The organism is Streptomyces scabichelini (assembly GCF_011045015.1).
In the GTDB taxonomy this organism is placed as follows: Bacteria; Actinomycetota; Actinomycetes; order Streptomycetales; family Streptomycetaceae; genus Streptomyces; species Streptomyces scabichelini.
In genome coordinates this window covers 1-44,531 of sequence record NZ_JAAKZY010000075.1, presented here as the reverse complement: position 1 = coordinate 44,531, position 44,531 = coordinate 1, and the positions used below count along the sequence as shown (strand labels likewise).

The 44,531-nt window shown below is 69.1% G+C and carries 36 protein-coding genes and 2 pseudogenes; 18 read left to right on the top strand and 20 right to left on the bottom strand.

Features of this window, described 5'->3' with window-relative positions; translation table 11 throughout:
- The first annotated feature begins 20 nt into the window (after positions 1-20).
- From G5C60_RS23535 to G5C60_RS23520, 4 genes are all read left to right on the top strand, one after another.
- A complete protein-coding gene (locus tag G5C60_RS23535) occupies positions 21-1,046 on the top strand; it encodes a hypothetical protein (protein ID WP_165262502.1) in 1,026 nt (341 codons plus the stop codon).
- Positions 1,043-2,323 carry a histidine kinase gene (locus G5C60_RS23530; protein ID WP_165262500.1) on the top strand — a complete coding sequence of 427 codons (1,281 nt, stop codon included), beginning with the start codon at positions 1,043-1,045 and terminating at the stop codon, positions 2,321-2,323. Before G5C60_RS23535 ends, G5C60_RS23530 begins: the two co-directional genes overlap by 4 nt.
- Complete coding sequence (locus tag G5C60_RS23525; RefSeq protein ID WP_165262498.1) at positions 2,320-2,985, top strand: response regulator transcription factor; 666 nt, start codon at positions 2,320-2,322, stop codon at positions 2,983-2,985. Before G5C60_RS23530 ends, G5C60_RS23525 begins: the two co-directional genes overlap by 4 nt.
- A 192-nt stretch (positions 2,986-3,177) precedes the next feature.
- On the top strand, positions 3,178-4,632 hold the full coding sequence (locus G5C60_RS23520; protein ID WP_165262496.1) for a peptidoglycan D,D-transpeptidase FtsI family protein: 1,455 nt from the start codon (positions 3,178-3,180) through the stop codon (positions 4,630-4,632).
- A gap of 120 nt (positions 4,633-4,752) precedes the next feature.
- Here G5C60_RS23520 and G5C60_RS23515 read toward each other — a convergent pair whose 3' ends face one another.
- Complete coding sequence (locus tag G5C60_RS23515; protein WP_165262494.1) at positions 4,753-6,201, bottom strand: NCS2 family permease; 1,449 nt, start codon at positions 6,199-6,201, stop codon at positions 4,753-4,755.
- Between the two features lie 292 nt (positions 6,202-6,493).
- Between G5C60_RS23515 and G5C60_RS23510 the strand changes: the two genes are divergently transcribed.
- From G5C60_RS23510 to G5C60_RS23495, 4 genes are all read left to right on the top strand, one after another.
- Complete coding sequence (locus G5C60_RS23510; RefSeq protein ID WP_165262492.1) at positions 6,494-7,060, top strand: SigE family RNA polymerase sigma factor; 567 nt, start codon at positions 6,494-6,496, stop codon at positions 7,058-7,060.
- Positions 7,057-7,908, top strand: a complete 852-nt coding sequence (locus G5C60_RS23505; RefSeq protein ID WP_165262490.1) for a DotU family type IV/VI secretion system protein — start codon at positions 7,057-7,059, stop codon at positions 7,906-7,908. The genes G5C60_RS23510 and G5C60_RS23505 overlap by 4 nt, the downstream gene beginning before the upstream one ends.
- Before the next feature lie 123 nt (positions 7,909-8,031).
- The gene (locus G5C60_RS23500; RefSeq protein ID WP_165262488.1) at positions 8,032-8,859 is read left to right on the top strand and encodes a pectate lyase; all 828 of its coding nucleotides are present in this window, start codon (positions 8,032-8,034) and stop codon (positions 8,857-8,859) included.
- Positions 8,860-8,921: 62 nt separating this feature from the next.
- On the top strand, positions 8,922-10,604 hold the full coding sequence (locus tag G5C60_RS23495; protein ID WP_165262486.1) for a rhamnogalacturonan lyase B N-terminal domain-containing protein: 1,683 nt from the start codon (positions 8,922-8,924) through the stop codon (positions 10,602-10,604).
- Between the two features lie 96 nt (positions 10,605-10,700).
- On the opposite strand, the gene G5C60_RS23490 is transcribed toward G5C60_RS23495, so the two are convergent.
- Complete coding sequence (locus tag G5C60_RS23490; RefSeq protein WP_165262484.1) at positions 10,701-11,858, bottom strand: right-handed parallel beta-helix repeat-containing protein; 1,158 nt, start codon at positions 11,856-11,858, stop codon at positions 10,701-10,703.
- A 225-nt stretch (positions 11,859-12,083) separates the two neighbouring features.
- Here G5C60_RS23490 and G5C60_RS23485 point away from each other — a divergent pair, with 225 nt between their 5' ends.
- Positions 12,084-14,327, top strand: a complete 2,244-nt coding sequence (locus G5C60_RS23485) for a family 43 glycosylhydrolase (protein ID WP_165262482.1) — start codon at positions 12,084-12,086, stop codon at positions 14,325-14,327.
- 97 nt (positions 14,328-14,424) lie between these two features.
- Here the strand turns inward: G5C60_RS23485 and G5C60_RS23480 are convergent.
- From G5C60_RS23480 to G5C60_RS23405, 16 genes and pseudogenes are all read right to left on the bottom strand, one after another.
- Positions 14,425-15,057, bottom strand: a pseudogene (locus tag G5C60_RS23480) (dienelactone hydrolase family protein); the annotation flags it as partial.
- A gap of 519 nt (positions 15,058-15,576) precedes the next feature.
- Positions 15,577-16,689, bottom strand: a complete 1,113-nt coding sequence (locus tag G5C60_RS23475; protein ID WP_241267010.1) for a pectinesterase family protein — start codon at positions 16,687-16,689, stop codon at positions 15,577-15,579.
- 2 nt (positions 16,690-16,691) lie between these two features.
- Entirely contained in the window at positions 16,692-18,002 is a 1,311-nt protein-coding gene (locus tag G5C60_RS23470) for a pectate lyase family protein (RefSeq protein ID WP_165262480.1), read from the bottom strand.
- A gap of 100 nt (positions 18,003-18,102) precedes the next feature.
- On the bottom strand, positions 18,103-18,894 hold the full coding sequence (locus G5C60_RS23465) for a GDSL-type esterase/lipase family protein (protein WP_165262478.1): 792 nt from the start codon (positions 18,892-18,894) through the stop codon (positions 18,103-18,105).
- Between the two features lie 199 nt (positions 18,895-19,093).
- Positions 19,094-20,455 carry an ABC transporter substrate-binding protein gene (locus tag G5C60_RS23460; RefSeq protein WP_165262476.1) on the bottom strand — a complete coding sequence of 454 codons (1,362 nt, stop codon included), beginning with the start codon at positions 20,453-20,455 and terminating at the stop codon, positions 19,094-19,096.
- An 89-nt stretch (positions 20,456-20,544) separates the two neighbouring features.
- A pseudogene (locus G5C60_RS23455) lies at positions 20,545-21,675 on the bottom strand (pectate lyase family protein); the annotation flags it as partial.
- Between the two features lie 34 nt (positions 21,676-21,709).
- The gene (locus G5C60_RS23450; RefSeq protein ID WP_165262472.1) at positions 21,710-23,266 is read right to left on the bottom strand and encodes a glycoside hydrolase family 43 protein; all 1,557 of its coding nucleotides are present in this window, start codon (positions 23,264-23,266) and stop codon (positions 21,710-21,712) included.
- Entirely contained in the window at positions 23,263-24,102 is an 840-nt protein-coding gene (locus tag G5C60_RS23445) for a DUF6807 domain-containing protein (protein ID WP_165262470.1), read from the bottom strand. The genes G5C60_RS23450 and G5C60_RS23445 overlap by 4 nt, the downstream gene beginning before the upstream one ends.
- Positions 24,099-25,259: a Gfo/Idh/MocA family protein gene (locus tag G5C60_RS23440; RefSeq protein ID WP_165262468.1), complete on the bottom strand. Its 1,161-nt coding sequence runs from the start codon at positions 25,257-25,259 to the stop codon at positions 24,099-24,101. The genes G5C60_RS23445 and G5C60_RS23440 overlap by 4 nt, the downstream gene beginning before the upstream one ends.
- The gene (locus G5C60_RS23435) at positions 25,256-26,566 is read right to left on the bottom strand and encodes a pectate lyase family protein (RefSeq protein ID WP_165262466.1); all 1,311 of its coding nucleotides are present in this window, start codon (positions 26,564-26,566) and stop codon (positions 25,256-25,258) included. The genes G5C60_RS23440 and G5C60_RS23435 overlap by 4 nt, the downstream gene beginning before the upstream one ends.
- The gene (locus G5C60_RS23430; protein WP_165262464.1) at positions 26,563-27,459 is read right to left on the bottom strand and encodes an ABC transporter permease subunit; all 897 of its coding nucleotides are present in this window, start codon (positions 27,457-27,459) and stop codon (positions 26,563-26,565) included. Before G5C60_RS23430 ends, G5C60_RS23435 begins: the two co-directional genes overlap by 4 nt.
- Positions 27,456-28,391: a carbohydrate ABC transporter permease gene (locus G5C60_RS23425; protein WP_165262462.1), complete on the bottom strand. Its 936-nt coding sequence runs from the start codon at positions 28,389-28,391 to the stop codon at positions 27,456-27,458. Before G5C60_RS23425 ends, G5C60_RS23430 begins: the two co-directional genes overlap by 4 nt.
- 157 nt (positions 28,392-28,548) lie before the next feature.
- Positions 28,549-30,324 carry an L-arabinonate dehydratase gene (gene araD / locus G5C60_RS23420; protein WP_241267009.1) on the bottom strand — a complete coding sequence of 592 codons (1,776 nt, stop codon included), beginning with the start codon at positions 30,322-30,324 and terminating at the stop codon, positions 28,549-28,551.
- Positions 30,321-31,232: a dihydrodipicolinate synthase family protein gene (locus G5C60_RS23415; protein WP_165262460.1), complete on the bottom strand. Its 912-nt coding sequence runs from the start codon at positions 31,230-31,232 to the stop codon at positions 30,321-30,323. The genes araD and G5C60_RS23415 overlap by 4 nt, the downstream gene beginning before the upstream one ends.
- Complete coding sequence (locus G5C60_RS23410; RefSeq protein ID WP_165262458.1) at positions 31,229-31,885, bottom strand: GntR family transcriptional regulator; 657 nt, start codon at positions 31,883-31,885, stop codon at positions 31,229-31,231. The genes G5C60_RS23415 and G5C60_RS23410 overlap by 4 nt, the downstream gene beginning before the upstream one ends.
- Before the next feature lie 236 nt (positions 31,886-32,121).
- Positions 32,122-32,721, bottom strand: a complete 600-nt coding sequence (locus G5C60_RS23405; RefSeq protein WP_165262456.1) for a TIGR03086 family metal-binding protein — start codon at positions 32,719-32,721, stop codon at positions 32,122-32,124.
- A 189-nt stretch (positions 32,722-32,910) separates the two neighbouring features.
- On the opposite strand from G5C60_RS23405, the gene G5C60_RS23400 reads away from it, so the two are divergent.
- The 3 genes from G5C60_RS23400 to G5C60_RS23390 all read left to right on the top strand — a co-directional run bounded on the left by G5C60_RS23400 (position 32,911) and on the right by G5C60_RS23390 (position 36,000).
- Positions 32,911-33,879 carry an NAD(P)-dependent alcohol dehydrogenase gene (locus G5C60_RS23400; protein ID WP_165262454.1) on the top strand — a complete coding sequence of 323 codons (969 nt, stop codon included), beginning with the start codon at positions 32,911-32,913 and terminating at the stop codon, positions 33,877-33,879.
- Positions 33,880-34,009: 130 nt separating this feature from the next.
- Positions 34,010-34,621 carry a dihydrofolate reductase family protein gene (locus G5C60_RS23395; RefSeq protein WP_165262452.1) on the top strand — a complete coding sequence of 204 codons (612 nt, stop codon included), beginning with the start codon at positions 34,010-34,012 and terminating at the stop codon, positions 34,619-34,621.
- 110 nt (positions 34,622-34,731) lie between these two features.
- Positions 34,732-36,000, top strand: coding sequence for an MFS transporter (locus G5C60_RS23390; protein ID WP_165262450.1), 1,269 nt, complete (start codon positions 34,732-34,734; stop codon positions 35,998-36,000).
- Here G5C60_RS23390 and G5C60_RS23385 read toward each other — a convergent pair.
- Entirely contained in the window at positions 35,934-37,100 is a 1,167-nt protein-coding gene (locus G5C60_RS23385; protein WP_165262448.1) for a hypothetical protein, read from the bottom strand. The genes G5C60_RS23390 and G5C60_RS23385 overlap by 67 nt on opposite strands.
- A gap of 43 nt (positions 37,101-37,143) precedes the next feature.
- Positions 37,144-38,085 carry a 5-dehydro-4-deoxyglucarate dehydratase gene (locus G5C60_RS23380; RefSeq protein WP_165262446.1) on the bottom strand — a complete coding sequence of 314 codons (942 nt, stop codon included), beginning with the start codon at positions 38,083-38,085 and terminating at the stop codon, positions 37,144-37,146.
- Positions 38,086-38,336: 251 nt separating this feature from the next.
- On the opposite strand from G5C60_RS23380, the gene G5C60_RS23375 reads away from it, so the two are divergent.
- The 6 genes from G5C60_RS23375 to G5C60_RS23350 all read left to right on the top strand — a co-directional run bounded on the left by G5C60_RS23375 (position 38,337) and on the right by G5C60_RS23350 (position 44,444).
- On the top strand, positions 38,337-39,161 hold the full coding sequence (locus G5C60_RS23375) for an NAD-dependent epimerase/dehydratase family protein (protein ID WP_165262444.1): 825 nt from the start codon (positions 38,337-38,339) through the stop codon (positions 39,159-39,161).
- 279 nt (positions 39,162-39,440) lie between these two features.
- Positions 39,441-40,202 (top strand): DeoR/GlpR family DNA-binding transcription regulator, encoded by a 762-nt coding sequence (locus G5C60_RS23370; protein ID WP_206439900.1) that lies wholly within the window; start codon positions 39,441-39,443, stop codon positions 40,200-40,202.
- 99 nt (positions 40,203-40,301) lie between these two features.
- Positions 40,302-41,672 carry an ABC transporter substrate-binding protein gene (locus G5C60_RS23365; RefSeq protein WP_165262440.1) on the top strand — a complete coding sequence of 457 codons (1,371 nt, stop codon included), beginning with the start codon at positions 40,302-40,304 and terminating at the stop codon, positions 41,670-41,672.
- On the top strand, positions 41,669-42,610 hold the full coding sequence (locus tag G5C60_RS23360; RefSeq protein WP_165262438.1) for a carbohydrate ABC transporter permease: 942 nt from the start codon (positions 41,669-41,671) through the stop codon (positions 42,608-42,610). Before G5C60_RS23365 ends, G5C60_RS23360 begins: the two co-directional genes overlap by 4 nt.
- On the top strand, positions 42,607-43,458 hold the full coding sequence (locus G5C60_RS23355; RefSeq protein ID WP_165262436.1) for a carbohydrate ABC transporter permease: 852 nt from the start codon (positions 42,607-42,609) through the stop codon (positions 43,456-43,458). The genes G5C60_RS23360 and G5C60_RS23355 overlap by 4 nt, the downstream gene beginning before the upstream one ends.
- Positions 43,455-44,444, top strand: coding sequence for a zinc-dependent alcohol dehydrogenase family protein (locus tag G5C60_RS23350; protein WP_165262434.1), 990 nt, complete (start codon positions 43,455-43,457; stop codon positions 44,442-44,444). The genes G5C60_RS23355 and G5C60_RS23350 overlap by 4 nt, the downstream gene beginning before the upstream one ends.
- Positions 44,445-44,531 lie beyond the last annotated feature (87 nt).

Sequence of the window (44,531 nt, the reverse complement as noted above, 5' to 3'; positions counted from 1 at the left end):
GCGGGCGGGAGTGTGGGCGTATGACACAGATATCCGCCTCGGAGCCGCCCCCGGCCACAGCTCCGGCGCTCCTCGGTCGGGGCCGTCGTGCGCTGCGCGCCATCGCCATCGGGTCCTGTCTGCCGTATCTGACCCTCAAGGTGGCGTGGATCGGGGGAAGCCGGATCGGGATTCCCGAGGGCAGCTCCCTGCTCGACCACCGGGCCACGATGGCCGTCGCCAACAGCGTCACCGTCGTGATGGACGCGGCCGTCATCGTGCTCGCGTTGCTGCTCACCCGGCCGTGGGGCCGGCGGGTGCCCGCCTGGCTGCTGATGGTGCCGATGTGGGTGGCCGGCGGGCTGCTGGCGCCGATCGTGGCGGGGTTTCCCCTGACGCTCCTGGTCAAGGTGTCCGGCGGGGACGTGGGGACGGGGCAGGAGGCGTTTCTCGACGAGTGGGTGTTCGCGGTCGTCTACACGGGGTTCATCGTGCAGGCGCTCACGCTCGGTGCGCTCTTCATGCTGTACGCGCGGGATCGGTGGGGGCATGTGTGGCAGGCGTGGCCGGACGGTCCGGGGCGTACGGCGCCACGCACGCTCGCCGTGGCCGCCGCCGTGGTCGCCCTGTTCCCCGCCGCCATGCACGTGGCGTGGGCGTGCGGCGCGACCGCCGGGCTCCCCGAAGGCCGGATCGCCGATCGCACCGGGGACTTCCACGTGCTGGAAGCGTTGTACTTCGTCTTCCTCGCCGCCGCCGTCACGGGCGGGTGGCTGCTCGCCTTCCGGCGCGGCCGCACGCTGCCCGTGAAGGCCCCGCTCGCCCTCGCCTGGATCGGTTCCGGCGTCATGGCCTGCTGGGGCGGCTGGCTTTCGGTCGCCTCACTCACCGGTGTGGACGACATCTCCGAGCGGCCGACGGCGCTGCTGAACCTCACTTACGCTGGGCAGATGATCGTCGGCATGCTCGTGGTCACCGTAGGCGTGCACTTCTTCGCGGAGCGGTCCGGCGCCGCGCGGCGATCCGGCTCCCGCCAGCGGTCCCGCGCCGCGCAACGGCCGGCGTGAGCGCCTTCGCGCGGACCCTGTTCGGACGGCGGACGCGCCGCCGGTGGATCCATCTGATCCTGGGCGGCGCACTCGCCATGCCGTACGTCTTCGTCGGCGAGGTCATCGTGAGCTTCGTCGTCGGACCGCGGGACGACACCGGGTCGTTGTTCCCCCAACTGTCCGCGTTCGCCGTCGGGTTACCCCTCGCCGCGATCACCTCCCTGTTCCCGCTGACCCGGCCGATGTCGGTGGCCGCGGTCCGGGCGCTGTGCGGTGTCGACGGTGACCGGCTCGCCGACGGGCCCGCGCGGACCGGTGCGGCGAGGGGGCGGACGGCGGCATGGTTCACGGTGCACCTGGGGTTCGGCGGGATCATCGCCGGGATGTCCCTCGCGGTGCCGCCCTTCGCGGCGGTGCTGATCGCGCTGCCCGTCTTCGCGGGGCTGCGCGACTCCCGGCTGGGACTGCCCGAAGTCGTCGATCACACCTGGGTGTTGGCGCTGTCGCCGGTCGCGGGCGTCGCCTGCCTGCTGGCCCTCGCCGGCTGCGCGGCGGGCGCCGGTACACTCCTGGCCCGCTGGGCGCCCGAGTTGCTCGGGCCCACGCCCGAGGACCGGCTCGCCGCCGCCGAGGCCCGCGCCGCCGACCTCGCCGTACGCAACCGGCTCGCGCGTGAGCTGCACGACTCCGTGGGCCACGCCCTGAGCGCCGTCACGCTCCAGGCGAGCGCGGCCCGCCGGGTCCTGGACAGCGACCTGGAGTTCGTCCGCGAGGCGCTGGCCGCGATCGAGGACACGACGCGTCGTACGGTGGGCGAACTCGACGCCGTACTGGGCGTGTTGAGGGAGTGCGAGGGAGCCGACACGTCCCCCGCGCCGACCCTCGCCGACCTCGACGGCCTGCTGCGCCGCACTCGCGCGGGCGGTCTCCGGATAACGGCCGCGGCGGAAGCGGACCCCGAGACGCTGCCACCGCTCGTCTCCCGGGAGGCGTACCGCATCGTGCAGGAAGGGCTGAGCAACGCCCTCAAGCACGCGGGCGACCAGGTCACCGTGTCCCTGCGGATCGAGGTGACCGGCAAGGAGCTGGAGATCACGCTGGAGAACCCGCTGCCGAAGGCCGTCACCTCCCGGGCCGCCGCTCCCCGCCCCGGCGGCGGTCACGGCCTGCGCGGCGTCGCCGACCGGGCCCGGCTGCTGGGCGGTACGACCGCGACCGGCCCGGTGGACGGGGTCTGGCGCCTGCACGTACGACTGCCCGTCGAAAGATCCGCGACGATTGAGGGACCCGCATGACCACCAGCCCGACGATCCGTGTCGTTCTCGCCGACGACGAGCGCATGGTCCGCACCGCGCTCCGCGCGATCCTCACCTCCGAACCGGACCTGGAGGTCGTGGGCGAGGCGACGACCGGCGCGGAGGCGGTGTCCGTCGTGCGGGAGCTGAGGCCCGACGTGGTCCTCATGGACGTACGCATGCCGGAGATCGACGGCATCCGCGCCACCGAGCAGATCCTCACCACGCTCGACGCGCCGCCGCGCGTCGTCGTCGTGACGACCTTCGAGAACGACGCGTACGTGTACGAGGCGCTGCGCGCGGGCGCCTCCGGTTTCCTGCTCAAGCGGGCGGAGGCGGACGCGCTGGTCCAGGCGGTACGGCTGGTCGCGCGCAGCGACACCTTGCTCTTCCCGGGGGCGGTGCGGGCGCTCGCCACGGAGTATGCGCGCGCGGGCGCGGCACCGCCGTCGTGGGTTGCGAAGCTCACCGTTCGCGAGGGGGAGGTGCTTCGGCTGATGGCCGGCGGGCTTACCAATGCGGAGATTGCGGGGCGTATGGGGGTTGGGGCTGCGACGGTGAAGTCGCATGTGGCGGCGGTTTTGGCGAAGACGGGGGCGAGGGATCGTACGCAGGCCGTTATCGCGGCTTACGAAGCCGGCTTTCTGAAGGGCTCGGTGTAGCGCCGTAGGGGTGCTGTTGGTTGCCGGCTGCGGCTCGTTCGTGGTTGCTCGCGCCCACGCGGCGGAGCCGCAAATTGATACAGCCCCGCGCCCCTTTGGGGCGCTCCTGGCGGGGCTCGCTTCATGAAGTACGCATGAGAAAGCGGGCCGAAGGGAACGAATCACCCCCCTTCCCTCGTCTTCTACAACGCGATGAACAAGACGATCAGGCGCGCCTCCGTCTTCGCGCTGCTCCTCGTGCTCGCCCTGCTGGTCAGGGCGACCTGGGTGCAGTTCTACGACGGCAAGGCGCTCGCGGAGAACAAGGACAACCGGCGGAACGTGATCGAGCAGTACGCGTACCCGCTCGGGAACATCGTCGTGGCCGGCGACGCGATCACCGGTTCCAAGGTGGCGGACAGCGGTGACCTCAAGTACCAGCGGACGTACACCGACGGCAGTCTCTACTCGGCGGTCACGGGGTACAGCTCGCAGGTGTACGGAGCGACGCAGCTCGAGGGCATCTACAAGGATCTGCTGGACGGCACGGACACCCGGTTGAAGAACCCGGTGGACTCGCTCACCGGCAAGCGTGCCGATCCGGGCGATGTGATCACGACGATCGACCCGGCTGTGCAGAAGGCCGCGTACGACGCGCTCGGCGACACGAAGGGCGCGGCCGTCGCGATCGACCCGTCGAACGGCAAGATCCTCGGTGTCGTGTCCACTCCCTCGTACGACCCTTCCAGGATCAGCGGCTCCACGGACTCCGCGGCCTGGAAGGAGCTGACCAAGGACCCGGAAAAGCCGATGACGAACCGGGCGCTGCGCCAGCCGCTGCCGCCGGGCTCGACGTTCAAGCTGGTCGTCGCGGCCGCCGCCCTGGAGGACGGGCTGTACTCGTCGGTGGACGAGAAGACGGACAGCCCGAACCCGTACCCGCTGCCGGACTCGACCAGCGTGCTGGACAACGAGAACGCGTCGGCGCCCTGTGAGGACGCCACGATCCGGGTGGCCCTGCAGTACTCGTGCAACAACGTCTTCGGGAAGATGGCCGTCGACCTGGGCCAGGACAAGGTCAGGGAGATGGCGGAGAAGTTCGGCTTCAACAACTCGGAGCAGGACGTTCCGGTGCGGGCGTACGAGAGCGTCTATCCCTCGGACATGGACAAGGCGCAGACGGCGCTGTCGGGCATCGGGCAGTTCGATGTCACGGCGACCCCGTTGCAGATGGCCATGGTGTCGGCGGCCATCGCCAACGGCGGGGAGCTGGTCTCGCCGCACATGGTGTCCCAGATCAGCGACGCGAGCGGCAATGTGCTGCGGGACTACGACGACAACACGGACACGAAGGAGATCGTCAGCTCCTCCACGGCCGAGCAGTTGCAGTCCGCGATGCAGACGGTCGTCGACGACGGGACGGGCACGAACGCGCAGATCTCCGGCGCGACCGTGGGCGGCAAGACGGGTACGGCCCAGCACGGCGAGAACAACAGCCAGACGCCGTATGCCTGGTTCACGTCCTATGCGAAGGACGACTCCACGGGCAAGGAGGTGGCCGTCGCCGTGATCATCGAGCAGTCGGACGCGGCTCGCTCGGAGGTCAGCGGCAACGGGCTCGCGGCGCCGGTGGCGAAGGCCGTGATGGAGGCGGCGCTACAGGACTAGGCGGCCTTGCTGAAGTCCGGCGCAGTACCGCGCCCCGTAAGGGGCGCGGGGAACTGCGCGACCAGCCCCCACCGGCCCGCAGATTCATCACCGCTCTTCCAGCGGAGCGCTTACGCGCCTCTACACGCCGAGCAGTTGCTCGATCGGATCGATCGCGAAGTACACCAGGAACATCGCCGACGCGCCCCACAGCAGCCAGTGCACGTCCTTCGCCTTGCCCAGGACCGTCTTGATGAGGACGTACGCGAGGAAGCCGGCCCCGATGCCGTTGGTGATCGAGTACGTGAAGGGCATCACGGCGATCGTCAGGAACGCGGGAATGGCGATCTCGTACCTGTCCCAGTCGATGTGCTTGACCTGAGTCATCATCAGGAACCCGACCGCGACGAGGGCGGCCGCCGCCGCCTGGAGCGGGACGATGGTCAGCAGCGGGGTCATGAACAGGGCGAGGGCGAAGAGGCCGCCGGTGACCAGGTTCGCGAAGCCGGTGCGCGCGCCCTCGCCGACGCCCGCCGCCGACTCGATGTACGAGGTCGACGAGGAGGCCGAGGCAGCGCCGCCCGCGACCGCGGCGGCGCCGTCGATCAGCAGCACCCGGCCGAGGTTGGGAACCCTGCCCTCTTCGTCCAGCAGCCCCGCCTCGGCGCTGACGCCGACGACCGTGCCCATGGTGTCGAAGAAGTCCGAGAGGATGAGGGTGAAGATCAGCAGGACGACGGTGATCGCGCCGGCCTCGCCGAAGGCGCCGAACAGGCTGAAGTCGCCGATCAGCCCGAAGTCGGGGGTGTCGACCAGCTTCTCGGGCCACTCGGGCGTGGTCAGGCCCCAGCTCTTGATGTCGGCGGCCGAGTTGATGATGATCGCGAGGATCGTCATGGTGACGATGCTGATCAGGATCGCGCCCTTGACCTTGCGGGCGATCAGCCCGATGGTCAGCAGCACTCCGAGGCAGAACACGAGCATCGGCCAGCCGGTCAGCGCGCCGGTGGCGCCCAGTTGCACGGGCACGGTGGTGTTCGCCGCGTCCGGGATCCGGCTGACGAACCCGGCGTCGACGAAGCCGATGAACGCGATGAACAGGCCGATGCCGACACTGATCGCCTGCTTCAGCGGCTGCGGTATCGCGTGCATGACGGCTTCACGCAGGCCCGTCACCACAAGGACACAGATCAGCAGACCTTCCAGCACGATCAGGCCCATCGCGTCGTCCCAGCTCATCAGCGGGGCGATCTGGAAGGCGACGACGGCGTTGAGGCCGAGACCGGCGGCCAGCGCGAGCGGCAGATTGCCGCCGACGCCCATGATGACGGTCATCACGGCGGCGACCAGGGCGGTGGCGGTGACCAGCTGGACGCTGTCGAGCCGCTGTCCGAACTTGTCCTGGGCGCTGCCCAGGATGATGGGATTCAGGACAAGGATGTACGCCATCGTGAAGAACGTGGCGAAGCCGCCGCGGATCTCCCGGGCGAAGGTGGATCCCCTGGCGGAGATCTTGAAGAACCGGTCGACGCTGTTCGCCGGGGTTGGTGCGGCACTTGGCCGGTCGGCCACCTTCTGTTCTCCGGACATGCGGATGCTCCTCGTTACTGCGTACTGGGTGTGCGGATGCTGGCTGGATTGTTCCCGGTGTTGATCCGCTTTCGGGTTTTCTCCGTGTTACGGAATGGGGTTCGGCCTACCGCACGACCTTCGAAGTCCCGTACGGGCGCCTGCTACTCTCTCGAATCTCACCCCACAGGTGCACCATTCCTTCACGGGTGACACACGGGGTCCGTATACGCACTACGCACGCCTCAGGCATCGCACGCACTGCGCAGGCAGTCAACCGTACTGCCCGGGATCATCAGGGGAGAGGTCGCCCGTGGGCACTGTCGTCGACGACGCAGCCTCCGTGGAGTTCCACGACTTCTTCGAGCGGCACTATGCAGAGCTGGCGCGCCTGGCCCATCTGTTGACCGGTGAGTCGGACGCCGCGGACGATCTGGCGGCGGACGCGCTGCTCGCGATGTGGCACCGCTGGGACCGGGTGCGGGCGGCGGACCATCCGGTGGCGTACGCACGTGGTGTGGTCGCCAATCTGGCGCGCAGCCGGATCCGCAGCGCGGTGCGCGAGCGCAGACGGATCACACTGTTCTGGTCGCAGCGCGAGGAGAGCAGCGAGAACCCGGACGTCCCGGGCGTGGTCGATGTCCAGGGGGCGCTGCGCAGACTGCCGTTCCGCAAGCGGGCGTGTGTGGTGCTTCGGCACGCTTTCGACCTCTCGGAGAAGGACACCGCGCTCGCTCTGGGCATCTCGGTCGGTACGGTGAAGAGCCAGACGTCGAAGGGAATGGCCGAGTTGCAGCGGTTGCTGGGCAGTGCGGACGGCCCGAGCCACGTGCACGCGGCGGTGCTGCGCACCGGTGGGGCCGGAGGGAGGAACCCGTGACCGGGCAGCGCGACGCACACGACAGGCTGCGCGCCCGGCTGCATGAGGCGGCCGGGGCGCACGAGCCCGACCGCGCGCGCATCCTGGCCCGGGTCGAGCGCGGCATGACGGAGGCCGAGAGCTCTCGGCGTCCTTCTTCCCAGCGGCCCCCGGTACTGGGCTGGGCGCGTGTCGTCGGTGCCACGGCCGCGGTCGCGGGGGTTCTCGCGGTGGGCGGTTATGCGGCGGCGTCCGCGCTGAAGGACGACGACCGGGCCCAGCAGACCGTGGCGGTGACGCCGACTCCCGACCCGTCGCCGGAGCAGTCGAGCCGCGGCGAGATCCCTCCGGACCCGACGAGTTCCCCACGTCCCGACGAGCCGACCGCGGCCGAGTCGCTGCCGGTCAGGCCGCCGGAGCCTCCCCCGGCCGTCACTCCGCCCCCGGACGCCGGCACCGAGGAGGGCCCGCTCTGGTCGGACGGCTCGGTCGACCCGCACAGCAACGAGTTCTGGGCGCAGAGCAATGTGACGGTGCGGACGGACAAGCAACTCACCTCGCTCAGCGTCGAGTTGCGCATCAAGCAGACCGGCGGAGTCACCTCGACGGGCGCCTGGCGCTCGCTGCCCGAGGACGACTTCGTGCTGACGGCCGGCGAGCGGGACGGCTTCCTCGTCTACACGTGGGAGCTCAAGGAGGGCCGTACGGTCCCGGTCGGCGAGTTCGTGTTCGCCGGGCAGTACGACCACGACCGCGGCGGCCGTGACGCCGGCGACGACCGTTACGCGGCCACCGCGCAGGCCGACGGCCGACAGGTGGGCGTGCAGGGCGACTTCGCGCGCCAGGACACCGACGACGGCGACTCGTAGCCGACGGCTTGAGAGACGCATAACGACGGGCGTCTGAAAAAAGTTCCGGGGAGCGGCAACCTCCTCCGTCCGAGTGGCAACCAGGGAGACGCAAGGTCTTCCCCCCACTCGAGGAAACGGAACATGACTTCAGAAACACAGCAGCGCGCACGCCACCGCCGCAGGTTCAGCCGGACGCACGCCGTGATCGGCGGCGTGTCCGCATTAGGCCTGACCGGAGCCGCAGTCTTCGCCGGCACCTTAATGTCGTCGGCGAACGCCGCCGCCGAGTGGCCGACCCCCAACGGCAGCGAGGCGGTCTCCAAGACGATCCCGGTGGAAGGTGTCCGGGACGGCGAGATGAAGCGCTTCTACGGCAGCGGCGACCTGGCCGGTGACGGTCAGGAAGAGGGCGGCGACCCGATCTTCGAGCTCGCGGACGGCGCGACGCTGAAGAACGTCGTCATCGGCAAGCCCGGCGCCGACGGAGTCCACTGCGAGGGCACCTGCACGCTGCAGAACGTCTGGTGGGAGGACGTCGGCGAGGACGCCGCCACGTTCCGCGGCGGCGAGTCGGCCACCTTCACCATCACGGGCGGCGGTGCCAAGGGCGCGGAGGACAAGGTCCTGCAGCACAACGGCGGCGGCAAGCTCACCGTCACGGACTTCGCGGTCCAGGACTTCAAGACCCTCTACCGCTCCTGCGGCAACTGCTCGACGCAGTACAAGCGCAGCGTGAGCTTCAACGGCCTCGACGTGACCGCCCCCGGCGGGCGCCTGGTCGGCATCAACCAGAACTACGGCGACTCCGCGACCCTGCGGAAGGTCACGATCACCGGCGACAGCGACAAGGAGATCGTGCCGTGCCAGAAGTACAACGGCAACGACACCGGTGACGAGCCGGAGGAGGCCGGCAGCGACGCCGACGGCACGCACTGCAACTACAAGGCGTCCGACATCACCTACAAGTAACCGCAGCACAGTCCGGTAACCGAGCAACCCGACCGAGCAACCCAGCACCTGGAGCACCACTCTTGAGCACGCACAGAAAGCACCTCACCCGTCGCCGGCTGCTTGCCGCGTCCGCCGTGGGCGTGGCCGGCTCCGGCGCGGCGGTCGCGGCCGGCGCCGGGTTGCTCTCCTCGGCGTCGGCCGCGACCTTCGGCCACTCCGACGACGGCGCCAACCATGTGATCGACACGGGCGCCTCCCTCGTCTTCAAGGTCTCCAAGTCGACCGGCGACCTGACGTCGCTGGTCTACAAGGGCAAGGAGTACGAGGGCTACGGCGGCAAGCACTCGCACGTGGAGTCGGGGCTCGGCGCGTCGACCGTGGGCATCAAGCAGTCCGGGTCGACGATCCTGGTCACGGTGGTGCACGGCACGCTCAGGCACTACTACGCGGCGCGCCAGGGCCAGAACAACGTCTACATGTGGACGAACAAGGCCGACACGTCGTTCACGGCGACCCGCTACATCGCCCGGATCAAGGCGGGGATCTTCCCGAACGAGGGTGCCGACTCCTGGGTGGAGGCCGCCGACACGATCATCGAGGCGGGCGACGTCTGGAAGAAGTCGAACGGCCAGACCCGCTCCAAGCACTACTCGGGCGTGCGGGTCATGGACTACGACCACGTCGGCTACACCACCGGCTCGGTGGGGCTCTGGATGGTGCGCTCCAACCACGAGAAGGCGTCGGGCGGCCCGTTCTACCGCTCGCTGCTGCGCCACTCGAACGACGGCGGCGTGGGCCTGTACGAGATCCTGCACTACAACCAGTCGCAGACCGAGGCGATGCGCTTCGGTCTGCAGGGTCCGTACGTCCTGTCCTTCACGGACGGGGGTACGCCGTCGTCGTCGCTGTTCGCGAGGAACCTCGACACCTCGTGGGTGGACGGCCTCGGCATCTCCGGCTGGGTCGGAAAGTCCGGCCGGGGCAAGGTGTCGGGCGTCGGGCTGAAGGGCATGGACGCGGACCACGCGTACACCGTGGGCTTCGCCAACGACGATGCGCAGTACTGGGCGAAGGCCGCCTCCGGCACGGGTGCCTTCTCATGTCCGGGCATGCTCCCGGGGACGTACACGCTCACCGTCTTCAAGGGTGAACTCGCCGTGCACACCCGGGAGGTGAAGGTGACGGCGGGCGGTACCACGGCCCTCAACACCCTCACCATCAGCGGCGATCCGGGCACCGCCGACACGATCTGGCGGCTCGGGAGCTGGAACGGTACGCCCGGCGAGTTCAAGAACGCCAAGCTGATGACGTACGCGCATCCGTCCGATGTGCGCGCGTCGAAGTGGACGGGCAACGTCACCATCGGCAGCGGTGACGAGGCCGCGTCCTTCCCCGCGTACATGTGGAAGGACGTCAACGACGGCATCCTCGTCTACTTCAGGCTGACCGCCGCCCAGGCCGCCGCCGCGCACACCCTGCGCGTCGGCGTGACGAACGCCTACATCAACGGGCGGCCACGCGTGACGGTCAACGACTGGGTGTCGGCGATCCCCTCGGCACCCACGCAGCCCTCGACGCGGTCCCTCACCACGGGCTCGTACCGGGGCAACAACCACACGTTCACGTACAACGTGCCGGCGAGCGCGTGGAAGTCGGACACCGGTCAGTACAACGTGCTCAAGCTGAACATCGTCAGCGGTTCCTCCGGGTCCGCGTTCCTCAGCCCGGGCACGTCGTTCGACTGCATCGATCTGCTGGCCTGAGCCCCCCCCACCGGGTCAGCAAACGGAACGCCCCCGCCGGACCTGGGGAGGTCAAACGGCGGGGGCGTTCCCGTGCCCCATGGGTTTCTCGGGGGATCACCTCATCGTCGCACCGACGGTCGTGGAGCCGGTCGTCAGGAACGTCGTCGCGGGCAGCGAGCCGTTCGCCTTGCGGGCGCCGTACGCGGTGGACGCCTTCGTGGACCTGAAGGCCGGGGTGGTGACGCCCTTGTCCCAGTTGTTGCCCGCGGAAACGGTGGACCTGCCGAGCTTGGAGCGGCTGTCCTTGTTGCCCACGGCGAGGTTCTTGCCGAGCCGGGCCTTGCCGGTGGCGAAGTAGAAACCGGACTTGGTGTTGGCGTACGCGGTGTTGCGGTTCACGTTCATGGCACCGGGGTTGGAGTTCTCGGTGAAGCCGTGCTTGGTGTTGTTCCAGGCCGCGTTGTAGGTGACGACGTGGGCGACCGAGGCACCTCCGCCGCCGAGCTTGAAGCCGTTGCCGTTGCCCTCGAAGGCGGGGTCCTTCCAGCGGTTCCTGCCGTTTCCGTACGCCCAGGAGTGCTCGATGGTGACGCGGCTGGAGAACTGCCACAGGTCGAGGCCGTCGTCGGAGTTGTTGTAGAGGCGGGCGCCGGTGATCTTGTTGCCGGTGCCGGAGCCGAACTTGACGGCGATCCCGTCGGCGTTCTGACCGTGACCCGCGGCGTCGTAGTTGCCGTAACTGTCCAGGTTCTGCACGAGGTTGCCGGTCGTGCCGTCGCCCCGCAGCGTGAAGCCGGAGTCGCCGTTGTTCGCCGTGACGAGGTTCTTGAAGACGCCGCCGACGGAGGAGGTGGCGACGAAGCCGTGAGCCGGCGAGTTCTGCCAGGTGAGGTTCTGCACGGTCCAGTAGTCGCCGTAGATCCCGGCCAGCCAGGAGCCGTCGGGCAGCTTCGAGCCGTCGATCCGCACCTTCGCGCCAGGGGCCGCCTTGAGCGTGATCCGGGCCGAACGGGTGCCGTTCGCCTGCGACTTGAGGCTCTTCATCGGGTAGTACGTGCCGCCGCGCACCTGGATGGTGGTGCCGGCCGCGGCGCCCTTCACCGCGGCTTCCAGCTGCGCGGTGGTGGACACGGTGACCGTTTTGGTGGCGGCGGCGCTGGCCCCGTCGTTCGAGAAGCCGAGGTATGCGCCACCTGCCCCCGCGGCGACGGCCACCGCGGCGGCGATGGAGAGGGTGCGGGTCCTGCGATGGCGTCCGGCGCTCTGGCGCACGGGGCGTTCCTTTCCTAGGAGTCGGGGACAAGAGACGGGCCGGAGCCCGCTTCTGGTCTCTGGTCGCCGCCGTGGCCGGAATGGGTTGCCGCTCCATGCGAAAACGAATCGAAACTTTCGCTCGCACCAGTCCCAGTCGCACCGATTGACGCGTCGTTCCCCGCTGGTGACACTCCCAGGGCAGCTCACCCCAACAGAAACCACCAGACTCCCACAGGATGTGTCATGCGACCCCGCACCGCCCGCACCCTCCTGATGTCCCTGTCAGCGCTGCTCGCCCTGTTCCTGAGCCTGCTGGCAGCGCCCCCCAGTCCCGCACAAACCGGAGCACAACCAGTGGACAGAGCCGACAGAGCCTCGCAGAAGGCCAAGCCGAAGTACGCCGGCTATCTCTTCTCGTACTTCACCGGCGAGGGCACCGCCGACGGCGAGCAGATCCGCTACGCCCTCAGCCGCGGCAACGACCCGCTGCACTGGCGGGAGCTGAACGCCGGAAAGCCCGTCCTCACCTCCACCGTCGGAGAGAAGGGCCTGCGGGACCCGTTCGTGATCCGCGCCCCCAAGGGCGACAAGTTCTACATGATCGCGACCGACCTGAAGATGTACCAGAACTCCAGCGGCAGCTGGGACTACGTCCAGCGGCACGGCAGCAAGTCGATCATGGTCTGGGAGTCCACGGACCTGGTGAACTGGACCGACCAGCGCCTGGTGAAGGTCTCCCCCGACACCGCGGGCAACACCTGGGCGCCCGAAGCCTATTGGGACGACACGCTCGGTGAGTTCGTCGTCTTCTGGGCCTCGAAGCTGTACGCCGACGACGACCCGGACCACACCGGCTCGACGTACAACAAAATGATGTACGCGACCACGAAGGACTTCCGCACCTTCAGCGAGCCCAAGGTCTGGAACGACCCGGGTTACTCGGTCATCGACTCGACCGTCGTGAAGCACAAGGGCACTTACTACCGCTACACCAAGGACGAGCGGGACCCCGGCTCCAGCAACCCCTGCTCGAAGTTCATCACCGGTGAGAAGTCGGCCTCGCTCACGGACACCTCGTACGACTTCGTGTCCGACTGCATCGGCAGCGGGTCGATCGACCGCGGCGAGGGCCCCACGGTCTTCAAGTCGAACACCGAGAACAAGTGGTACCTGTTCATCGACGAGTACGGCGGCCGCGGCTACGTCCCCTTCGAGACGACCGACCTCGACTCGGGCAAGTGGACGATGTCGAAGAACTACCAGCTGCCCGCGAGCCCGCGGCACGGCACGGTCATGCCGGTGACGCAGGAGGAGTACGACCGGCTGCTCGCCGCGTATCCGGCGAGCCCCGCCTCGGTGGTGGACGCGACGGCGCGCGACCAGAAGGGGTACGCGGTCGTCACAGAGGACGCCTCGAAGGTCGTCCTGCCGATGGAGCCCGACGCCGACCTCTCGCGGCTCGCGCCCAAGCTGTGGGTGGGTAAGGGAGCGACGGTGAGCCCGAAGTCCGGTACGCGCCGCGACTTCCGCAAACCGCAGAAGTACACCGTGACCGCGGCGAACGGCACGAAACGCACCTGGACGGTCGAGGCGGTGCCGACGCGCAGCCCGGTCCTGCCCGGCCTCTACGCGGACCCCGACGTCAAGTACATGGACGGCCGCTACTGGATCTACCCGACGACGGACGGCTTCCCGGGCTGGAGCGGGACCAAGTTCAAGGCCTTCTCGTCAAAGGACCTGGTGCACTGGAAGGACCACGGCGAGATCCTCGACCTGGGCCCTGACGTGTCCTGGGCCGACAAGAACGCCTGGGCCCCGGCGATCGCGGAGCGCGACGGCAAGTACTACTTCTACTTCTGCGCCGAGCAGCAGATCGGCGTCGCGGTCGCGGACTCCCCCGCCGGTCCCTTCAAGGACGCGCTGGGCAAGCCGCTGGTCGCCAAGGGAGGCCAGTTCCAGGGCCAGATGATCGACCCGGCGGTCTTCACGGACGACGACGGCAAGTCATACCTGTACTGGGGCAACGGGCACGGCTACGTCGTCCCGCTGAACGACGACATGGTGTCGTTCGACGCGACGAAGGTGAAGGACATCACCCCGGACAACTTCCGCGAGGGCGCCTTCGTGATCAAGCGCAAGGGCACGTACTACTACATGTGGTCCGAGGACGACACACGCAGCGAGAACTACCACGTCGCGTACGCCACCGGCCCGTCCCCGCTCGGCCCGTGGACCAAGAAGGGCACGATCCTGTCCAAGCGCCCCGAGTACGGCATCAAGGCCACCGGCCACCACTCGGTGGTGAACGCCCCCGGCACGGACGACTGGTACATGGTCTACCACCGGTTCGCGCTGAACGGCCCCGGCAGGCCGGGCGGAGAGGGCACGAACCGCGAGACCACCATCGACCGCATGGAGTTCGCGCCCGACGGCACGATCAAGCCGGTGGTACCGACTCTTGAGTCGATCAGACCGGTACGGAAGTAGGGTGCAGCACCGCGCCCCTAAGAGAGGCCGCAGGCCTATCTAGGGGCGCGGGGAACTGCGCGACCAGCCACAACGAACCCGCAGCTTCGAACAAGCCTCACAGGACGGCGTCCAACCATCCGTAAACCTCGTCCTGCATACGCGAGTTGAAGACGTGGCCCACCTCGGGCCACATCTCCAACCGCAACCGCGACTCGGCCCGGCAAGCACGCCAAACGAGCTGCAGCTTGCCATAAGCCACCCGCACCCCTTCCGGAGGAAACAACGTGTCCAAGCCGCCGTTGAAGAACAGCAACGGCTTGGGCGCGGCGATGCTCGCTACATCAGGGATGTCGAGATGCCGGGCGAGCCCGGGGTGCAGCATGTGAAAAGCGGACTGCCCACGCAGCGTGTTGTTGCCGGGCACCATCATTTCCTTGAGCCCGGTCATCCAGCACACGCTCACCCCGGCCGCGATGTCGTCGCTGAGCGCGGCGGTCTGCCAGGCCCGGTAGGCGCCCATGGAGAAGCCGAGGGCCGCGACGCGCCGCCCGTCGACGCGATCGAGGCCGGCCAGGAACCGGGCGGCGCGTACGTCCTCTTGGGCCATGAGCCCGGCCAGGGACGAGCCCAGGTTGTACAAGTTGCCGGCGAGCGCCTGCTGCTGCTCGTAGACGAGGGGGCCGCGGTCGCCCCAGCCGAGGGCGTCCACGGCGAGGACGACGTACCCGCGCCGGGCCCTTCTCCTTCCCGAGGCGGGGGGCAACTGCTGGGCCTAGAAGCGCCTATGAGGTCGGCTTTAACTCGATCGTGTGATGGTCGACTCGCGGGCTTGCGGTGCCTTGGGCGGGCCGGGGTAGCGTTGCCGTGCGATCTGGGACGCCGGATGCGGTGCCAGCGTGCGGGGCCCCTGCTCCACCGGAGCGATGGTTCAGGGCCTCCCCGCAGCCTTTGGCCGCACCCACAGGCCGGGTCGTGAGGGACTCCGCCCACCCAGCACGGACCACGGACAGGATCCGTGTCGCCGCCTGGGATGCGAAAGCGGACGACCAGTGCGCCCAAGACCGTTCGGGGCGTGCCAGTGGGCGGGCTCACTCCCGCTCGCCGCGAAGGAACGGTAGAAGTCGGGGAGGTTTCCCTCGACGATGCTCCCGCAGTGCCTGCCCCGCCGCCTTGGCAGCGGGGCAGGGGTGACAGCGACGGAGCGGGCGTGGCTCACAGGGCTACGCCCGCTCCCGCGACGAACGCCGTCCTTCCCACCGGGGCCTGGTCACCAACGCCCATACGGCCTCCAGCCTCCGAGGTATGTCTGACGCACATGCAACTCGGCCTGCTCTTCTGTCAGTTGAGGCCGGTTCTCCGGGACGAGGATCTCCGCGCCGGGTCCCGTGTTGCGGTACTCGGCGTACCGCTGGGACTGCCACGGGAACTCGTCCCGCATGTTGGTGTACGGCTCGGCCGCGTCGACGCCCGGGCCGATCCAGGTGTCGCGGACGACCAGGGACGGCCGGGCCGTGGTGTCGGAACTGGGCACCCAGGGACGCGACAGCTTGTACGCGCCGTCCTCCGCGCCACTGGTGATACGGCACCTCACGGCCAGGTAGCCGTACGGATTGGCCCCGGCCGTGGACGGCGCGAACACCATGCCCTCGGGCGTGAAGTCGACCTCCCGGTCCAGTGTGTGGAAGCGGCAGTGCTCGTACACGGCGGTTGCGCGGCCGAAGACGAAGTCGACGTCGCCCTCGGCGTAACAGTGCGCGAAGTACTGGCGGGCGAAGAGCGAGAGGTTCAGCGAGTCCGCGTACAGCGTGTCCTGGTGGCCCAGGAAGCGGCAGTGGAAGAACGCCGAACGGTCACCCATCACCTTGACGGCGACCGCCTGCGTGCCGGTGATCTCCGGGTGGTCCGCGCGCAGCCAGTCATTGGCGAAGGTGATCCAGCGGGCGGTGAGGTCAGCCGCTTGCAGGGTGGTGGTGGCGGAGCCCGAAGTGCCGTACGTACCAGAGCCGTCGGGCTTCATCGTGCCCGCCGCGTTGTCGTAGACGATCACGACGTCACGGGGGTTCTCGCTGGCTCCGACAAGAGTGAGCCCGGCACTGACCGCGGGGACTTTGACGATCTCCCGGTACGTTCCCGGGGCGATGACCAGCGTGTATCCGGCACCGGAGGCGGCGTCCACGGCGGCTTGGACGGTGGTGAAGTCCCCGGCTCCGCCCGGGTGGACGTACAGGGTCCGCTCGGTCAGCCGTGCTGACGGCGACCCGAAGCGCCCGAACGGGGACCGCCCGCGCGCCTGGGCGGTCCCGTCGAGCCCCAGCGCGAGCACGGCCCCGACGCTTGCGACGCCGAACGACCGCCTGCTGAGTGATGTCGGCATGCTCATCGTCAGCGGACCTTTCCGGCACCCGCGCCGTGGCCGACGATCCCCGGCACGGCCTGAGGCGAGTCGACCTTCTTGCGCAGCGTCGGCGTCCAGCCGGCGCCCCGCTGCAACGTCTCCTCGGGGATCTCCGCGTTGTGCACGGCGATCAGGTCCGTCAGCTTCCCGTTGACGTAGTTGCGCTCGGCGGTCAGCGGGGACTCGTTCCACTTCTTCAGCACCTTGCCGACGCCGGCACCGGGCGGCAGCGAGAAGGAGTTGTGGCTGGCGTACAGCTGCGAGGAGATGCCGACGCCGAAGACGTAGTAGTCGTCCTTCTGGTCCTCGTTCACCACGTAGTGGTTGTTGTAGACGTCGACCTGTCCGAACCGCACACGAGGGGAGCGCTGGAGGATCCCGTCGAAGCGGTTGTGGTGCATGGTGACCTTGAGCTTGCCGGAGTCGAGACTGGCGGTGCTGTCGCTGTTCCCGATCAGCATGTTCTTGTCGTGGTCCTGGAAGCGGTTCCAGGACACGGTCACGTAGTTGGAGCCGCGCACGATGTCCGTCAGCCCGTCGTGCTGCTGGAAGACCTTGCCGAAGTAGACCGGCCGCTCGCTGTCGGGGTAGCGCCCGTCGGTGAACGTGTTGTGGTCGATCCACACATGATCGGTGCCGTAGACGACCACGGCGTCGTACTCGGAGTTCCAGTTGCCGGTCTTGTTGTCGTCGGTCGGGTCCCACTTCGGGAAGCAGTCGAGCGGGGCCTCGATGGTCAGGTTGCGCAGGATGACGTTCGAGACGCCCTTGATCTGGAGGCTGCCGCCGAGGATGCCGGAGTTCTTGCCGACGCCGACGATGGTGGTGTTGCTGGGGACAGCGGCCTTGATGACCCCGTCCTGGTTGGCGGCGGACGCGACCCGCGCGTCCTCCTGCGGACCGCTGGCCACCTCGTCGTTGCCCCAGACGGCCGGGTCGTAGTCCTTCAGGTACTGCTGGAGGTCGTACCCGCCGGCGACGAAGGCCTCGCAGCCCTCGGACACGGCGTCGATCATGCCCTTGACCTTGATGATCTTGGGCGCGTCGCCACCGTCCTTCAGGGCGGCCTTGAACTCCGCCCAGGTGGTGACGGTGTAGACGTGCGCGGCGTCGGCGGCCGATCCACCGGTGGTGCCGGCGCCCTCGGACGCCCAGCCGTCGTTCGCGGAGAGGGTCTCGCGACCGAGGTCGCGGGACTGGGGCTGCGCCTGGGCGGTGGTGCCGGTGACGGCGAGAACAAGGGCGGTGCAGCCGATTACAGATGTCATGACATGGGCATGCCAGATGCGGGTACGCATGGGTTACGGGCCTTTCAAGCGGAGAGTGGGGTGTAGCGCCCCTTAGGGGCGCGGGGAACTGCGCGACCAGCCACATACGGCCCGCAGCCTCAAACCGGCCTTACCAAGTGATCCAAGACTCCGGAATCTCGTCGTCCAAGCGGCGCACATCCCGTGGCGCCAACACCCGCCGCTGCAGCAACTCACCCGCAACCAGCCGGGCCACGGCAATCCCACCCGGAGGGTTGAAGTGAGTGTTGTCCTGCTCGGTCGCGGTCCAGTTGAAGTACCGCTTGGTCTCCTCGACACCCAGCTTCTGCCAGAGCGCGATCGACAGCTCCTGGACGTCGAGCAGGGCAACCCCCTCCTCCCCGGCGAGCGCGCGCATCGAGGCCGGATAGTCGCCGTGCGTGGGCACGGCGTTGCCGTCGACGTCGAACCGCCTGCGCTCCACGGAGGTGGCAAGGACGGGCCGCGCACCACGGGCCCGCGCCCCGTCGAGGTACTGACGCAGATAGTCCTGGTACGTCGTCCAGGGCTCGGTGTAGCGCGCGGGATCGGCGGTCTTCGAGTCGTTGTGCCCGAACTGCACGAGGAGGAGGTCGCCGGGCCGGATCGCCCCGAGGATGACGTCGAGGCGCCCCTCGTCGATGAAACTCTTCGAACTCCGGCCGTTCACCGCGTGGTTGGCGACCTGCAAGTCGCGGCGCAGGAAGAACGGGAGGGCCATGCCCCACCCGGTCTCGGGCGCGGCGTCGGCGTACTTCTGGGCAGCGGTGGAGTCACCGGCGATATAGAGGGTCCGCCCGGCACCACGGGATGACGTGGCGGCAACGGCGGGCCCGCTCGCAGCAACGGCGAGCGGAACGGCGGCAAGAGCCGCCGTACTGACCTGTCTACGGGTGAGCGACACGACAGTGTGCCTTTCTCAACAGGCGTGCGGGATAGATACGTTCAGCGGCGCCTTTCAAAGAGGGGGGTGCCCCCCGCGCCCCTAAGGAGGCCGCAGGCCTCTTCAGGGGCGCGGGGCTCTGCTGATTTGCGGCTCCGCCGCGCGGGCGCGCTCAGCCACAACGGACTTGCAGCCGATCAACTGCCGAACAAGCGGAGCGTTACTGCTTCTGCTCGTTCCACTCCGCCTGAGCCTCGTTCAGCTGGTCGGCAAACGTGTCCAGGAAGTCCTTCGCGCTCATCGACCCGTTCATCACCTTCTGGAACGCGGGCTCGTTGTCCGCCTTGCTCAGGTTGTTCCAGTCCGGCAGGTAGTACGGCAGCTGGACGATGGTGGTGGAGCCGTCGGAGAGGGCGTCGGCGGCGAGCTTGGTCGGCTCGGCCTTGGAGACCCAGGCGTCCTTGGCGGCGTCGGTGTTCGCCGGGACCTGGCCCGCGGACTCGTTGAACTTGGAGTTCGAGGCCTGGGTGGTGGCGAACTCGATGAACTTCCAGGCGGCGTCCTTGTTCTTCGAGCTCTTGAACACGCCGAGGCCGTCGACCGGGTTGGAGACCTGGACCCGCTTGCCGCCGGCACCGATGGGTTGCGGGATGCCCCGGAACTTGTCGGTGCCGAACGCCTTCACGTGGTCCTGGTAGGAGCCCAGGTTGTGGTTCAGCATGCCGATGGTGCCGGAGTCGAACTGGGAGACCATCTTGGTGAAGTCGTTGTTGAGGTCGGCGGCCGGAGTGACCTTCTTGTAGAGGCCGACGTACTTCTCCAGGGCCTCCACGTTCTTCGGGTCGTTGACCGTCGTCTTGTCACCGCTGGAGTCCCAGAAGGACGTGATGCCGGACTGCCCGTACATCGCGTCGAGTGCCTGGGCGATCGAGCCGGCGCCACCGCGGATGGTGTAGCCGAACTCGTTCTTGTCCTTGTTGGTGAGCTTGTCGGCGGCCTCGTAGAACTTGTCCCAGGTGGTCGGCTCGTCCAGGCCCGCCTTCTCGAACAGGTCGGTGCGGTAGTAGAGGACACCGTTGTTGGCGGAGGTCGGGATCGAGTACAGCTTGTCGTCGCCGCCACCGGCCGCCTTCAGCGACTTGACCATGTCCTCGTTGAGCTTGCCGTTGAGGGAGGACTTTCCGAGGCGGTCGTCCAGCGGATCCAGAGCGTTCTGGGCCGCGAACCCGGCGAGCATCGCCGCGCCCACGCCGCCGACGTCCGGCAGACCGCCGGCCTGGATGGAGTTGTCGACCTTGGACTGGTACTCGGTGGCGGCGATCCCGACGTACTCGACGTCGATGTCCGGGTTGGCCTTCTCGAAGTCGGCGATGATCTCCTTCCAGATGTCGGTGCGGACACCGCCGTTGTTGTCCCAGAAGACGATCTTGCCCTTGCCGCTGCCCTCCGCGCCCTCATCACCGCCCGCCCCGCTGCCGTCGTCGCCACAGGCGGTGGCGGTCAGCGCGAGCACGACGCTCACGGCGGCGGCCGTGGCAATACGCCGTCCGCCCCTGCTGCTCCTGCGAATGCTGATCTTCATGGTCGGCTCTCTTCTTCTGGATCCGTCGAGCTGTGAAGTTGTGGGGGTCTGTGGGCACACGGGTTCCGTGTCCGTGGGCATCGGGTTCAGGTGCCGATCCGCGCTTGTGGTCCGGAGAACTTCTTCACGAGCGCGGGTACGGCGGCGGCCGGGTGGAGCTCGTACTTGTAGAAGTCCCGCGGGTCGAAGGCCACGCCCCACGCGTCATGCCGCCCGCTGGTGTTCTTCAGGATCGATCCGCGCTGCACCAACTCGGCGGTGGCATCGGCCTGGTAGGGGTGCTGGACGCCGTCGTAGTAGCTGTTCTCGATGACCATCTTGGTCCGGCCGCGCGACCAGTTGCCGTACGTCCACGTCGGGTCGCCGTCCGCCAACTGCTCCGACAGATAGTTGTTGTAGAGGTGCGCGTAGGCGCAGTTGTCGGCGGACGGGTTGCGCTGTTTGGTGCCCCGGAACCAGTTGTGGTCGATGGTGATCTGCGTCCTGAGGTTCGGTGTCCAGCCGATGCCGAACGTCTTGTTGTTGTTCGTGAACTGGTTGTAGGAGACGGTGACGTACTCGCTGTCCTTGCGGATGTCGAGCTGGCCGTCGCAGATCCGCGAGAAGCGGATGTGGTCGATCCACACGTGGTGGACGGACTCCAGCCGGATGCCGTCGAAGTCGGTGTCCTTGCAGTCCCAGTTGCCCTCGATCGCCGTGTCGCGGATGGCGAGGTTGCGGATGATGACGTTGTGGGTGCCCGGGTCGAGGTTCAGCCCGCCGTGGACGATCTCGGCGGTGTCGCGCACGCCGATGATGGTCTTGTCGGAGCCGACGGCGATCTCCGTGCCGAAGGTGGCCATCTCGATGGAGCCCTTCACCCGGATGACGTACGGCTCCTCGGCCGCCGCGTACTTCGCGAGCGAGGCCTCGTCGGTGACGGTGACGACCTTGCCGCCCGCGCCACCGGTGGTACCGCCGTCGAGGGAGGCGAATCCGTGCGGACGGTCGGTCCAACGGGCGGCCGCCGTCGCGCTTTCCTTGACGCCCTGGACGCCCTGCACGTCCTGCACGTCCGTGACGCCCTGCACGTCCTTGACGTCCTGGACGGGCACGGCCTTCGCAGGGGTGATCAAGCCCAGCGCCAGAGAGGCCACGAGGGCTGCGACGGTGGCCATGGCTCTGCCCAGGCCGGGCCCTGCCTTCGGCCTCAGCAAGCGCTTGCCTCGGGGGTGTGACATTGCGGCTCCCAACGGGCGTACCGGTGAGGTGACTTCAGTCGTGCGGTGCGGTGATGCGGAACTGCGTGAACGTGGCCGCGCCGGCATGTCCCCCGCCGGTCGGCGCCAGTGCGAACAGGCCGAGCAGGGCGCCGACCCAGCGCCAGGGGGTCGCGGCGAAGACCGGTCCCGAGGGCTGCCGGCCGTCCCCCACGTCGTACGAGAAACGGCAGCGCGCCCCATCGCCGAGCTCGATCCACAGCCGCGCCCGCCCCTCGGGGGCGAGCCGCGGATGCCCGGCGTCCCGTTCCCGCTCGGCGACGGACTCGGCGAACCGGTGCACGAGATGCACCGTCCCGTCGGCGCCCCGCTGGAGCCCGATCCAGCTGAACGCGTCGCCGAGGACGGCGAGTCCGGCCCGGGCGCCGGGCGCCTCGCCGGACAGGGCGAGTTCGACCTCCACGGTGGCGGGTGTTCCGGGCAGCCGCTGCGTGAGTACGTTCGGCAGCTTGCGCAGATCGTGCGCGTCGGCCGTCCGTACGCAGGCCAGCCGCAGTCCGTCGCCCGCGTGCCGGGTCGCCCAGCCCTCCTGCGGATTGGCGGTCCACTGCCACTGGCGCCCGAACCGCCCGCCTGGGAAGTCGTCGTCGGTGGCCGGCGCGGACAAGGGCTGAGGCGGCAGGTCGGGCTTTTTGTGTACGTCGACGGGGGCGCCCTCGTCGCCCAGTACGGGCCAGCCGTCGGTACCCCAGCGCATCGGCTGGAGGTGCACGACCCTCCCGTACGGGCCCTTCTCCTGGAAGTGCGCGAACCAGTCCTCGCCGGACGGGGTGCGTACCCAGCCGCCTTGGTGCGGGCCGTTGACGTCGGTGTCGCCCTGTTCCAGCACGATCCGTTCCTCGTACGGCCCGAAGAAGCCGCGTGAGCGGAAGACGCCCTGCCAGCCGGTCTCCACGCTCCCGGCCGGGGCGAAGATCCAGAACCAGCCGTCGTGCCGGTACAGCTTGGGCCCTTCGAGCGTGAACCAGCCGGGGATGCGGTCCCCGTCGACGATCACCTTGCCCTCGTCGAGCAGGCCCGTGGCGTCGGGCCGCATGCGGTGGCCGGTGAGCCGGTTCTTGATGCCGGAGCGGGACTTGGCCCAGGCGTGCACGAGGTACGCCTCGCCGGTCTCGTCGTCCCACAGGGGGCACGGGTCGATGAGGCCCTTGCCCTCCTTGACCAGGTGCGGGCGTGTCCAGGGGCCGCGTATCTCGGGGGCGTTGACCTGGAAGATGCCGTGGTCGGGGTCGCCCCAGAAGATCCAGAACCGGTCGTCGTGGTGGCGTAAGGACGGCGCCCACACTCCGCAGTCGTGCCGGGGTGTCCTGAACTCCCTTGCGGGCTCGATGAGTTGGAGTGCGTGCCCGACGAGCGTCCAGTTGACGAGGTCGCGGGAGTGCAGCAGCGGCAGGCCCGGGGCGCGGCCGAAGCTGGAGGCGGTCAGGTAGAAGTCGTCGCCGACGCGGATGAGGTCGGGGTCGGACCAGTCGGCGTTCAGGACGGGGTTGCGGTACGTCCCGTCGCCGAGGTCGGAGCTGAAGGCGGGGTTTCCGCCCGGCGCCGTGCTCATGGGCTCACCGCCTTGCGGACGAGCGCCGCCGCTTCGCCCCGGTCGAGGCGGCCGTCGGCGACGACGGTGACGACCCGGCGTACGACGGTGTCCCCGGCCGCGATGTCGAGGCGCTCGTCGTGGGCGAGGGACGAGCCGACGCCCGGGTACTCGGCGGTGCGCACGAACCAGGGGTCGCGGCGGGTCTGCTCGGTGGCGCCGGCGAACACCAGGGTCCAGTTGCCGCCCACGAGTGCGAGCCAGTCGGCGCGCTCGCCGTGCACCGCGTCCTCGCCCTCGGTGTCGTGGGTGAACACGGCGGGCGCCTCGGCTTCCTTGCGGGCGCGCCAGAAGAAGCCGCCGTATGCCGCGCCGGGGCGTCCGTTGGTGGCCGGGCTGCCGATCGACAGGAGTCCGTCCGTCGTGTTGGTGAGGGAGAAGGTGAAGTCCAGCGCCCAGGCGGCGTCGGTGAGTTCGGTGGCCGCGACCGTACGCCGTTCGCGCAGCAGCTCGCCGCCCGCGGCCACCCAGCGCAGCTCCTCCACGAACCCATCCGGGTCCCGGAGCTGGAAGCTCGCGTGCCGCTGGGCGCCGTGGTTGTCGAGCTCGGTGGGGCCCTGGTCGCGGACGAAGGTGCGCCCGCCCCAGAAGTTGTTCCCCTCGACGTCGGGAACGGCGACACCGACGCCGAGGTGGTGTGCGTGGTCGTCCGGGCTCAGCTCGGTGACCGAGGTGCCGGCCAGCGTGGTGACCGGGTGCAGATACGGGCGCGGCGAGAGCCGGGCCGGCAGTTCGGGCCGGGTGATGTAACGGCCGACCGGGCGGCCCGCGATACGCAGGACCAGGGAGTCGTTCATCTTGTGCTCACCTCGTTCGGGAGCGCCCATGAGGCGCCCAGCTCGGAGTAGAGGGAGAGGGTCTCGGCGGCTGCCGTGACGAGAGCGTCGATGCCGCGGACGACCCGGCGGTTCTCGTCGGGCACGCGGTACCAGTCGTCCTCGGTGAGGGCGACCGGATCCGGCGCCTGTCGAATCGCTTCAACCACGCGCATGAACGCGCCCGTCGAGTCGGGGGTGACCAGCAGGTCGGTGCGGCCTTCGAAGTGCTCGACCAGGTTCTCCAGCAGGTCGGTCCTGCTGTACTCGATCTCCTCGGGGCCGCGCCCCGACCGCTGGATCAGGACGCGGTCCTGCTTGTACCAGAAGGTGATCCGGCCGCTGGTGCCGTGCACGAGGACGTACGGCTCGTCGGGCCGCTCGGCGCACAGGGTCGCGGCGACGGTGACCCGGCCGCCGGCCGCGGTGGTGACGCGGACGCACGAGGTGTCGTCGGACTCGATGTCGTTGGCGCGCAGCAGCTCGGTCTCGATGGCGGTGATGTCCTCGGCGCGGGTGGAGCCGTCGAGGGCGAGCGCGGTGGCGACGGCGTGTGCGAGGGGGTTGGTCAGCGCGCCGTCGACGACGTCGACGCCGTCCAGCGTGCGCCGTCCCGCCCAGGCCGCGCGGCGGTAGTACTTCTCTGCGCGCGCCCAGGCGCCGGCCGCCCCGATCCCGGTCACCTCGCCGATCGCGCCCTGCGCGACCAGTTCCCTGATCGCGGGCACGGCGCCCGAGCCCAGCGACTGGAACCCGATCTGGCACACGACTCCGGCGGCCGCGACCCCGTCCGCCATGCGCCGGAACTCGTCGTACGACGGTGCGGGCGGCTTCTCCAGCAGCAGGTGTACGCCCTTGTCGGCGGCGGTCAGCGCCAGGTCGGTGTGGGTGTGAATGGGCGTGCAGATCACGGCGATCGCGGCACCGGTGGAGTCGAGCAGGGCGCCGAAGTCGGCGGACTGCTCGGGCAGTCGGCCGTCGCCGGCGAAGCCGTCCAGCTCCTCCTCGGTGAGCGGCGTCAGCTCACAGATCCCGGCCAGGCGTACGAGGCCCTTGTCCTGGAGGCGGCGGATGTTCTGGAGGTGCCAGTTGCCGTGGCCGCGGGCGCCCGCGAGGACGATCGGCACAGGTGTGGTCATGGGATCCTCCCCGCTCCCGCCCCGCGCGCCACGTCACGGTCGGCTCGCTGGGCGGTGTCGATCTTTCCGTGCAGGGCGGGCGTCCAGCCGACGTCGGCGGTCAGGTCGCGTTCGCTGCCGGAGTTGTAGGCGTTGTTGATGGCGAGCAGGTCGACCGGGTAGCCGTTGAAGAGGCTTCCGGTGGCGTGCAGGGCGGTGCCGTTCCAGCTCTTCACGAGGTCGGCGGCCTCGATGTGGCCGGGTGTGGTGAAGGCGTTGTTCTCGGCGTGGATCGCCGACTCGGTGGAGACGCCCAGGGAGTAGCGGTAGTCGTGGGCGTCCTCGGGGACGACGTACCGGTTGTTGTAGAGGTGCACCTGTCCGAACCGGACGCGCGGGGCGCGCTGCACGACCGACTCGAACTCGTTGTGGTGCAGGGTGACGCGGAGCTTGCCGCGGTCGCCGGTGGCCGTGTCGCCGTTGCCGATGAGCATGGCCTTGTCGTGGTCGGCGAACCGGCTCCAGGAGACGGTCACCAGGTCGGAGGCGTTGGTGATGTCCAGCAGGCCGTCGTGGCGCAGGTAGTTGCGGCCGAAGTAGGTGGGCTCGTCCTCGTCGGGGTGGCCCTTGTCGGAGGCCGTGACGTGATCGATCCACACGTGCGTGGCGCCGCGCAGCCAGATGGTGTCGTACGCGGTCTTCCAGTCGCCGAGGCCGCCGGTGTTGGGCTGCCAGACGGGGAAGCAGTCGTAGGCGTCGCGGAGTTCGAGGTTGCGGACGATGACGTTGTCCGCGTTCTGGATCTGCAGGCCGGCGCCCTTGAGCACCGCCTTGTCGCCGAGGCCGACGATGGTGGTGTTGGACCCGACAACCAGCACGACCCGCTCGGCCTGACGCGCGGCCGACGCCTGCCGGGCCTCCTCCTGCGGGCCGCTCGGCTTGGCTGAGCCCCAGGTCCGCGGGTCGTAGGCGGCCAGGTACTTCTTCAGGTCGTACCCGTCGGTCGCGTAGTCGTCGCAGTCCAGCCGCTTCCCCGCGTCGTCGGTGTTGGCGTCGATCGTCCCCGCGATCTTGATGATCTTCGGGGTCGCGCTGCCCCCGTCGAGCGCGCGGACCAGCTCACTCCGGTTCCGTACGGTGAAGACGTGGGCGTCGTCGGCGGCGGAACCCCCCGTGGTACCACCGTCGGCGGCGGCCCAGCCGTCGTCCGGAGCCAGGGTGTCCCGGCTGATGTCGCGCGCCTCGGCCCCGGCCGGAGTGCTGAGGGTCAACCCCAGTCCCAACACCCCTGCTACGGCGGCGAGTTGGAAACTTCTCCGCTGTCTCATCCCTTCACCGCCCCGGCGCTGAAGCCCGTGATCAGCCACTTCTGGATGAAGGCGAAGACGATCACGACGGGCACGGCCGCGATGATGCCGCCCGCGGCGAGCGCGCCCAGGTCGACGCTGTCGGCGCTCATCAGGCTGTTGAGGCCGACGGGGATCGTCTGCTTGTCCTGGTTGCTGAGGAACATCAGGGCGAACAGGAAGTGGTTCCAGGAGTGCACGAAGGCGAAGGAGCCGACGGCGATCAGGCCCGGCCGCAGCATGGGCAGGACGATGACCCGGAAGGCGGTGAGGCGGTTGCAGCCGTCGACCCAGGCGGCCTCTTCCAGGGAGTACGGGACGTTCCGGATGAAGCCGCTGATCAGGATCATCGACAGCGGCAGCTGGAAGACCGTCTCGGCGATGATGACGCTGCCGAGCGAGTTGATCATCTGGAGCTCGGCGAAGATCTGGAACAGCGGGACCAGGAGCAGCGCGCCGGGCACGAACTGGGAGCAGAGCAGCGCCAGCATGAAGGCGCGTTTGATCTTGAAGTTGAAGCGGGCGAGGGCGTAGCCGCCGGCGAGCGCGACGAGCGTGGTCATCACGAGGGTGGCGAGGCCGACGTAGACGCTGTTCTCGAAGTAGGTCCCGAAGCTGCGCTCGGTCCATACCTTCTCGAAGTGCTCGAAGGTCATGGGCCAGGGCACGAGGGAGGTCGAGCCGGGCTCGCGCAGGGCGAAGAGGAGGATCCAGTAGAAGGGGATGAGCGTGAAGACCAGATAGGCGCCGAGGGGGAAGTAGATCTGCCAGCGCGGGACCTCGTCCCAGGCGCGGCGGCGCTTGCCGGGGCGCTGTGGTGCGGGAGCCTCGTCCTCGGGAGCGGGCGCCGGCGCGGTGGCCGTGTTGGTGCTCACTTGTCGTCACCTCCGAACTTGCTCAGCCGCAGATAGACGATCGAGCAGAAGAGCAGAATCACGAACGCGACGGTGGTCAGGGCCGACGCGTAGCCGAAGTTGTGTGCGTCGACGCTGGTGTTGGCGATGTAGAGCGGGAGTGTCGTCGTCTCTCCCGCGGGTCCGCCGCCGGTGAGGGTGTAGAGCAGGTCGACGTTGTTGAACTCCCACACCGCGCGCAGCAGCGTGGACAGGATGATGGCGTCCTTGAGGTGCGGCAGGGTGATGTGCAGGAACTGCTTGAAACGGCTGGCGCCGTCGACCTCGGCGGCCTCGTACAGGTCCTTCGAGACGGACTGGAGGTCGGCGAGGATGAGGATCGCGAAGAAGGGGACGCCACGCCAGAGATCGGCGACTATCGCCGCGGGGAAGACGGTTGAGGTGTCGGACAGCCATGAGGTGCCGTACTCCCCGATCCCCATGTCGGCGAGGTAACGGCTGATGCCTGTCTGGGAGTTGTAGAGCAGCACCCAGATCGCGGAGGTGAGGACGCCGGAGACGGCCCATGGCGAGAAGACCAGGGCGCGTCCCACCGACCGCCCCACGAAGGTCTGGTTGACGATCAGCGCGAGCGCCAGGCCGAACATCAGCTGGAGGCCGACCTCGACGACGACCCACTTGGCGCTGAAGATCAGCGTGTCCCAGAAGATCGGGTCCTCGGTGAAGGCGTGCACGAAGTTCTCGAAGCCCGCGTAGCCGTTCCGCCACGGCTTGGTGGGGTTGTAGTCCTGCAGGCTGTAGTAGAAGACGCTCAGCACCGGGTAGGCGATGAAGCCCAGCATCAGCAGTCCCGCCGGGGCGATCAGCAGATACGGGAGTCTGCGTGGCGTGGCTGAGCCACGGCGCCGCCGGGGTGGCGCGGGCTTTTTCGCCACGGCTGCGGCTTGGGCCATGACTGTTCTCCGTTCTCGGGGGTGCGGGTGGTGCTGGTGGTACTCGCGGTACTTGGCGTACTGGCGGTACTGGCGGTACTGGTGCTGGTGAAGCGCTTCGCGTTCGTTGTTCGGGATATCGGCCGAGCGGGTCGGCCGTCCGTTCGCTGTTCGTTCCTCAGCCCGCGTACGGGTCCGGCACCTTGCCCGGCCTGGCCAGGAAGGCGAAGTCGCAGCCGGTGTCGGCCTGCGTGATCTGTTCGTTGTAGAGCGCTCCGTAGCCGCGCTCGTAGCGCTCGGGCGGCGGCGTCCATGCCGCCCTGCGCCGCTCCAGCTCCGCGTCGTCCACGTTGAGCTGGAGGGTTCGTGCCTCGACGTCGAGGGTGATGGTGTCCCCGGTCCGTACGAGGGCGAGAGGTCCGCCGATGTACGACTCGGGCGCCACGTGCAGCACGCACGCGCCGTAACTCGTGCCGCTCATCCGGGCGTCGGAGATCCGGAGCATGTCCCGTACGCCCTGCTTCAGCAGGTGGTCGGGGATGGGCAGCATGCCGTACTCGGGCATGCCGGGGCCGCCCTTGGGCCCGGAGTTCCGCAGTACCAGGACGCTGTCGGCGGTGATGCCGAGCGACGGGTCGTTGATGGTCCGCTGCATCGTCTTGTAGTCGTCGAAGACGACCGCGGAACCGGTGTGCTTGAGCAGGTGCGGCTCGGCGGCGATGTGCTTGATGACGGCACCGTCGGGGCAGAGGTTGCCGCGCAGGACCGCGACCCCGCCCTCGTTCGCGACCGGGTTTCCGCGGGGGCGGATCACCTCGTCGTTGTGCACGAGCGCCCCGTCGAGCTGCTCGCGCATCGTGTCGTACGAGACGGTCGGCCGGTCCAGGTGCAGCAGATCGGTGATCCGCGACAGGAAGCCGGGCAGGCCGCCCGCGAAGTGGAAGTCCTCCATCAGGTACCGCTGTCCGCCGGGCCTGACGTTGGCGAGCACCGGAACCGTCCGCGCGATGCGGTCGAAGTCGTCGAGCGTGAGTGTGACGCCCGCCCGGCCGGCCATGGCGATCAGATGGATGACGGCGTTCGTGGAGCCGCCAAGACCCAGGACGGTCGTCACGGCGTCGTCGAAGGCGTCCTGGGTGAGGAGGTCGGACAACTTCCGGTTCTTGCGGACGAGTTCGACGATTCGGAGGCCGGAGGCCGCGGCCATCCGGTCGTGTCCGGAGTCGACGGCGGGGATGCTGGAGGCACCCGGCACGGTGACGCCGAGGGCCTCGGCGGCCGCGGTCAGCGTCGACGCCGTACCCATGGTCATGCAGTGGCCGGGCGAGCGGGCGAGGCCGCTCTCCAGCTCGGTCATCTCGCAGTCGCCGATGAGGCCGGCGCGCTTGTCGTCCCAGTACTTCCACATGTCGGTGCCGGAGCCCAGGATTTCGTTGCGCCAGTGACCCGGCAGCATGGGCCCCGCCGGCACGAAGACGGCCGGCAGGTCGACGGACGCGGCCCCCATGAGCAGCGCGGGCGTGGACTTGTCGCAGCCGCCCATCAGCACGGCACCGTCCACCGGATACGACCGCAGCAACTCCTCGGTCTCCATCGCGAGCATGTTGCGGTAGAGCATCGGGGTCGGCTTCTGGAAGGTCTCGGAGAGCGTGGAGACCGGGAACTCCAGCGGGAAGCCGCCGGCCTGCCACACTCCGCGCTTGACCGCCTGGGCGCGGTCCCGCAGGTGGACGTGACAGGGGTTGATGTCACTCCACGTGTTGAGGATCGCGATGACCGGCTTGCCCAGGTGCTCCTCGGGGAGGTAGCCGAGCTGGCGGGTGCGGGCCCGGTGGCTGAAGGACCGCAGTCCCTCGGTCCCGTACCACTGGTGACTGCGCAACTCCCTTGCGCCGACGGCTGTTTCGTCTGTTTCCTCCGGGCCTGGGCCGGCCTCTGCGCTTGTGTCGGTCATATGGACCACCCCGCGGCGATGGCGGCGACTTCGGCACGTTCGGACTCGGGCAGCAGCCTGCTCGGCGGCCGGACCTCGCGGCGACACAGGCCGAGTGAGGCCAGGGCCTCCTTCACCACGGTCACGTTGTTGGCGGATCCGTTGGCCGCGCGCAGTTCCTCGAACCGGCGGATCTGCTCCCAGACCTTCATGGCGCCCGCGTAGTCCCCCGATCGAAGCGCTTCGATCATGTTCAGCGAAACGGACGGGGCGACGTTCACCAGGCCCGAGGTGAAGCCGGTCGCTCCGGCCGAGAAGTACGAGGGCGCGTACGGCTCGGCGAGGCCGGCGACCCAGACGAAGCGTTCGAGCCCCGCGTCCCGCGCGAAGGCGGCGAAGCGTGCCGCGTCCGGCACGGCGTACTTCACGCCGATGACGTTCGGGCAGACGTCGGCCAGCTCGGCGAGCCGGGCGCCGACGAGCTGGGCGTTGCGGATGTACGGGACGACGCCCAGCTCGGGAACGGCCTCGGCGATCGCCCGGTGGTAGTCGACCCAGCCGCCCTGCGAGACATACGGGTGCACGGGCTGGTGGACCATCACCATCTGCGCTCCGCGGTCGCGGGCGTGCCGGGCGGAGGCGACGGCGGTCGGCACGTCGTGCCCGACCCCGACCAGGACGGCGGCCCGGTCACCCGCCTCGTCGAGGGTCAGCTCCGTGACGAGACGGCGCTCCTCCGGGCTCAGCGTGTAGTACTCGCCGGTGTTGCCGTTCGGCGTGAGGATGCGTACGCCGCCCTCGAGCAGGCGGCCGAGCAGGGCGCGGTGGGTGCCCTGGTCGACGGTGCCGTCCTCGGCGAACGGGGTCACCGGGATCGCCACCACATCGGCCAGCGCCGCCCGTTGCGTCTCGAACGTCGCGCTGCTCATTCCTGGCCACCCTCTCCCTGGGCCTCGGGAAAGGCCCGTTGCACGAACGACGCGATGTGCGAGTGCAGGGCGCTTGCGGCGCCGTCCGAGTCGCCGTCGAGGGCGAGCCGCAGGATCTCCCGGTGCTCGTTCGCCTCCCGGTCCCAGGACGGGTTGGCGGCCCAGGCGACCGCGGAGACCAGGGCGGCCTGGTCGCGGACCTCGTCGAGCATCCGGCCGAGCAGCGGGTTGCCGCAGGGGACGTACAGGGCGCGGTGGAACTCCCGGTTGGCCAGGGAGCGCTGGGCGGTGTCGGTGGCGGCGTCCGCACGTTCGAGCGCGTCACGCGCCGTGTCGAGGGAGGCCCCCCGCTGCACGGAGCGGCGCAGCGCCTCGGGCTCCAGGAGCAGCCGCACGTCGTACACCTCGCGCGCCATGTCCGCGTCCACCATGCGCACCGTGACGCCCTTGTACTGGTTCATCACGACGAGCCCCGTGCCGGCCAGGGTCTTGAGCGCCTCGCGCACCGGGGTCTTGGACACCCCGAACTGCGCGGCCAGCTCCGTCTCGACCAGGGCCTGACCGGGCGTCAGCTGCCCGGTGAGGATGCGGTGTTTGATCCCCTCCAGCACGTATTGCGTGCGGGACGGGATCGGGATGGGCACAGAGGTCATGCGCGCCTCTCGGATCTCATCGATCACTTCACGTGTCGGAACGCGTGGTCGGATCGCGTATATCTGATCTCGCGTATCTGATCTCGCGTATCGCGTCTCATATATGACGTACGAAGTACGACGCGTTGAAGGTAAGAGCGCGCTGATGTTTCGTCAACGCTTCTGACAGAAGAAGTTGGCGTTGACGCTCAACAGATACCGGGGCCGGGCTCACCCGGCCCCGCGGAACCCTTCGTTCAGCCCCTTGCCGTCCAACTCGGGTCGCGCCCGCTCAGGCCGATCACCCGGTCCAGCACAGGCGCCTCGTCCGGTACGGGCACCGCGGGGCCGAAGAGGCCGGAACTGTCCGGGTCGTCGGCCGCGGGGGCGAGGAAGTCGCGGGCGGCCTGGAGGGCCGCCTCGTCGGGGGCATAGTGCTGACCGGTCGCCCGGGCCAGGTCCCAGCCGTGGATGACGAGTTCGTTGGTGGCGACGAGGCCCGCGACCTCGCCGGGAAGGTCGACACCGCCTGCCCGGGTCTCGCCGGTCCAGGCGGACGGGTCGCGCCAGGCCTCGGCGAGTTCGGTGAGGAGCTTGGGGAGTTCGGCACGCCAGTCGGGCTGGAGATCGGGCAGGGAGGAGCCGGGGTCCGTGTTCGTCGTCGGCCCAAGATCCTTTCGGGCCGCGTCCCGGAAGGCCCGGGCCAGACCGACCAGGTGGCCCAGAAGATTACGTACGGCGTACTCCGGACAGGGCGTCGGAGCGCCCAGCTGCTCCTCACGCACCCCCTCCGCGAGGCGCGCCACGATCAAGGCCTGCGGCCCCAGGTCGAGGGTCGTCGAAGTCGTATCGCCCATGGTCGGCTCCTCTGGTCACGGGGTCGTCGGGGTCGTCGGGGTCGTCGGGGTGTAGACCGTCGGCCGTACGGAAACTCATCGACCCCGCTCCCAAGATCATGCTCAGGAATCTGGCCAGGCGTTCGAGCCGGCAGGATGCTCGGTTCATCCGGGACGCTCGAGTCCACGGCCACGAAGGGGAGCCACGCCATGAAGGCGATCGTTCAGGATGCCTACGGATCGGCAGACCTCCTGGAGCTGCGCGACATCGAACGACCCGTACCCGGCGACGACGAAGTGCTGGTCGAGGTACGCGCCGCCGGCGTCGGCCCCGAGGTGTGGCACCTCATGACGGGGCGGCCCTATGTGGCCCGCGTCGCCCTGGGAGTCCGCAAGCCGAAGAACCCCGTGAAGGGCTGGGACGGCGCCGGACGGGTCGAGGCCGTCGGTGCGAAGGTGACCGACTTCAAGCCGGGCGACGAGGTCTTCGGCAACTGCGAGGGCTCGTTCGCCGAGTACGCGCGCGCCAAGGCCGGAAAGCTCGCGCACAAGCCCTCCAACCTCACCTTCGAACAGGCCGCCGCCCTCCCCGTCTCCGGCATGACCGCTCTCCAGGCCCTGAGCGGAAAGTCCCGCCCGACGCCCGGCCGGCGAGTGCTGGTCATCGGGGCCTCCGGCGGCGTGGGAACGTACGCCGTCCAGCTGGCCACGATGTACGGCGCCGAGGTCACGGGCGTCTGCAGTCCCGCGGCCGCGGACTTCGTCCGCTCCCAGGGCGCCGCCCATGTCATCGACTACACCCGCGAGGACATCACCGACGGCCCCCACCGCTACGACGTCATCGTCGACAATGCGGGCCTTCGCCCCCTTACCGTCCTCCGCCGCGCCCTCACCCCCCGCGGCACCCTCGTCATCGTCGGCGGCGAGGGCGGCACCGGCTTCTTCGGCGGCATGAGCCGCGACCTCCGCGCCGTCCTGCTCTCCCCCTTCATCAGCCAGAACCTCCGCAACCTCATCTCCATCGCCCGCCGCGAAGACCTCCTGACCCTCAAGGAACTCGCCGAGAAGGGCAAGATCACTCCGGCGATCGACCGCACGTATCCGCTTGCCGAGGCGGCTGCCGCCATCCGGCATCTGGAGACGGGCCATCCTCGGGGGAAGCTGGTGGTCACCGTCTGACGGCCCGATCATGTTCGAGCAGAGCACGCCGAACGAGTGAGGTGTCGCTCGCCAGGGATGTCGAATGCGCCGGTTCCCGATCGACGTGAGAGTGAAGGCAGCACATTCCAGGACTTGAGGAGCACCCATCGTGACCGTGACCGCGGATATGGCCATCTCCCTCGACGGCTACATCGCCGGCCCCAATGTGGCCCTCGACAACCCGGGAGGCGACGGCGCCGAACCGCTCTTCGAGTGGATCCACAACCTGGCGAGCTGGCGGGAGCGCCAGGGCATGACCGGCGGGGAGGAGAACCGCGACTCCGAGCTGATGCGCGAGTGGTTCGACGCCACCGGGGCGGTGGTCATGGGCCGGATGATGTACGACACGGGCGAGGAGTTCTGGGGCGCCAACCCGCCCTTCCGGGCCCCGGTCTTCGTGCTCACCCACCGCCCCCGGCCGACCCTGGTCAAGGAGGGCGGCACCACCTTCACCTTCGTCACCGACGGCATCCACAGCGCCCTCGACCAGGCGAAGGCCGCCGCCGGGGACAGGAACGTCGACATCGCGGGCGGGGCGAGCACGGTGCAGCAGTACCTCGGGGCCGGGCTCATCGACGAGCTGCAGCTGCACGTGGTGCCCGCGCTCCTCGGAGCGGGACTGCGGCTCTTCGAGGGACTGGGCGCGCGGAAACTCGAGCCGGTCAGGGTGGTCGACACGCCCCTCGCGACGCACCTGAAGTACCGCTTCATCGAGCGGTGAGGAGTTGTCGGAGTGCTTACGCTGACGAAGATTGCCGAGGACCCGCTTGTCCGTGATTAAGGCAGTCGCCCGATCCTTTGCACAGGCCCTTAGGCCCAAGATGACGGGCCATGACGACATCGGCATCAGCATCGGCATCGCATTCGCCGTGGACAGTGACCCGTGTCCTGAGGGACCGCAACGCCGCCCTCTACCTGGGCGGAGTCGTGGTCTCCGGGTTCGGCTCGTCGGCGATGTGGCTCGTGGCCGGGATCTGGGTGAAGGACCTGACCGGCTCGGACGGTCTGGCCGCCCTCTGTGTCTTCGCCCTCTGGGCGCCCACACTCGTCGGCCCCCTCCTGGGCACACTCGCCGACCGCACCCGCCGCAGACCGCTGCTGGTGTGGACGAACCTGGGCCTGGCCGCGCTCCTCCTGTCCCTGTTCGCCGTCGGCTCGCCCGGCACCCTCTGGATCCTCTTCGCGGTACTGCTCGTGTACGGCGCGACCGGCGTCGTTCACGACGCGGCGGAGTCCGCCCTGGTGGCCACGGCGGTCGACGAGCGGCTCCTCGGCGACTTCAACGGCCTGCGGATGTCAGCGAACGAAGGCATGAAGCTGGTCGCCCCGCTCGCCGGAGCGGGCCTGTACGCGGCCTACGGCGGCGCACACGTCGCCCTCCTGGACGCGCTCACCTTCGTCCTTGCCGCGGGTCTCTACACCCTCCTGCGGGTACGTGAGCCGAAGCCGCTCCCGGCCTCGGCCGGCTGGCGCACACAGACAGCCGACGGCGCCCGCTACCTCTGGCACCACGAGACACTGCGCCCCCTCGTCGTCGCCGGCGGCACGACCATGCTCTTCGCGGGACTCAACGGCGCGACGATCTACGCGGTGGTCGAGGGCCTGGGCCACTCCCCCGCGTACACAGGTCTTCTGTACGCCGTCCAGGGCGCCGGTTCCGTAGCAGTCGGTCTGGCCTCGGGTCCGCTCCTCCGCCGCCTGGGCGCACACCGGTTCGCGGGGTACGGCATCGCGCTCACCGCCCTGGCCGTGACGGCTCGCGCGCTCCCGTACGACGCGGTGGTCCTCGTCTCGGCCGCGGCGGTCGGCCTCGGCCTCCCCTGTGTGCTGATCGCCGCCCTCACGGCCGTCCAGCGCGAAACCCCGGCCGGCCTCCTGGGCCGTACGGCCGCGACCGCCAACACGCTGATGTTCGCCCCGAGCGCGGTGGGGCTCGCGCTGGGCGCGGGCCTGGTCGAACTGGTCGACCACCAAGTGCTGTTGATGGTGCTCGGGTCGGCCCGGCTGGTGACGGTCGTACCGATGCTCAGGCGTCAGCCGAGCCGGGCGAGCGCGTCCGCCACGAGTGACAGGTCCTCGTCGGACGCCAACCCCGCGTGATACAGCCGTACTTCACTCGCCCCGAGTTCGACCGCCCGCGTCACGTCCTGCGTCAGCGTGCCCGGGCTGCCGCCCATGCCTCGCACGACGGGGAAGTTGGCCGCCAGCACGCTTCCCTCGACTTGCCTTTCGGCGAAGGGAGTCAGCAGGTCCGGTCCTCCCGCGCACGGCACGACCACGCCGTCGGCGACGGACAGGATGTGCTCGGGGTCCACGCCGGCGTTCGCGCCGCAGTGGTACGAGGCCGGGTCCGCGTGCAGCAGGATCCGGAACCCCTCGGGAGCGGCCGCGCGCACGGCGGTGACCGTCTCCGACTGGAGTGAGCGCGCGACGGAGTCCCGCCACGCGCGCGTGGCCGTCGCGAGTTCGCCGCCGAGGAGTTTTTCCACCGCTTCCCAGCCCCCGGCGGGCGCCTCGCCCCGCCACACGGGCTCCAAGGCACGCCGGACCGCGGCCGCCAACTCGTCGGGGTCAAGGCCCAGTTGCGTATAGCCGTCGCGGCAGGAGGGGCAGAAGCACAGCGACATCAGGTACTGCCCGGCGTCCCCGAGCGCCACGCCCGCCGTCTTGTCGTGGGCGTGGAGATGGGCGAACCCGTACCAGCCGAGGGACTCCAGTTCCGTGCCTCCGGCACCGGGCCGCACCGCCGCCTCGACGGCCAGGTCGACGAGGTACTCGCGCGTGTCGGGCTGTGCGATGCAGGGAGCCCACGGATAGCGGTCTCCGTAGGCGTTGGTCACGGAGGTGTCCGGAAACTCGTCCCCCATACGGGAGTTGTGCGCGAGCACCACCCAGGTGTGCACCTGGAGCCCGGCCAGCGCCAGGGCCGAGGCGGCCTCCCCGTACGCGTCCCCCGGAGCCCAGTCCCCGGCGGCGTACGGCCGCAGCCGGCGCCCCTCCCACCGCCGGCCGACCGGGTAGAGCACGGCCGCGTGGCGGGCGGTGACGATGCGGTGCCGTGGGTGCCGGGGAGTCAGCGCGCGTGTGGAGTGGTAGGCGGAGGCGAGCGTCGCCTGCCGCACCCCGAGTCCGGCGATCCGCGCCGCGGCCTCCGGGTCGCCGTTGACGTCCCACGGGTAGACGAAAGCGGACGCCTTCACCGGCCCTGCCCTCCTGACCGCCCGAACTGCCCTGCCGGCCGGCTCACTTGTCCTCCTGGAGAAGCGCCTCGCCCCGCTCGATCAGCTGGGTGAGCTGCTTGATGTGGTCGTCGCTCGGCTCGTGCAGCGGCGGCCGCACCTCGCCCACATCGAGCCCCTTCAGCCGTACGCCCGCCTTGACCAGGGAGACAGCGTAGCCGCGGCCCTTCGCGCGCAGTTCGACGAGGGGCCGGTAGAAGCCGTCCAGCAGCCGGTTCGCGGTGGTGTCGTCACCGGAGTTGAGCGCCTTGTGGAAGGCGAGGGCGAGCTCCGGTGCGAAGCAGAAGACGGCGGAGGAGTACAGCGTGATGCCGATGCCGCGGTAGGCGAGACCGGTGAGTTCGGCGGTCGGCAGGCCGTTGAAGTACAGGAACTCGCCCGGGACTTCGGAACGCACCGCGCTCACGATGCGCTGCATCAGATCGAGGTCCCCGACGCCGTCCTTGAAGCCGATGATGCCCTCGGTGCGGGCCAGCGAGACGACGGTCTCGGGCGTGAACACGGCGTTGTCGCGCTGGTAGACGATGACCTCGAGCGAGGTGGCGCGGGCCAGCTCCGTGTAGTGCCGCAGCAGTCCCTCCTGCCCGGCGACGACGAGATACGGCGGCATGGCCAGCAGCCCGTCCGCCCCGGCCTCCTCGGCGAGCTTCGCGTACCGCACGGCGAGTGCGGTCCCGTATCCGGCGCCCGCGACCACCGGCACGCGCCCCGCCGTCTCCTCGACGGCCGCGCGCACGCAGTCCTGGAACTCCTCGGGCGTGAGCGCGTGGAACTCACCGGTCCCGCAGCAGGCGAAGACGGCGGCGGCCCCGGCCTCGACGCCTCGCCGGACGTGTGCGCGGTAGACGTCGAGGTCGACGGCACCGTCAGGGCCGTACGCGGTGACGGGGAAGAACAGCGGCCCGCTCGGGATAACGAGGCGAGCGGCAAGAGGCGCTGACGTCACGGGCTCTCCCTAGGCATGCACGTACACGCCGACCGTGCACGTCTCTGATTGGCGTCTATATTTCTGAACACACCCACGCTAAGGCGCCCCCTTGGGGCCGGTCAAGCCGGTGAAGTCGCACAACACAAGCAACAAAGGGGCTGATTTCCACCTCCGCGCGACACTTGACGCGGCAGGCCGACGATCCATAGCGTGTCCATGGATGTGAATGCCGTACACGATGACGGCTGTTGATTCAAGGAGACCCGAGGATGCCCGCTCCCCGCACCGTTCTGCTCACCGGCGCCGCCGGCGGCCTCGGCACCCTGATGCGGGGACTTCTGCCCGCGTACGGATACGAGCTGCGCCTCCTCGACATGCGACCGATCGACGGCGAACCGGATGCGATCACCGCCGACCTCGGCGACAAGGACGCCCTGCGCGAGGCCGTGCGGGGCGTCGACGCGATCATCCACCTGGCGGGCATCTCCCTGGAATCCACCTTCGACAAGATTCTCAAGGCCAACATCGAGGGCACGTACAACCTGTACGAGGCCGCGCGCGAAGAGGGCATCCGGCGCATCGTCTTCGCCTCCTCCAACCACGCGGTCGGCTTCACACCGCGTCCGCAGGGAGACGCACCCCACGATCCGAGCACGCTGATCCCGATCGACACCCCGCGCCGCCCGGACACCTTCTACGGGCTGTCGAAGTCGTTCGGGGAGGACCTGGCGCAGTTCTACTGGGACAAGTACGGCACGGAGACCGTGTCCGTCCGGATCGGGTCCTGCTTCCCGGAGCCGGCCAACGTGCGCATGCTGTCGGTCTGGATGAGCCCCGGCGACGGCGCCCGCCTCTTCCACGCGGCTCTGACCGCCGAGGACGTCCAGCACACCGTCGTCTACGGCTCGTCCGCGAACACCCGCCTGTGGTGGGACCTCTCGACGGCCCGGGCACTCGGTTACGAGCCGCAGGACGACTCGGAGCAGTACGCCGGGAAGATCGTCGCCGAGCAGGGCGAGCTGGACCCGGAGAACCCGGACCATGACCACCTGGGCGGCCACTTCGTGACCAAGCCGCCGATCTGGCCTTACTGACGCGCACTGCGGAGCGCACGATGGACGGGCGGGCACCGAACGGGCCCGCCCGTTCGGTATTTCGGGCACGGACGCTGCCCGAACTCACGTCGCGTTCCGCTTCGTCCCAGGTCCGGCGCGGACACCGGCCGAGGTAAACGGGCAGATACGGGCAGTATCGGGCGCGGAACAGACCTGGTCAGCGCCGCAGGCTCGCTGTAGAACTTCCCCCATGGCCCCGGTGGGCCCGAACGGGCAGTGTGGGAGCACAGCGAGTGAGCAAGAAAGCAGGTGTCGGCCATGACCGCGGAAGAACGTCAGCGGGAGATCGTCCTGGCCGCCCGCCGCACGGGTTCGGTCGACGTCAACGCGCTCGCCGCCGAGCTAGGTGTCGCGAAGGAGACCGTCCGCCGCGACCTGCGTGCCCTGGAGGACCACGGTCTGGTACGCCGCACCCACGGCGGCGCCTATCCCGTGGAGAGCGCCGGCTTCGAGACGACCCTCGCCTTCCGCGCCACCAGCCACGTACCCGAGAAGCGGCGGATCGCGGCCGCCGCGGCCGAACTGCTCGGGGACGCCGAGACGGTCTTCGTCGACGAGGGCTTCACCCCCCAGCTCATCGCCGAGTCACTGCCCAGGGACCGGCCGCTGACCGTGGTCACCGCGTCCCTGCCCGCCGCGGGCGCCCTCGCCGAGTCCGAGAACATCTCGGTCCTGCTGCTCGGCGGCCGGGTCAGGCACGGCACGCTCGCGACCGTCGACCACTGGACCACGAAGATGCTCGCCGGCTTCGTCATCGACCTGGCGTACATCGGCGCCAACGGCATCTCCCGTGAGCACGGCCTCACCACCCCCGACCCGGCGGTCAGCGAGGTCAAGTCGCAGGCGATCCGGGCCGCCCGCAGGACGGTGTTCGCGGGCGTGCACACCAAGTTCGGGGCCGTCAGTTTCTGCCGGTTCGCTGAGATCAGCGTCCTGGAGGCGATCGTCACCAGCACCCTCCTGCCCACGTCCGAAGCTCACCGCTACTCGCTGCAGGGCCCGCAGGTCATCCGAGTCTGAAATCCCGACCGAACGAGTCTGAAAATCCAACCGACCCGCTACGTAGGCATCGCGTTCCCCAAGGCCATCCCATTTGCACCAAATATCCAGGAGCGATCCATGCGAACCCAGAGCCGACGGAGGCCGCGCGGACTACTTGCCGCGGCCGCCGCAGGGACGCTGCTCGCCCCGCTGCTCTCCGGCTGCTGGACCGGAGCGGGCGGAGCCGGTTCAGGCGGCAACTCCATCAACGTCCTCATGGTCAACAACCCGCAGATGGTGGAGCTGCAGAAGCTCACCGCCGCCCACTTCACCAAGGAGACCGGCATCAAGGTGAACTTCACCGTGCTGCCGGAGAACGACGTCCGCGACAAGATCAGCCAGGACTTCGCCAACCAGGCCGGCCAGTACGACGTCGCCACCCTCAGCAACTACGAGATACCGATCTACGCCAAGAACGGCTGGCTGCACGAGATGAACTCGTACGTCGCCAAGGACAGCGCGTACGACGAGAAGGACGTCCTCACCCCGATGCGGCAGTCCCTCACCGCCGAGGACGGCAAGCTCTACGGACAGCCCTTCTACGGCGAGTCGTCCTTCCTGATGTACCGCAAGGACGTGTTCGCAGAGAAGGGCCTGACGATGCCCGAGCGCCCGACCTGGACGCAGGTGGCCGACCTCGCCGCCGAGGCCGACGGCGCCGAGTCGGGCATGAAGGGCATCTGTCTGCGCGGCCTGCCGGGCTGGGGCGAGATCATGGCGCCGCTCACCACGGTCGTGAACACCTTCGGCGGCACCTGGTTCGACAAGAACTGGAAGGCACAGCTGAACTCCCCCGAGTTCGAAAAGGCGACGAAGTTCTACGTGGACCTCGTGCGCAAGCACGGTGAGTCCGGCGCCGCCCAGTCCGGCTTCGCCGAGTGCCTCAACAACATGACCCAGGGCAAGGTCGCCATGTGGTATGACGCCACCTCCGCCGCCGGTTCGCTCGAGTCCGCCAACTCCCCGGTCAAGGGCAAGATCGGCTACGTACCGGCCCCCGTCGAGAAGACCGAGTCCTCCGGCTGGCTCTACACCTGGGCCTGGGGCATCCAGGACGCGTCCAGGAACAAGGACAAGGCCTGGAAGTTCGTCTCCTGGGCGTCGAGCAAGGAGTACGAGCAGCTGGTCGGCGACAAGATCGGCTGGTCCAACGTCCCGGCGGGCAAGCGCGCGTCGACGTACACGAACCCCGCCTACGCCAAGGAGGCCGCCGCCTTCCAGGAGATGACGAAGGACGCCATCGAGGGCGCCCGGCCCAACGACCCGGGAGTACAGCCGCGGCCGGCCCCCGGCATCCAGTTCGTCGGCATCCCCGAGTTCACCGACCTCGGAACCAAGGTCTCGCAGGAGATCAGCGCGGCCATCGCCGGACGCCAGTCCGTCGATTCGGCCCTGAACAAGTCGCAACAGCTCGCCGAGGACATCTCCGAGGAGTACGAGGGACGATGACCGCCACGACGACAGCCCCGGTAGCCGCCACACCCGTACGCGCCGAGAAACCCCCCTCGGGAGGCCGACTGCGCGCCTGGGCGACACGAGCCCCGCTCCTGCCCGCCCTGATCTTCATGATCGCCGTGACCCAGCTCCCCTTCGTGGCCACGCTGGTGATCTCCTTCTTCGACTGGAACTCCCTCTACCCCGATGCCCGCGAGTTCACGGGCTTCGGCAACTACTCCGAGGTCCTGACCGACGCGGACCTGCGCAAGTCGGTGTGGACCACGATCCTGCTGACGGTCGCCGTGGTCCTGGCCAGCCTGATCCTCGGTCTGGTCCTCGCCCTGCTCCTGGACCGCAAGTTCCGGGGCCGCGGCCTGGTCCGCACGCTCCTGATCGCACCGTTCCTGGTGGTCCCGGTGGCCGCGGCCCTCCTGTGGAAGCACGTCCTCTACAACCCGGAGTACGGCCTCTTCAACGGCCTGCTGCACTACGTGGGCGGCCCGCAACCTGACTGGATCTCCAACACCCCGCTCCTGGCGGTCGAGGCCTCCCTCGTCTGGCAGTGGACGCCCTTCATGATGCTGATCCTGCTCGCGGGGCTGCAGAGCCGCGACCACCAGCAGATCGAGGCCGCGCGGGTGGACGGCGCGAGCGACTGGCAGGTCTTCCGCTACCTCACGCTCCCGCACCTTCGCCGCTACCTGGAACTCGGCGCCCTCCTGGGCTCCATCTACATCGTCCAGAACTTCGACGCCGTCTTCACCATCACGTCCGGCGGCCTCGGCACCGCCAACCTCCCCTACACCGTCTACCAGAGCTTCTACCAGGCCCACGAGAACGGCCTCGCCTCCGCGGCCGGCGTCCTCGTCGTCATCGGCTCGATCATCATCGCGACCTTCGCGCTGCGCGTGGTCTCGTCCCTGTTCCGCGAGGAGGTGTCCCGCGCATGAGTGCCACCGCGATACGTCTGCGTCCCCGCCGCACCCGAGGAGCCGGACTCGGTCTGCTGGCCTGGCTGCTCGGTCTGCTGTTCTTCCTGCCCATCGCCTGGATGGCCCTGACGTCCTTCCACTCCGAGGAGGACGCCGCCACCAATCCCCCGTCCTTCGCGGCCGCCCTCACCCTCGACGGCTACCGCGAGTTCTTCGGCGCGGGAGGCGGCGCGAGCCCCTGGCCCTCGCTCATCAACTCGACGGTGGCGTCGGTCGCGTCCACGCTGCTCGTGCTCCTGCTGGCCCTCCCGGCGGCGTACGCACTCTCCATCCGCCCGGTGAAGAAGTGGACGGACGTCCTGTTCTTCTTCCTCTCCACGAAGATGCTGCCGGTGGTGGCGGGCCTCCTGCCGATCTACCTCTTCGCGAAGAACACCGGAATGCTGGACAACATCTGGCTCCTGGTCATCCTCTACACGTCGATGAACCTGCCGATCGCGGTGTGGATGATGCAGTCGTTCCTGGCGGAGGTACCGGTCGCGATCATCGAGGCGGCGCAGATAGACGGCGCGAGGCTACCGACGATCCTGGCGCGCGTGGTGGCTCCGATCGCCCTCCCCGGCATAGCCGCGACGGCCCTGATCTGCTTCATCTTCAGCTGGAACGAGCTGCTCTTCGCTCGCGTGCTGACAGGCGTGGTCGCCGAAACGGCCCCCGTCTTCCTGACCGGCTTCATCACCAGCCAGGGCCTGTTCCTGGCGAAGGTGTGCGCCGCGTCGCTCGTCATCTCCCTGCCGGTGCTCGCCGCGGGGTTCGCCGCCCAGGACAAACTGGTCCAGGGCCTGTCTCTGGGAGCCGTGAAATGAAGGCCGCCGTCATCGAGTCCGTGGGCCGCGCCGTCGTCACCGAGGTCCCGGACCCGACGCCAGGGCCCCGCGAGGTCGTCGTCGAGGTCGCCGCCTGCGGCCTGTGCGGCACCGATCTGCACATCCTCCAGGGCGAGTTCGCGCCCAAGCTGCCGATCGTGCCGGGGCATGAGTTCGCGGGCGAGGTGGTCGGGGTGGGCACTCAGATCACGGAACTGTCGGTGGGCGACCGAGTGGCGGTGGACCCGTCCCTCTACTGCTACGAGTGCCGGTACTGCCGTACGGGCCACAACAACCTCTGTGAACGGTGGGCCGCGATCGGAGTGTCGACGGCGGGCGGCGCCGCCCAGTACGCCGTCGCCCCGGTGGCCAACTGCGTCAAGCTCCCCGAGCACGTACGCACCCAGGACGCGGCCCTGGTGGAGCCCTTGTCGTGCGCGGTACGCGGCTACGACGTCCTGAACTCCCGGCTGGGCGCGCACGTCCTGATCTACGGCTCCGGAACGATGGGCCTGATGATGCTGGAGCTCGCCAAGCGGACGGGGGCGGCGAGCGTGGACGTGGTGGACCTCAATCCGCAGCGCCTGTCGACGGCGGAGCAGCTCGGCGTCTCGGCGACAGCCGCGAACCCCGACGAGCTGGACCGGCCGCAGGGCTGGGACCTGGTCATCGACGCGACGGGCAACGCGGCGGCGATCCAGGATGGCCTCGACCGGGTGGCGAAGGCCGGCACGTTCCTCCAGTTCGGAGTGGCGGACTACGCGACCCGGGTCACGATCGATCCGTACCGCATCTACAACCAGGAGATCACCATCACCGGTTCCATGGCGGTCCTCCACAGCTTCGAACGCGCGGCGGAGCTGTTCGCGACGGGTGTCCTCGACCCTGACATCTTCATCAGCGACCGCATCCCCCTGGACCGCTACCCCCAGGCCCTGGAGCAGTTCGCGTCGGGGGTGGGGCGGAAGATCGTGGTGGTCCCGTAAGGGGTTTCCCTCGCCCCCGCCGCCCTTACCCGTCCCATACCAAGGGGCTCCGCCCCTGGACCCCGCTGGGGGCTGCGCCCCCAGACC

Coding starts and splice junctions, on each gene's coding strand:
- G5C60_RS23410 (WP_165262458.1), bottom strand. CDS start 31,885: ATGACCTCTGTGCCCATCCCGATCCCGTCCCGCACGCAATACGTGCTG.
- G5C60_RS23525 (WP_165262498.1), top strand. CDS start 2,320: ATGACCACCAGCCCGACGATCCGTGTCGTTCTCGCCGACGACGAGCGC.
- G5C60_RS23450 (WP_165262472.1), bottom strand. CDS start 23,266: ATGAGCACGGCGCCGGGCGGAAACCCCGCCTTCAGCTCCGACCTCGGC.
- G5C60_RS23520 (WP_165262496.1), top strand. CDS start 3,178: ATGAACAAGACGATCAGGCGCGCCTCCGTCTTCGCGCTGCTCCTCGTG.
- G5C60_RS23500 (WP_165262488.1), top strand. CDS start 8,032: ATGACTTCAGAAACACAGCAGCGCGCACGCCACCGCCGCAGGTTCAGC.
- G5C60_RS23515 (WP_165262494.1), bottom strand. CDS start 6,201: ATGTCCGGAGAACAGAAGGTGGCCGACCGGCCAAGTGCCGCACCAACC.
- G5C60_RS23475 (WP_241267010.1), bottom strand. CDS start 16,689: ATGAGCATGCCGACATCACTCAGCAGGCGGTCGTTCGGCGTCGCAAGC.
- G5C60_RS23390 (WP_165262450.1), top strand. CDS start 34,732: ATGACGACATCGGCATCAGCATCGGCATCGCATTCGCCGTGGACAGTG.
- G5C60_RS23440 (WP_165262468.1), bottom strand. CDS start 25,259: ATGACCACACCTGTGCCGATCGTCCTCGCGGGCGCCCGCGGCCACGGC.
- G5C60_RS23405 (WP_165262456.1), bottom strand. CDS start 32,721: ATGGGCGATACGACTTCGACGACCCTCGACCTGGGGCCGCAGGCCTTG.
- G5C60_RS23535 (WP_165262502.1), top strand. CDS start 21: ATGACACAGATATCCGCCTCGGAGCCGCCCCCGGCCACAGCTCCGGCG.
- G5C60_RS23375 (WP_165262444.1), top strand. CDS start 38,337: ATGCCCGCTCCCCGCACCGTTCTGCTCACCGGCGCCGCCGGCGGCCTC.
- G5C60_RS23485 (WP_165262482.1), top strand. CDS start 12,084: ATGCGACCCCGCACCGCCCGCACCCTCCTGATGTCCCTGTCAGCGCTG.
- G5C60_RS23425 (WP_165262462.1), bottom strand. CDS start 28,391: ATGGCCCAAGCCGCAGCCGTGGCGAAAAAGCCCGCGCCACCCCGGCGG.
- araD (WP_241267009.1), bottom strand. CDS start 30,324: ATGACCGACACAAGCGCAGAGGCCGGCCCAGGCCCGGAGGAAACAGAC.
- G5C60_RS23400 (WP_165262454.1), top strand. CDS start 32,911: ATGAAGGCGATCGTTCAGGATGCCTACGGATCGGCAGACCTCCTGGAG.
- G5C60_RS23350 (WP_165262434.1), top strand. CDS start 43,455: ATGAAGGCCGCCGTCATCGAGTCCGTGGGCCGCGCCGTCGTCACCGAG.
- G5C60_RS23460 (WP_165262476.1), bottom strand. CDS start 20,455: ATGAAGATCAGCATTCGCAGGAGCAGCAGGGGCGGACGGCGTATTGCC.
- G5C60_RS23370 (WP_206439900.1), top strand. CDS start 39,441: ATGACCGCGGAAGAACGTCAGCGGGAGATCGTCCTGGCCGCCCGCCGC.
- G5C60_RS23360 (WP_165262438.1), top strand. CDS start 41,669: ATGACCGCCACGACGACAGCCCCGGTAGCCGCCACACCCGTACGCGCC.
- G5C60_RS23470 (WP_165262480.1), bottom strand. CDS start 18,002: ATGCGTACCCGCATCTGGCATGCCCATGTCATGACATCTGTAATCGGC.
- G5C60_RS23415 (WP_165262460.1), bottom strand. CDS start 31,232: ATGAGCAGCGCGACGTTCGAGACGCAACGGGCGGCGCTGGCCGATGTG.
- G5C60_RS23355 (WP_165262436.1), top strand. CDS start 42,607: ATGAGTGCCACCGCGATACGTCTGCGTCCCCGCCGCACCCGAGGAGCC.
- G5C60_RS23365 (WP_165262440.1), top strand. CDS start 40,302: ATGCGAACCCAGAGCCGACGGAGGCCGCGCGGACTACTTGCCGCGGCC.
- G5C60_RS23445 (WP_165262470.1), bottom strand. CDS start 24,102: ATGAACGACTCCCTGGTCCTGCGTATCGCGGGCCGCCCGGTCGGCCGT.
- G5C60_RS23435 (WP_165262466.1), bottom strand. CDS start 26,566: ATGAGACAGCGGAGAAGTTTCCAACTCGCCGCCGTAGCAGGGGTGTTG.